A 57,671-nucleotide genomic window follows, 5' to 3' on the forward strand; every position below is an offset into this window, starting at 1 on the left:
GCCGGGAGACATAGGTAACAGGTGTCGGGAGACATAGGTAACGCATTTAGGCTTACGGAATCTTTCGAATGAGGAGTTCGAGCGATGCCGTGGCAGGAGTGCACCACCATGTCGATACGACGCGAATTCGTGTTGTTAGCCAAGCAGCCCCAGAGCAATATTCGAGAGCTCTGTCGACGCTATGAGATCAGTCCCAAGACCGCATACAAATGGTTGCATCGCTATCGCGAGCAAGGTGATACAGGGCTTCAGGATCAATCCCGATGCCCTCTGCAAAGCCCAAGACGAAGTAGTCCTGAGCTGGAGCAGGAGGTGGTGCGGTTACACCACCAATTTCCTTACTGGGGTGCTCGCAAGCTTCTCTGCTTGTTGCCCGATGGGGTTAAGCGGCCGCACCACAGCACCATCGATGCGATTCTCCGCCGCCACGGTTGTCAGGTGCGTTATCACGCCGGGGAGGCGCAAGCCCCTGCGACTCGGCGCTTTGAGCATGAGCGGCCGAACGAGCTGTGGCAGATCGACTTCAAGGGCAACTTCCACCTCTCGGATCGCCACTCTCCACGTTGTCACCCACTGACCGTGCTAGATGACCACTCACGCTTTGCGCTTTGCCTGGAGTCTTGTGAGGGGGAACGTTTGGAGCTGGTCCGTCCCAAGCTGATCCAGGTGTTTCGTCGCTATGGCCTGCCTCGCCGCATAACGGCAGATAACGGCCCGCCCTGGGGCTCGAACATCGAAGGCGGCTTATCGACACTGGAGATCTGGCTGATGCGCCTGGGTATCGAGGTTAGCCATAGCCGCCCTCATCACCCACAGACCCAGGGCAAGCTGGAGCGCTTCCATCAAACCCTCAAGCGGGAACTGCTGCATCGCACCTTCAGCGATCTGCAACACTGCCAGCGCGTGATGGATCACTGGCGGTCACAGTACAACCAGCAGCGGCCTCATGAGGCACTGGGCCAGCTACCACCGATATCGCGCTACCAGCCCAGCGTGCGCAGCTATCCGGAACAACTGCCGGAAATTGAGTATGAACCGGGAGATAGGGTGCTCAAGGTGAGTGGAACAGGGCAGGTTCGATTTGAAGGTAAAAGCCGTTTTGTCGGTGGCGCTCTGCTGGGCGAGCGAGTGGCCATCCGCCCGACCAAGGTGGATGACGTCTACGATGTAATTTTCATCCACAAGACCATCCGCCAGCTCGACTTGAGAAAGCGCAAGTGAAGATCAACAACCCGTTACCCATGTCTCCCGACAGGCGTTACCCATGTATCCCGGCTGAACACCGTGCGCACCAATAACCCAGCAATAGCCCTAGAAGCCTGACGGACTTAACGCTGTTCTACAGCGGAAAAGCCCGACAGACTCCTAGGCAGCGGCTAACACCGCGACCCTTGCGGTGCGCACCAGGGCAACCCCGATCCCCTGACACGGCACACCTACAACCATGCACCGCTGCCCCTCAACGCGAAGCACGCCTACGGCGTTCGCGGCCCATGATCCACGCCAGCAGGCTCATCAATACCGCCAGGCTGGTCAGCACCATAAAAGGCAGCTGGTAGTTGCCGGCCAGATCACGAGCCAGCCCCGTCAGCACCGGCGTCAGGCAGGCCAGGCTGTAGCCGACGAAAAGCATCATGGCGGTCCAGCGGCTGACCGCCAATGGCGATCCCGCTTCATACAAGGGCAGTACCAAAGACAGAGCGAAGGAGCCGCCCAGGCCCAGGCCGATACTGACTGCCCACAGCTCCGGCAGGAAGGTCGGCGCGAAGGTGATCATCGCCAGGCTCAGGGAAGACAACAGACCGCAGCCCAACAGCAGCAGGTAACGGTTGTCGAAACGCTGGGCCAGCCACGGCATCAGAAAGGAGCCGGGCAAGCCCATCAGCATCGAGAGGCTGAACAGGCTGTTGCTGTGCATCAGGCTTAGCCCGGCCTCGTGATAACGCGCCACCGCCCAGGTGGCCAGGGCGTAGAACAAGCCGGCCTGCAAGGCAAAAAAACCACTGATCAGCCAGGCCCTGGGCTGTCGCCATGGCAGACCGACGTTGCCCTCACCTGCATCCGCCGCCTCGATCCGGTTCGGCAGGCACAACCACAACAGTAGGCCCAGCAAGGCCGGTACGGCCCAGACCGCCAGGCCACGCGCCCAGTCATCCCCCAGCAGCTGAGTGGCCGGCGCAGTCAACACCGCGCCACCTGCCCCGCCCACGGCCATGCTCAGGGAATACCAGCCCACTACACTGCCCATACTGGCCATGAAATAGCGCTTGATAAAACCCGATAGCAGCGGCCCCGCCACCGCAATGGCCGCCCCCAGCAGTACAGCGCTACCGATCAGAATCAGGCTGTTATGCCCCGCCAGACGCAGCAACAACGCCAGGGCGATTACCCCCATGCACAGGGCCAGGGTACGCTCCAGGCCAATACGCAACGCCAGGCGCGGAGCCAATGGGGCCAGCAGCCCCATGCACAGAACGGGCAGCGCCGTGGTCAGGCTGATCAGGCTGCGGCTCAAGGCCAGTTCTGTAGCGATACGCTCAATGAGCGGAGCCAGGGAGGTGATGCCGGGACGCAGATTGATCGCCGCCAGAATCAGGGCCAGCAACAGCATGGCCCGCGGGAAAGGTTTCACAGAACATCCATCGGTTTCGCGGCCAGGCCGACATGACGGCAAACCCTACCCCCCGGACTTGCGACAGGCAAGCCCGGGGCGCAATAAAGCTGACCTATAAATCAACTAACGGTGGTAACTCAGAGGTTGTGAAAAAATCGAGCGCTGTGACGAGAGGGTCTCCAGTCGTTCTCGGCAAGGCGCGCTGCGCAAAAAACGGGGGCGTTTAGTGAGCTAAATGACCCCGTTTTTTGCGTAGCGCAACGCCAGCAGCGGGCGTCTGGAGGCGCTCGCAGTAGGCGGGAGTTTTCACAGCCTCTCAGCCCTGCTTGGGTTTTACCGCACGCATCTTGTCGGCCATGGTGGTCATTTCGTTGTACAGCAGTTGCGGGTTCTTCTGCTTCAGGGCCCAGGCCATGCGGCCCTGCTCATGGGGCAGAATCATAAACTCGCCCTTGGCGATTTCCTGGTAGATGTAGTCGGCGATATCGCTGGCACTGATCGGCGAGCTCTCCAGCAACTTGCCCACCTGCGCCTTCATCGCCGGAGTCGGGCCGCGGAAGGAGTCGAGCAGATTGGTCTGGAAGAACGACGGGCACACCACATGCACGCCCACCTCCAGCATCTTCAGCTCGATCAGCAGGCTTTCCGACAACGCCACCACGCCGGCCTTGGCCACGTTGTAGTTGCTCATGGCCGGGCCCTGCATCAGCGCCGCCATGGAAGCAACGTTGACGATCTTGCCCTTGCTCTTTTCCAGCAACGGCAGGAAGGCTTTGCAGCCCTTGACCACGCCCATCAGGTTGATCGCGATCTGCCAATCCCAGTCTTCCAGCGACAGCTCGCTGAAGAAGCCGCCCGACGCCACGCCGGCATTGTTGACGATCACATCGATACCGCCGAAGCGCTCTTCACAGGCCTGGGCCAGCGCCGTCAGCTGACTGTAATCGCGCACATCGCAACGCTGGGTAAAGCCATCGCCGCCAGCGGCACGGACCAGTTGCAGGGTCTCGGCCAGGCCCGGTTCGTTGACATCGGAAAGCGCCAACTGCCAACCCTCACGCGCCCACCGCAGAGCGATTTCGCGACCCAAACCCGAACCCGCGCCGGTAATCATCATGCGATTTTGCATATAAAGGCTGCCTTGTTGTGCTGTGGTAGATGGCCCCAGTGTAGCGAAGGAATTATCCCACCCCATGCTCCATCAACCTTATGAATGACAACATAGCACCAGCCGCGGAGCAGAACGCCATACCGCGCGCCGGCCCCTGGGGGCTGGCAAAAATGAAGGCTAGGTTCAAATGTCGCAAAGATGTAGGAGCACGCCATGCTTACGAATCGCCGGCATGGCGCAGTGCCGCCAGCCGCTCCTGCAACCCGATGGCTAATGCCGCATGGGGCTAATGCTTTGTGACGCGACACTAAGCGCGTCGCCAGGGCCTGCGGCGCAAAAGCAGTCGGGCATAAATCAGCACATTGAACAGCAGCACAAAAGCCCCCAGCCACAGTTGCACCTGCGGCGTAAGGCCCGCCGGGTAGATCACCGGCACCAGGTAATGCTCGACAAAACCGCCGGTATACCCCGCCTGCCCAGCAGCCTGGCGCAGGCTGTTCTCCAGGGGCGTCAGCGGGCACTGCAGGTGCAGCACCTCCACCGTCACACCCCATAGCGCCGCCGGCAGATGCAGCCAGATCAGCCGATACCAGCGCCACACCAGCAGACCGCCAAACAGCACAAAAACAATAAACAACAGATGAAAAAGCAGCACGGCATCTGCAGCCAGCAACACAAACATCGCAATGTCCTTCCCGATTCGACCACCACCCACAGGGTAACCCCACGACAGCACAATCACAGCCCCGAGGCACGCGCATAGGGGCACGGTGTGCACTGTAGCCCGAACAAGCGCTAGCGCAGTCCGGGAACCGAATGGGGGCCGGAGCAGGTAGTGTTTCCCGGATTGCGCCAGGGCACCGGGCACTACGTAGGGTCGATGATGCCCTTCTCATCCACCATCGCGACTTGGTGGATGAATAAAGCGTCATCCACCCTACGTCTCATAAATGCAGCCCACAAAAAATGCCGTTCACCTGACTTAAGGTGAACGGCATTTGGGGTGAATAACCGGTCTTTCGATAAACGCCCAGGCGCGTCAGTTAACACTCAACTTGTCGCGATTCTTTTCCAGAATCGCGGGCCCGATACCTTTGACCTCAAGCAACTCGTCCACCGAGGCAAAGTCACCGTGCGCCTCGCGGTAAGCCACGATGGCCTCGGCCTTGACCTGACCAATGCCCAGCAACTCGCGTTGCAGGGTAGCGGCGTCGGCGGTATTGAGATTGACAATGGCAGCAGTAGCGACCTGAACGGCTTCGCCCGGGCTGGCAGGTTTCGGAGACACCTCAGCCGCTGCAACCACCAGCGACATCGAGGCAAGCAGAGCGAACAACAGGGAGGAGAGTTTCAGTTTCAACATGGCTAGAGTCCTTTCGTGTGTTGTTATTCCAAAACGCGGGACTTCCTGCTCCGCGTTTTCTCAAAACTAGACGCTGTTAGAAGCCTGTCAAATAACCGAAGAAAAAAATTTGATCCAACCCATATAAATAACAAGCTGCTTGCAAGCAGCTACTGCCCCGCCAGCTCCAGCAAGACCGCGCGCAGCTCCGTGCGCCAGTCGGCAGGCTTTATCTGCTGCGCCTGCTGCAGGCGGCTGCAATCCATAACCGACCATGCCGGGCGCTTCGCCGGCGTGGGGTATTGCGCCGTACTGATGGCATGTACCACAGGCACCCGCGGCAACATGCCCAGCTCGTGCGCCTGAGCGAAGATCTCTTGGGCGAAACCATGCCAACTGCAGGCCGGCATGCCGCTGTAGTGATAGAGCCCCCACTGTAACGCACCGCTATCGCGGTACTGCTGCGCCAGGGGCCATAGTGCACAGGCGATACTCGCCGCCGAGGTCGGGCAACCTTGCTGGTCGGCCACCACTGACAGCTCCTCGCGTTCACGCCCCAGCCGTAGCATGGTCTTGACGAAGTTGTTGCCATGCGCGCCGAACACCCAGCTGGTGCGCAGGATCATATAGCGGCTGCAGCCCGCCACCAGTGCCAACTCCCCTGCCAGCTTGCTCGCGCCATACACCCCAGTGGGGGCAGTGGCATCCTGTTCGCCATAAGGGGTAGTGGCATCCCCGGCAAACACGTAATCAGTGGACAGATGCAGTAGCGCAATGGCCCTCGCCTCGGCGGCACTGGCCAGGTTCGCAACTCCATCACGATTCACTGCGTAAGCCAGTTGCGCTTCACTCTCGGCCTTGTCCACAGCGGTGTAGGCCGCCGCATTGATGATCAGCTGCGGTTGTACCCGCCCCACCACCGCCGCCACTTGCGCCGCATCGGTAATATCCAACTCGGCCGAGCCCATCCCTATCGCCTCGAAACCCGTAGGTACCAGGCGCATCAGCTCATGACCGACCTGACCATGGGCACCGGTAATCAATACACGCATATAAAAATCTCAAGATTGGAAAAATATCAGGCGCGATACCACAACCGAAGGTTGACGATCCGTAGGGTGCCACTCCCCGCAGGCAGTGCACCGTGGTTTATCGTCGCGGCATATCGCTAGCGGGTTGTCGCTGCGTTCCTGAACGGCCGGCGTCCCGAGCCGTGAAAATAGCAGGCGCGATGCAGCAGCCGAGGTTTGGTGACCCGTAGGGAGTCACTCGCCGCAGGCAGTGCACCATGGCTTATCGTCGTGGCATAACGCTGGCGCATTGTCGCTACGCTCCTAAACGGCCGGCGTCTCGGGCCACTCTACATCCTGTCACCGCCATCTACCGACATGCACATTCAACTCCCTAGCCCCTTGGGGAGAGAGCTGGGGTGAGGGGACAAAGCCCTGGCTGGACACTATATACCCATCAACACCGCCCACCCCCTCCCACCCCGCGGGAGAGGGCTCTAGCCGCGTTGCAAGCCGATTAGGAAAAGAGTGCATGACTGCCATTAGACTGGAATAAACGCCGAGTTTCGCCTTGCCCCTCGCACCTCATCTAACGGACCAGATCACGCAACCCTGGGTTGTGCATATCCTTGCCGGACAATTGCGGCTCGCTGATTGGCCAGGGGATATTTACATCCGGGTCATTCCAGATCAGACCGCCCTCATCTTCCGGGAAGTACAGGTCAGTGCACTTGTACTGAAAATCCGCCACCTCGCTCAGCACACAGAAGCCATGGGCATAGCCTGGCGGCACCCAGAGTTGACGGTGGTTCTCGTCATTCAGTTCCACCCCCACAAACTGGCCACAGGTCGGCGATTTCGGGTCGATATCCACAGCCACGTCATACACCGCACCGCGGCTGACGCTAACCAGCTTGCCCTGGGGGCGAGTGCGCTGGAAATGCAAACCGCGCAAGACCCCGCGCTGCGAGCGCGAATGGTTGTCCTGGACAAAGGACAAATCGATTCCCGCCTGGCGATAACGCTCGACCTGAAAAGACTCGAGAAAAAAACCGCGATGATCGCCGAACACCTTGGGCTCGATGATCAACACACCGGGCAGGACTGTCTCGATGACCTTCACTCAACAGCCTCCTGAGTCAGTAGGCGCTGAAGATACTGTCCATACCCAGTTTTGCTTAGCGCTTTGGCCTGCCTGGCAAGTTGCTCGGCGGAGAGCCAGCCCTGCTGATAAGCGATTTCTTCCAGGCAGGCCACCTTCAGCCCCTGGCGCGCCTCGATGATATGTACAAAGTGGCTAGCTTCCATCAACGAATCATGGGTGCCGGTATCCAGCCAGGCGAAACCACGACCAAGCAGACTGACATGCAAATCACCACGCTGCAGGTAGGCGTTGTTCACATCAGTGATTTCCAACTCCCCGCGGCTGGACGGTTTTACCTGCTTGGCAATTTCCACCACCGAATTGTCGTAGAAATACAAACCGGTTACCGCGTAGTTGGACTTCGGTATCGCGGGCTTTTCCTCAATCGAGATTGCCTTGCCAGCGCTATCGAATTCCACCACACCAAAGCGCTCTGGGTCGGAAACGTGATAACCGAATACGGTGGCACCGCTTGCGCGACCGACGGCATCGCGCAGCATGGAGCTGAAGCCATAGCCGTAAAAGATATTGTCGCCGAGGATCAAGCAGACGCTGCTATCACCAATAAACGACTCGCCGATCAGGAACGCCTGTGCCAGGCCATCCGGCGAAGGCTGCTCGGCATAGCTCAACTCGATACCAAACTCGGAACCATCGCCCAGCAGCTTGCGGAAATTCGGCAAGTCTTCCGGGGTGGAAATGATCAATACCTCGCGAATGCCGGCCAGCATCAGCACCGACAAGGGATAGTAGATCATCGGTTTGTCGTAAACCGGCAGCAATTGCTTGGATACGCCCCGGGTAATGGGGTGTAAGCGCGTACCGGAACCGCCGGCGAGAATGATGCCTTTCATGCCTGCTCTCCCAAACGCCCCAATTGATATTCGCCGCTCAGTACCCGCTCCCACCACTGGCGGTTGTCCAGGTACCACTGCACGGTCTTGCGCAGCCCCGTTTCGAATGTCTCCTGCGGCTTCCAGCCCAGCTCGCGCTCGATCTTGCTGGCGTCTATGGCATAGCGGCGATCATGCCCTGGCCGATCCTTTACAAAGGTAATCAAAGCTCTGTAGGAGCGATGGGGACGCCCAGTCCTTGCGTCGCGATCACCGGCTCCCGGTGCCAACTCATCGAGCAGGTCGCAGATGGTTTCCACCACCTGCAAATTGCGCTTCTCGTTATGCCCACCAATGTTGTAGGTCTCGCCCACCACACCGCGGCTGGCCACCTCACACAGGGCCCGCGCATGGTCTTCCACATACAGCCAGTCACGAATCTGCGAGCCGTCGCCATATACGGGCAACGGCTTACCAGCCAGCGCATTGAGGATAACGTGCGGGATCAGCTTCTCGGGGAAGTGGAACGGCCCGTAGTTGTTCGAGCAATTGGTCAACAACACCGGCAGGCCATAGGTACGCTGCCAGGCACGCACCAAATGGTCAGAACTAGCCTTGGAGGCCGAGTAAGGCGAACTCGGTGCATAAGCTGTGATTTCGGTGAACAGATCGTCCGTCCCCTCAAGGTCGCCATACACCTCATCGGTGGAAATATGATGAAAGCGGAACGCCGCCTTCTGTGCGTCAGCCAAACCACTCCAATAACGACGGGCGGCCTCCAGCAGGCTGTAGGTGCCGACAATATTGGTCTGGATAAAATCCGCTGGCCCATCGATGGAGCGGTCCACATGGGACTCCGCTGCTAGGTGCATCACCGCCGTTGGCTTGAATTCGGTAAACACCGTATCCAGGGCCGCACCATCGCAGATATCCACCTGATAAAAATGGTAACGAGGCGAATCGGACACTGAAACCAGCGACTCCAGATTGCCGGCATAGGTCAGCTTGTCGAGGCTGGCAACCTCGGTGGCGGTATTGTCAATCAGATGGCGCACTACGGCAGAGCCGATAAAGCCGGCACCACCGGTGACCAGTACTCGACCTGAAGCCATATGGCCTAATCCTTGGATTACGGATTTGCTTACGCTTACCGGCGTACTCGGTGCCCACAACGGCCACCTACTTCGGCAAGCAGCTTAGCGAGTGGAACCTAGGTGTTATGTCAAAGTCAGGGAGTCGTTTTCAGGCTTCTCCTGAACACTCGGCTCTAAACACTCCCTTCCATCGCGACGACTCACGCCTAGTAGAATGCCTACAGGGAACCAGAACAACACCCAATATGGGCTTGGGCGATGGAAAATGGCATAGACATCCGAAACCATAGCCACCATGGCCAACACCAACAACGCCAAGCCCAGGCGCGCCAAAGGCTCAGCTCTACACTGCCAGCCCTTCCATAGCAGGCTTAGTAACAGCAAAACAAAAAGGCTAAATCCGACGATGCCGTACTCGTACCAGAGCTGCAAATAGAGGCTGTGGGCATGCAGAAAGCCTAGACTGGAGTTTGGAAAATTAAATATTAAATCCGCCCCAGCCCCTGCGCCCATTAACCAAAATTCGGGAAGGCGATCAGCCCAGTTACCCCAGATCAGATCACGGCCACTTACACCTCTTCTCTGCTCATACTGAATTTCTGGCCAGAACAGACTGGCTACCACCACAACCATTAAACAACCCAGCCCGATCAAGGTTCGTGACTTAACATTAGGGAACAGCAGCAATGTGGCCAGCCCCCCCGCAGCAGTAGCAAACCAAGCTCCGCGGGAAGCCGTGAACAATATATAGGCCAGCAGCCCCGACATACCCATGACCAGTAAAGCAGCCTGCCAAGCACGCACCTTAAATCCGACCAAGAGGTAAGTCAGAAGCACCGCAAATACGCCGTAATAGAGTCCGGCGATAATAGGATTTTTAAGATCCGCCAACCCGCGCCAACCCAACTCATGTAATCGAGCATACCGCAGTGCCCGGTAACTTACCGGCTTATCCAAGACACCAAACTGGTAATAAAGCGTCAGCCAAGCAAACACAACGGCCGTAGCAGTCACAGCCACCAGCAACCAAGTAAAAGCTCTCTTGTGCCTTACCAGGCAGGCTACAGCGAAGACATAGAGCAGGATCAGCAGCGCTATCTTCAGCCAATAAACAGCCCCATTACTTGAACCGGGGTTGAGTAAACCACTCAACAGTACCCACGCCAGCAGACACAAGAAAAATACCCCTGGTACCTGAGACCAAGTATGCAAAGACAATCGCTGCCAGAGAAACAGAACCAGTGCAGGTACGAACAACAACAAATAGGTCTGTGTTGCATAACGGCTGCCATCGCTGTTGAACAACAGCCCTGTCAACTGTACAAAGAGCCCCAATGCTAAAACCATTAGCCAAGCCTTGGGCAACACCACATCAGACACCATTAATCGCTGAGTAAACCGCACAAATATTCCTTCTAATCCCTAGTACCAAATAACCCGGCATACCCCCTGATAGGCGCATGCTAGTGGCCTGTCTCGTCATAGTCGCTTCCACAACCAAGGCCTGCTCACTAGAGAAACCAGGCCTCTAGGTCCACCAACAGACACCGGATATCGCCAGCAAGCTGGCTCCTACAGAATGCTGTCGAAAATATTTCGCCGGCATCGGTAGTTCTGAAGTAACACAGCCGTGTAACGATGGCTTACGCCGCTTGTTCACCACGCAACAACATCATGCTGAAGTCGACGCCATCAAAGCAGTCATCAACGACAAACCGCGCTAGGGTTCGATTCGACGCTGCTGATGGATCCAATCGACGATTTCCCCCTCAGGGGCATAGCCGCTCACTGATTCTCGCAATAGTTGCCGCACACGGTCGTAGTCATCGTGCTCCACCGCGTTGAGCAAATCCGCCAGCAGAGTCTTGAACAGGTTCCAGGGCAAATACTCTTCATTGGCGCGCTGAATCATCGGGTGCTCGGTCGGGCTGACGTCGCCACCGATCAGCAGCTCCTCGTAGAGCTTTTCGCCAGGGCGCAGACCGGTAAACTCAATGGCAATATCGCCCTGGAGATTGTTCTCCGAACGCACACTCAAGCCGCTGAGGTGAATCATCTTCTCGGCCAGAGCGGCAATTCTCACCGGCTGACCCATATCCAGCACAAACACATCCCCGCCCCGCCCCATGGCACCGGCTTGAATCACCAACTGAGCGGCTTCTGGAATGGTCATAAAATAGCGGGTGATATTGGGGTGGGTGACAGTGACCGGCCCCCCCTTGCGAATCTGCTCATGGAACAGGGGAATCACCGAACCGGAGGAGCCCAGCACGTTGCCGAAGCGCACCATGCTGAAGCGTGTCTTATTGACCCGATGCAGTCCGTCCTCATCGTGAAACAGCACCGGGGCCGCCTCGCCACTGAGTGCCTGCAGGGCCATTTCCGCCAGGCGCTTGCTACTCCCCATGACGTTGGTCGGACGCACCGCCTTATCGGTGGAGATCAGCACAAAATGCTCGACCCCCGCTTTTATCGCCGCCTGGGCGGTAAGGATAGACCCCAGCACATTGTTCAGCACACCTTCAGCGATATTGTGCTCGACCATCGGCACATGCTTGTAGGCCGCCGCGTGGTACACCGTATTGACCGCCCAGGTGCGCATCACATCCAGCACGCGCCCGGCATTGCGGATCGAACCCAAGATAGGCACCAGTCGTACCGCCAGGGACTCGCGGCGCAGACGCTGCTCCAATTCGTTATGAATGCTGTAGAGATTGAACTCGCTGTGTTCGAACAGCAGCAAGGTCGCGGGCCTGGCCGTGACAATCTGTCGGCACAGTTCCGCACCGATAGAGCCACCGGCACCGGTCACCATTACCACACGGCCCTGAATGCAGCGCTCCAGCAGGGCCATATTGGGCGGCACCGCGTCACGCCCGAGCAAGTCGGCAATCGCTACTTCCTGTAGATCATCGACTTTGACCCGGCCACTGGCCAGATCCATAAAATCCGGCACGCTGCGCACATGCAACGGAAAGCCTTCGAGCAATTCGAGTATTTCCCGCCGCCGCGAGCGGGAAAGTGAGGGAACCGCCAGAAGAATTTCCTGGGCTCCAGTGTCGTCGATCATCCGCTGAATATGCGCGGGACGGTATACCTGCAATCCGGCAATGATCTGCGTGGAAATGCTTTTATCGTCGTCGACAAACGCCACCGGCTGCACCGAACGCCCAGCGCGCAAGGCTGCCACCAGCTGATTGCCCGCCGCCCCCGCCCCGTAGATCGCGACCTTTGGCAGCACATCACGTCGCCCGGCATTGCCGAAAGACAACTGGCGCGCCGCCACATACCAGTCGCCCATAAAGTACTGGCGCATCAACAGACGCAAACCGCCCACCAGCAACAGGCTGAACCACCAATAGTTGAATACCAAAGAACGGGGCACCAGGGCCGGCGCACCTCGGTACCAGTAAACCGCCAGGGACAGAAGCAGAGCGGCAAGCGTCACCGCCTTGAAGATCGCCACCAGGGCGTCATTGCCGAAATAGCGCATTACGGCGCGGTACATACCCAGACGAATAAACAGCGGAATGGCGATAACCGGCGCAGCGATAAACAGCCAGGCATGATCGCCAAATGGATCGATCCGCTTGTCAAACCCCAGCCGCACGACAAACGCCAGCCACAGCGCCGACCAGACCAGCACAACGTCCACTATCACTTGCAGCAAACGCTTGTAGCGCCGCGGCAGACGCAACAATGCAGTGCGCAGCTTATCCGTCATTCTTTTCCACCATCGCTCACCCGGAGCAACCGCAACCCATCGAACGATGGGCGCGCACAGCTTAGCGCAACGCGATTTGGCATAGCCAAGGCAATCATCTAATCGGCAACTCCGGCACGCAGCGTCCAGGCCAGCCCCAGCAGCGGGATATAGGCGATCATCAGGCCTGCAAGGCCGTCCAGCCCACCCAGCACCACCCACAGCGCAATCGGCAATAGCCAGCACAGACTCAACAGCGCCACGCTCAGGGTGACCGGTAAGTGCCCACCATAGCGTCGCGCCGCGTGCTGGTAGGCATGGCTGCGATGCGCCTCATGCACCCGCTCACCGCCGAGCAGACGTCGTACCAGTGTCAGCGTGGCGTCGACCACAAAGACCCCCAGCAGAATCAACCAGGCCCAGAACAGATCGGCCGAAACCCAGGCGGCCTGCAACACCATCACACCCAGTACCATGCCAAGAAAACCACTCCCCGCATCGCCCATGAAAATCCGGGCCGGCGGGATGTTCCAGTAAAAAAAACCCAGCACAGCACAAGCTAGCGCCAGCGGTGCCCACAGCAGTTCGGCATGCCCGCTCACGGCGTAAAGCAACGCGCCCCCCAGGCAGACCGCAAGCGCCTCCACACTGGCAATGCCATCGATGCCGTCCATAAAGTTATAGAGGTTCAACAGCCAGACCAGGCCCAAAGCGGCCAGCCCATGCCCCAGCCAACCCATATTCAGCGAAGCCCCCATCACCGCTAAAGGTGGCATCCCACCGAGCCAGTACAGCGCCCAGCCGGCCGCGGCGAAATGCCCCAGAAGACGCCAGCGGGCAGGGATATGGCCATGATCGTCAAGCAAACCCAACACCGCGACCCCGCTACCGGAGCCAAGCATCGCCCACATCACCGCACCCTCCAGGCCACCGCGGTAAGCCAGCCAGGGCAATGCCAGGAGAAAAGCCAACACTAGCGCCACACCGCCCCCGCGTGGGGTAGGCACCGAATGGGAGCTGCGTCCATTAGGAATATCCAGCAGGCTGCGCGCCAGGGCATAGCGCCGCATCCGCCCGGTGAGGAACCAGGACAGCAGCACAATCAGAAGCAATAAGCCGATCATCATCGGCCAGGCCGCCCAAGGAAATCTTCGGCGGTTATGCTCAAAGCCTCAGCCACTCCATGCACAGGTTGCCAGCCCAGCAACGTTCTGGTTTTTTCAATATCAACACATAGTTCGCCGCACAGACGCTGGGCCACCGAGCCCCGGCCCAACAGCTGCAAGCCACTGCGCAACCAGCTCCGCGGGACCGGCAGTAACCGGGCAGGACGCTGCAGCGAGCGGGCCAGATACCTTGCCAGTTCAGCGACGGACCAGTCATCGCCATCGCTGACCATAAAGGTCTGGTTTGCCGCCGCAGGATGCGCCAGGCAGATCAGCAAAAGATCCAGCAAATTGTCCAGCGCCACCAGGCTACGTCGGTTATCGAGCGCCCCCAGGGGCAGCGGCAGGCCGTGAGCCAAGCTGCCCATCAGACGCTTGAAGTTGGCTCGAACCCCGGGGCCATAGATCAGCGGCGGCCTGATGATCACCCACTGTATACCCGTACGCTCGCATAAGGCCTGCAAGGCCTGCTCGGCTTCCCACTTGGAGTGCCCGTAGGCATCGCGCGGGCAAGGTTGATCGGCTGCGCTGAACGCGCGCCCCGGAGGCGTTTCCTCACCATTGACCTTGACCGAACTGATCAACACGAAGCGCTTCACCCCCGCCTCGGCAGCGGCTGTGGCCAAGCGCAGCATGCCCTCGACATTGACCGCGCGAAAGGCAGCCAGCGGATCCGTGGCAACCTCATCCATCACATGCACACGCGCCGCTGTATGCACCAGCACATCGATGCCCTGCAACGACTCTGAACTCACCGCAGCCACCGCCAGATCGCCCAACACGCGCCGCTCGCAGGGCAACTCGCCCTCGGCTAATGCATCCGCCCTGCGCAATCCCGCAACCGCGTCAACCCCGTCCAGGGCCAATAAGCGCTGCAGCAGCGCCCGCCCTACAAAGCCACTGGCACCGGTAACCAGCACCCGCATCAAACGCCACCAAATGGGTCGGCTAGAACTGGGGTCAATGCTTGCATGGTCCGCTCCCGCAGATAGGTTTTGATTAACGGTGTCCCCAGTGCAGGTCACATAGACGATAAACATTGGGTCGAGCGGCGCTCCGTTGAGGCGCAAACGACAAAGCCCAACAAGCAGGTTACCGCCTGTTGGGCTTCGCTGCGTTCAGCGCCAACCTACCCGGCCGCGGTGCGCTCCTTGGTGTTGCCCGGCTGCACACCCAGCAAAATACCTACCGGGAACCAGAACAGCACCCAATACGGGCTCGGTCGATGGAAGATGGCGTAGACATCCGACACCATGGCCACCATGGCATACACCAGCAGCGCTATGCCCAGGCGCGCCAAAGGCTGAGCCCGGCATTGCCAGCCCTTCCATAGCAGGCTCAGCAGCAGCAAGGCAAACAAGACGATGCCAACAATGCCGTATTCGTACCAGAGTTGCAGGTACAGGCTGTGGGCGTGTATCACACTGAATTTGTGAGGAGGGGGGAAAGTAAACTGAAAATCGGCACCGGCTCCGGCTCCGGCCAACCAGAATTCGGGAAGGCGCTCAATCCAGTTATCCCAGATCAGATCGCGATTGCTCACTCCCTGTCGCATCTCTTTCTGGATCTCTGGCCAGAACAGGTAGGCAGTAACCAGCATCAATAAGCAACCCACCCCGATAAGGCTTCGCGAGCGAGTATTGGGAAACAGCAGCAGCAGGACAAAAGCACCCGTCGCAGTGGAAAACCAGGCTCCACGGGAAAAGGAGAGCAGCACATAAGCCAGCAGCCCAAGCATGCCCAACGCCAACACAATTGCCTGCCAAACACGCAGCTTTAGACCCACGAACAGGTAGGTCAAAAGCACCGCGAACACGCCATAGTACAGGCCCGCGATAACCGGATGTTTGAGGTCCGCCAGGCCACGCCAGCCCAGTTCGCTTAAGCGACCGAAATAGCGGATCTTGTTGTACTCCAGCGGCTTGTCGAGCACGCCAAATTGGTAGTAAAGCGTCAGCCAGGCAAAGAACGCAGCCAGTGCTACTACAGCCAGCAACAAAACGTTAAAGGCGTTCTGGTGGCGTACAAGGCTGGCCACGGCAAATACGTAGAAAACGATCAGGCCACAGATTTTCAACCAATAGGCCAGATCTTTAGCGGAGCCCGTATTGAACAAACTACTCAACACGACCCAGGCCAGCAGGCATAGCAGGATAAGGCCGGAGACCTGACGCCAAGTGTTCAATGACAAGCGCCGCCACAGCAACAGCAGCAATGCCGGCGCAAACAACAGTAGATACATCTGGGTCGCGTAGCGGCTGCCGTCGTTGTTGAACAGCAATCCGGTCAACTGCACAAACAAGCCCAGTGCCAGAACCCACAACCAGGCAGTTGGTAGCGCTGCACCGGGTGCCGTCAATCGCTGAGTGAAACGCACAAATCTTCCTTTCTATTTACTGACACCAAACAGCCCCAGCCCAGCAGGAGGGCTTTCAATAGGCCATGTCCCAATGATGGGTTGCACGATGGCACGGCTTACGCCGAATAGTCCCCTCGCCCCTCTGGGGAGAGGGGTTGGGGCGGCAAGGCAACACATGGTCGGTGCACAGCCCTTCAATAGGCGTTCTTGTTGATAAAACCCTTGAAGACCGTCAGGAATACAATCTTCACATCCAGCCATAGCGACCAGTTGTCGATATACCAAAGGTCATACTCAACGCGCTTCTGCATTTTTTCCAGGGTATCGGTCTCGCCACGATAACCGCTGACCTGCGCCCAACCGGTGATGCCAGGCTTGACCTTGTGCCGCTGCATATAGGACTCGACCAAATCCTTGTAGTACTCGTTATGGGCCAGGGCATGGGGGCGCGGGCCAACAATGGACATGCGCCCCTGGAGCACATTGAAGAACTGTGGGAGCTCATCCAGGCTGGTACGGCGCAGAAATGCCCCCAGGGGCGTGATACGCGCATCGCTGCGGGTGGCCTGAGTCACCTCCCCCGAAGCCTCCTGATGCATCACCATCGAGCGGAATTTGTAAACTTTGAAACGCTTACCGTTGATGCCCGTGCGGTACTGCTTGAACAGGATAGGACCGGGCGAGGTGAGCTTGATGGCAATTCCGATGGCCAGGCAGACCGGCACTATCATCAGGCTAATCAGCGTGCCTAACAGCATATCCTCCAGCCGCTTGATCAGCCGCGCCGGGCCATCCATCGGGCTGCAGCTCAGGTCCAGGGAATAGAGCCCGGCGATATGGCTGACCTTGTGGTTAAGCAAGGGGATATCACCCCACTCAGGAATAAAGCGCACTTCAACTGTGTGGTGACGCAAGGCGTAGAGGATCGAGCGCAACGCCCCGCCCTCGCTCAACGGCAAGCACAACCACACCTCGTGCACGGCATGCTCATTGACAGCCCGGACCAGGTCATCCAGCCATTGTGGGCCACCTTGGGCAAAGGCCAGGCTATGGGCAATGGTAAAGCCGGACTCGCCAAGCCCACGGCCATTACTCAAACGCTGAGCCGTTTCACCGCCTGCCTCAACCAACAATACCGACTTTAGGTTACGGCCTCCGGCGCGTAGCTGACGCAGCAGGAGGAAAACACCGAGACGCATCAGCAGGCTAAACGAGCACCCGATCAGCAATAGCGTGAAAAACCAAAGGCGCGAATAGTCCCCCGAAACCTTTAGGAAAAACGACAGGGACAGGAGTATGCCGGCCGCTGCCATCCAACCGATCAGCAACCGGCTAACCTGACGCAGAAATGGCTTGCCGCGCTGTGAGCCATAGGCCCCGCTCATACCCAGGCAAAAAACCAGGACGATAGCGGTCAGCAAGGTCGCCGTATCGTAGCGCCCAGCCATCTCGAAATTATCAAAGCGCCAATAGTGGGCCAGGAACCCGGCAACAATGACCAGAGCCATGTCCAGCAGCGCCACAAATAGCGAGACGGGGTAGCGCTCAGCAAATGTAGGCTGGTAACTCGGAATGGATTGCATATCCTTTACAAAACCCCAAACAGCTAACTGATAAAGCGCCGAATATTAAAGCCCTGCGGCACAAAAGCCCATGAAAAAGACCACCACGGCCCAACTTCCAGCCCCAGCACAGCATTGTGGGAGGGGCTTTAGCCGCGACTGGCATCACCCAATCGCCGCTAAAGCGCCTCCCACAGACCATATGCGCGAGCAGTTTGCCTACTGTTCTTTCTTGTAGAACTGCTCAAAACAGTAATTAGTCGCCTCGACATAACCTTCGGCACTGCCACAATCGAATCGCTGGCCCTTGAACTTGTAAGCCAGCACAGCGCCCTGCCGGGCCTGCTTCATCAGTGCGTCGGTAATCTGAATCTCACCGCCTTTGCCTGGTTCGGTATCGGCAATCAGCTGGAAGATATCGGGGGTGAGGATATAGCGACCGATAATGGCCAGATTGGAAGGAGCCTCTTCGGGCTTCGGTTTCTCAACCATATGGCTGACGCGATAAAGATCGTCACGGATCATCTCGCCGGCGATCACACCGTACTTGTAGGTCTCCTCGCGGGGGACTTCCTGAATCGCGACTATCGAGCAGCGGAATTGGCGATATAGCTCGATCATCTGCAACAGCACCGGGTCGCCCCCTGGGTTGACGCACAGGTCATCGGCCAGCACCACGGCGAAGGGCTCCTCGCCGATCAGTTGCTGCCCGCACAAGATGGCGTGCCCGAGCCCCTTCATTTCCACCTGGCGGGTATAGGAAAAGGTACAGGCATCAATCAACAGGCGCGTGCTATCCAGATAACGCTCTTTATCCGTGCCCTGGATCTGATGCTCCAGCTCGTAGCTGATATCGAAGTGATCCTCCAGTGCGCGTTTGCCGCGCCCGGTGATGACCGCCATATGCTGCAAACCAGCGGCATACGCCTCCTCAACCCCATACTGAATCAGCGGTTTGTTGACGATAGGCAGCATCTCCTTGGGCATCGCCTTGGTAGCCGGTAGAAAGCGCGTGCCGTAACCCGCCGCAGGGAAGAGACATTTACGAATCATATGAAACCCTTAAACCTTAAAGACGAAAAAGAAGTAGATACAGCGAAGCCTGTTCTCAACTACTGCCCGGCCAGCTCCAACAAAACCGCACGCAGCTCCGTGCGCCAATCGACAGGCGTTATCTGCTGGGCCTGCTGCAGGCGGCTGCAATCCATGACCGACCATGCCGGACGCTTCGCTGGCGTAGGGTACTGCGCCGTACTGATGCCATGTACCACTGGCACCCGCGGCAATATGCCCAGCTCGTGCCCCTGGGCGAAAATCTCTTGGGCAAAACCATGCCAACTGCAGGCCGGCATGCCGCTGTAGTGATAGAGCCCCCACTGCAATGCACCGCTATCGCGGTACTGCTGCGCCAGGGTCCATAGCGCGCGAGCGATACTCGCTGCAGAGGTCGGGCAGCCTTGCTGGTCGGCCACCACTGACAACTCATCGCGTTCACGCCCCAGCCGCAGCATGGTCTTGACGAAGTTATTGCCATGGGCACCGAACACCCAGCTGGTGCGCAGGATCATATAACGGCTGCAGCCCGCCACCAGCGCCAACTCGCCCGCCAGCTTGCTCGCGCCGTACACTCCGGTGGGAGCAGTGGCGTCCTGTTCGCCATAGGGGGCGGTGGCATCCCCAGCAAACACGTAATCGGTAGACAGATGCAGCAGCGCGATGGCCCTGGCCTGCGCGGCACTGGCCAGGTGCGCGACTCCATCACGGTTCACTGCGTAAGCCAGTTGTGACTCGCTCTCAGCCTTGTCCACAGCGGTGTAGGCCGCCGCATTGATGATCAGCTGCGGTTGTACCCGCGCCACCACCGCCGCCACTTGCGCCGCATCGGCAATATTCAGCTCGGCCGAGCCCATCCCTATCGCCTCGAACCCCTCAGGCACCAGGCGCATCAGCTCATGACCTACCTGGCCATGGGCACCGGTAATCAATACACGCATATAAAAAATCTCAAGATTGGAAAAATATCAGGCGCGATACCACAGCCGAAGGTTGAGACCCGTAGGGTGCCACTCCCCGCAAGCAGTACACCGTGGTTTATCGTCGCGGCATACAGCTGGCAGGTTGTGGCTGCGCTCCTGAACGACAGGAGTTTCGGGCCACCCTAAATCTCCTCCACCATCTACCGCCATGCACATTCAACTCCCTCGCCCCTTAGGGGAGAGGGCTGGGGTGAGGGGACAAAGCCCTGGCTGACTGGCTTTTTAGGCTGGAAAAAGCCCTGAGTTTCGCCCTGCCCCCTCGCGCCTGATCTAGCGAATCAAATCACGCAACCCAGGGTTGTGCATATCCTTGGCGGACAATTGCGGCTCGCTGATAGGCCAGGGGATATTTACATCCGGGTCATTCCAGATCAGCCCACCCTCGTCTTCCGGGAAGTACAGATCAGTGCACTTGTACTGAAAATCCGCCACCTCGCTCAGCACACAGAAGCCATGGGCATAGCCCGGCGGCACCCAGAGTTGACGGTGGTTCTCGTCATTCAGCTCCACCCCCACAAACTGGCCGCATGTCGGCGATTTCGGGTCGATATCCACAGCCACGTCATACACTGCACCGCGGCTGACGCTGACCAGCTTGCCCTGGGGGCGGGTACGCTGGAAATGCAAGCCGCGCAAGACCCCGCGCTGCGAGCGCGAGTGGTTGTCTTGGACAAAGGGCAAATCGATTCCCGCCTGACGATAGCGCTCGACCTGGAACGACTCGAGGAAAAAACCACGATGATCGCCAAACACCTTGGGCTCGATGATCAATACACCGGGCAGTACTGTCTCGATGACCTTCACTGGACAGCCTCCTGCGTCAGTAGGCGCTGAAGATATTGTCCATATCCAGTTTTGCTTAGCGCTTGGGCCTGCCTAGCGAGTTGCTCGGCCGAGAGCCAGCCCTGCTGATAAGCGATTTCTTCCAGGCAGGCCACCTTCAGCCCCTGACGCGCCTCGATGATATGTACAAAGTGGCTAGCTTCCATCAGCGAATCATGGGTGCCGGTATCCAGCCAGGCGAAACCACGACCAAGCAGACTGACATGCAAATCACCTCGCTGCAGGTAGGCATTGTTCACGTCAGTGATTTCCAGCTCCCCACGGTGGGACGGTTTTACCTGCTTGGCAATTTCCACCACCGAATTGTCGTAGAAGTACAAACCTGTCACCGCATAGTTAGACTTAGGCTCCGTGGGCTTTTCCTCGATCGAAATCGCCTTGCCGGCGCTATCGAACTCCACCACGCCAAAGCGCTCGGGGTCGGAAACGTGGTAACCGAATACAGTGGCACCAGTTTCGCGTTGAGCGGCATCGCGCAACATGGAACTGAAGCCATAGCCGTAGAAGATATTGTCGCCGAGGATCAGGCACACGCTGCTATCACCGATAAACGACTCGCCGATCAGGAACGCTTGCGCCAGGCCATCCGGCGAAGGCTGCTCGGCATAGCTCAGCTCGATACCGAATTCGGAGCCATCGCCCAATAGCTTGCGGAAATTCGGCAAGTCTTCCGGGGTGGAAATGATCAATACCTCGCGAATGCCGGCCAGCATCAGCACCGACAAGGGATAGTAGATCATCGGTTTGTCGTAAACCGGCAGCAACTGCTTGGAAACACCCCGAGTAATGGGGTGTAAACGCGTACCGGAACCGCCGGCGAGAATAATGCCTTTCACGTGAGTACTTCCCTCAGCAAAAAATAAATCGAATAGCCGCAATCGAGGTCGCAGTACCTCGGTAGGAGGTTCAGCCCAAGGGCAAGGCTCTCGCCCCTAGAGCCCGAATCAGGACTCGCCCAAACGCCCAAGACGATAAGTACCGCTGAGCACACTCTCCCACCAGCCACGATTATCCAGGTACCACTGTACCGTCTTGCGCAGCCCTGTTTCGAATGTCTCTTCCGGCTTCCAGCCCAGCTCGCGCTCGATCTTGCCGGCGTCGATGGCATAGCGGCGGTCATGCCCTGGCCGGTCCTTTACAAAGGTAATCAACTCCCTGTAGGAGCGGACTTCGCCACGCCCATCGGTTCCCGGCACCAACTCATCGAGCAGGTCGCAGATGGTTTCCACCACCTGCAGATTACGCTTCTCGTTATGCCCGCCGATGTTGTAGGTCTCGCCCACCACGCCGCGGCTGACCACCTCGCACAGGGCGCGCGCATGGTCTTCCACATACAACCAGTCACGAATCTGCGAACCGTCGCCATACACGGGCAATGGCTTGCCAGCAAGCGCATTGAGGATAACGTGCGGGATCAGCTTCTCCGGGAAGTGGTACGGCCCGTAGTTGTTCGAGCAATTGGTCAACAGTACCGGCAGGCCATAGGTACGCTGCCAGGCGCGTACCAGATGGTCGGAGCTGGCTTTGGAGGCCGAGTAAGGCGAACTTGGCGCATAGGACGTAGTTTCGGTGAACAAATCGTCCGTTCCCTCAAGGTCGCCATACACCTCATCGGTGGAAATATGATGAAAGCGGAACGACGCCTTCGGCTCGTCCGCCAAACCGTTCCAATAACGGCGGGCGGCCTCCAGCAAGCTGTAAGTGCCGACGATATTGGTCTGGATAAAATCCGCCGGGCCATCGATGGAGCGGTCCACATGGGACTCCGCCGCAAGGTGCATCACCGCCGTTGGCTTGAATTCGGCAAACACCGCATCCAGGGCCGCGCCATCACAGATATCCACCTGATAAAAATAGTAGCGAGGCGAATCGGACACTGAAATCAGCGACTCCAGATTGCCGGCGTAGGTCAACTTGTCGAGGTTGGCAACCTCGGTAGCGGTATTGTCGATCAGCTGGCGAACCACTGCGGAGCCGATGAAACCAGCACCGCCAGTAATTAGAATTTTCATAAGTTTGTATAGTACCTAATGGCATCTTTAACATGATACTGCAAAGCTTTGTTTCTCAAGATGGTGCTAAAACCACCTTCACTACAACGCTGACCATCAGCGACAACGGTTACCGCTGGATCATAAATAACTTTACCGCCCATCTCATAAGCCAACTGACAAATTTTTATGTCAGCCATAAAAAGAAAGAAGCGTTCATCCAAGCCACCGATACGCACCCAAAACCCATAGTCAACCAAAACACAAGATGACTGTAACCATGGCACTGGTTGTTTTAGACCATAATCAAACTGAGAAAGAAGATATGCATCCACACGCTTTCTAAAGTAAGGAATCTTCCTCAATACAGAGCGCTTAGCCAGCAAATCCCAAAAACCCGGATATCCTCGAACTGTCGAGGGCCTGGAGCCATCATCATTAATCTGGGCCGGACCGACTATAAACACATCATTATCTGAAAAATTCGACAGTAACAACTGGCAATCAGTTTTCTTATCGAAAATAACATCAGGATTTAAGAGCAACACATAAGAACTAGAAACACCATCAACAGCATAGTTGACAGCTCGCGTATAACCCAAATTCTTTTCTGACCTTAACAACCTAACCGAGCGAGGCAATCCGCTCAATAAAATTTTAAAATTATCATCCGAACAAGAATTATCCACCACTGTCACAAGAATATTCTCACAAGATTGCGTCATTACTGAAGCAACCGACTGCAAGACCCGGGCGGCCTTCATAAAATCCACTATTACAAAATGAATTAAACAGTTCACTACATCTCACTCAATAAATAATTTGCAAAAGAATCCCACCCAACAAGCTTACTATAGGGGAAACTCTTTACTTTTGGAGAATCAAACCCCCCTTTACTCTGAAAGCGTTTAACCGCACAAACAAAGGACTCAACAGACAGGGGGTCAAACCAATAAACAAATGGATAATCACCAACAGTTTCATGCGCATAGGCTAAGTCGGCAGCAATGATAGGTTTTTTAAACATCTTTACCTCAGTCAAAGGCAGCCCCCAAGTCTCCAGCAGTGAAGGGAAAACTAATGCATCGCACTGCTGGTAATATTTATAAACCTCAAATATATCCAATCGCCCCAAAAAGGAGCAATTCCCAAACACTTCATCACCTACAACACTTCTTATATAAGGATTCTCATCACCTGTTATTGAAAGTAAAAACTTAACTTCAGGCAAATGGCGAGAGGCTGAAAGCAACAACTTATGATTCTTAAAATATCGAGGAAAGGCAGGATAAAATAACTCTAAGTTAGCATTTGATTTTGTTTGCTCCTTATCCTCATGCACCAAAGGTGCTGCCTTAATATCAGGTTCAGCAATCATCAAATTATTTAAATTAAAGATCTTAACAAATTCATCTGCCATCCACCCTTGCTGAACAAAAACCTTTCTATTTTTACCTATATTAAATCTATACAAATATTTATACAGCCTAGAGAAAAGGAACTGTTTTGGATCCAAGGAGAAATCTGAAAAAGGAAAATCAAGGAATACCGATGGGTTATGACAATAAACGTACCGTTTCTTAACATCGACATTTGGTGATATGTCATGCAGCGATAACCAAGAGTCCGCTTTTAGGTTACGCGACAGAAAATAAAAATAGAAATATTCATAAAAAATCCTATAGATCCACGACGTCTTAGACTTTGGGAAATAAAAAAAATCGAGATTTTTATAGTCTTGTTCGCATATCACATCCTGATTAGAGACTAAAAAAATTATCCGTACTGTTCCTTTCTCAATTTTATTGAAAGCACACAAAGCATCTTTAAGGACAGTTAACGCCCCTCCGTCTACTATATTGATAGCAGAAACTATTAAAGTCTTACCCATTCCCCAGACTCCTCACTGTACTTTTTGATTACCCTAGCAGGTATACCCGCCGCAATACACCCTGGCGGAATATCAGAAGTGACGACAGAGTTTGCTCCTACTATAGCCCCCGCCCCGATAGTGACACCTGACAAAACGACAACCCCTTCACACAGCCAAACATTACTTTCAATAGAAATAGGAGCACCTTGCAGTACTCTAGTATCTGGCGGCACTGATGGAACACTGCAATTGCCCCCGCTATACTGGCCATGACCATGATCCACAATAGTTACTCGACTACCAATGAGCACATCATCACCAATTGATATGTGGTAGGCAGCTCCAATATGAAAATAATCATTAATTTTTACCCTATCTCCAAATCTAATGACTGCAGCCCTCTCCACGACCTCAAGCCTTAAATCTTTGCCTGCGGTAAACTCTTTACCGAAAAAATATGTTCCATTAGCAATTATCCGGGGGATTCCCTTTATAATTCTTACATTACGCCCATAGAGAAGCCGGCTCATAACCACCCAAAGCGCATTCCGAATGATATATATAATTTTATCCATGCTTTAATTCTCGTTTTTTTGCGACCAACACCAGAAAGAACGTTAAAGTCAACATTAGACCCGGGGAAAAATACCCATACCCCCGCAAAAAAAACTCAACTAAATAAGCGAATATAAAAGTCGACAAAAACAGGATATAGCGATGCTCACTACAACCAAATAAAGTCTTTGCTTTAAAAACATAATTCAGCAAAAACCCTATAAAGAAAAAAGTGATTACCAGCCCGATAACCCCCAATTCCGCAATCACCTTAGAGGCGAGGAAACCACCATCAGCCCGGTTAAAGTCAGTGCCGTAAAGCATAAATATCCGCTCAGCGATATCTCCAGGTGGGTTTGTACCAAGCATTTGAAATCCTAACCCAAGACCATTGGTATTAACTAAAGATCTCCACGCTTCATCCCACCCCTGCAGAAATACAAGTGTAGTAAGATTAGTACTTTCTGTAGAAATATTTAGCCGTGAAGAAAAGTACTCAACGGTAGGACTGTCAGAATAGACGGTAAATACGAAAGAGGCCGCCACGATCCCTCCCCCCGCCATCGCACAAATTAAAAAAATATGCCGACTACCCCAAAAAACAAAAAACAGCACCAAACAAAAAACCAAAAGGGTTAGATTAGGAAAGAAGGCTGCCTGTGCAAAAACAGAAAGTAAAACAAAAACTTTAAACAAGAATTTTTTATTTATTGCGGCAATGCATGCCAATGGCCCAATGGTCAACGCATAGTGACTTTCCTCAGAAAAAGGAAACACGGGCTTCTTCAGCGAACTATAATTATAAACCTTCACCCCATAAACAATCTCGATCCATCCCAAAAAAAGAACAAGTAGAAATATTAAAACAAAAGTATTTTCTACAGACTCATAACTTAAACTAGCCATTCGCCGAGAAAGCAGAACACAAGCTAAGATCGGTAACAGTATGGCTACAGCGGTAAGAAGAGGCTTTGCAAAAAGCGTAGAAAAATAACCATAAGCACTCCCCATCAAAACGAAGGCATATATAAAGAAAGAAATCAAAAAACCATAAAAATTAAATTTCAAGACAGCTGCAAATCGGATATTAATCAAAATAACAGAAACAGATGCAACAACCACCCCAAAAGCCAAAGAAGTAGCCGCTGTTTGCACGAACAACAACTGGGGTATAAGCTCAATTATAATTACCGAAAAAAATAGCGCAGCCGAAATCCTTATACTACGCAGTGATGAAAAGGCCGCAACATTTATCTCATTGCCCCGTGCGGCCATTGCATTTTTATTAGCAGTCATGACTATTTTTTTCTACTGTATTAAAAAACCCATCCAGCACTTGATAACATCGAGCCCGCTCATTTCCCAAAGCACAATCTGAGTTTAAAAATGAAACATCAAGCGATATTTTTTCGACATCTCTAATGTCTTGAATAAATCGTTCGCTCAGACCTACAAGCTTTAAAAAATCAGTAATCCTATTCTGACCATGAATCGGCTTTACCGAAACAAATGGGATATTGAAGTTCGTAGAGAAAACTGTGCCATGAAACGAATTAGTTACTACAAAATCAGCAGTCGCAAAATAATTAATATACTGTTCCGGGCCAGCATCCTTAATATGTTGATCTGATTTAAATTTCAAAAACGGACTTTGATCAATAGTTATAACTTCCAAGCCAAGCTTCGCAGAAATATAACCAACCACATCACAAAACAATCTATCTGGCTTCAATGCATATACTAGAATAAACGGATTTTTTTTCTGAGCCTGACCAAGAGACATCGCTCGTAACCATTCATGCTTGGTCAGCATCAAGGTAGGGTCTAAAACACTAGGCACATCGAACCCCAGTAAAGACTCTAAGCGATCACTCAGCGTCTTTTCTCTTACGCTGATAGCGTGATATGTTGAGAGGTAGGCCGAAATCAAATTAGCCTTCTCAGCTGTGAAGACATAGGACCCAGCACTAGATGCATATGAAACCTTTCTCCCTGATTCAACAAAGTCCAATAAAAAAATGGGGTCTAGCGCATCTACTTCACTTACAATAGTCGGATTCCATATTTGATCACTTCCCGAGACATAATAATCATAATCCAAAGTAGCAGAATATAGCTCTTTCGTTGTATAGGGCGCACTTAAGCAAAGTTTGCTCCTTGTAAAATCGTTAAATTTCCCCAAGATTCTTCGCCGGTTAAAGAACCTGAACACATCCTTACCAACACGCAACATAGCTCTAAACTTAAAGCTAAATCTAAAAAGTTTAGTATTTATTGATAGATAATCACTCCTATAATCTATAATTTCAACAGCGCCAAACCGAGACAAAACTTCTTGACTTGCAAATGCTTGCAAAGAGGCCCCATAATTTCCTGCATTATGAATGGTTACTAACGCTATTTTTTTCATATGGTTTACAACCTATCTAGTCTATAGCTGCGTGTAAACTTCGGCCAAAGGTCTGCGTGCAGAAACACACACTTTATTTTCCTCATCAGGATAACCCAGCGCTATAAGCATTATCACTGAATGTTCAGATTTAATCGGTACCAGCTGCCTAAATTTTATGTCATCACTAGGGTCCTGACTCCAATTTAAGCAACAAGATGCAACACCTAAAGAGTGAAACGCCCATACCAATGACATTGCAAACATCCCACCATCAATCCAATGTTGGTATCTTTCCTTAGGTGAAACAAAAGCGCGCAAATCTGTAGTAACTACTAAAAGCCTCTTAATTTTATGACCAAACCCACGATTACCATTTTGACAGCTTAAGGCGCTAACTATCGCACTGGGTGTTTTCAAATCATATATGTGCCATGCCTGGCGATTACACACAGAAGGAGACTTCATTGCTAGACGGACCGCGCGTTCCACGGTGCTACTCTCAACAATCTGCTTACTAAAATCACGCAACGTATATCTTGACAAGAAAAAAGACTCCGGATCAGGAAGCTCTCCTCTTCTAAAATCTTTTTCGCCAAACGATTTCACACCACCGATATTTTCAACAAACGCAGCATAAGCATCCAACTCGCCATGGATTTTCTGCGCTTCGGGAATCGCAGTTAATTGCCCTGTAAACTGCTTCAACACATTCAGCCCCACCTTATCTTGAAAACCAAGATTGCCGCTATCTAGCGCTTTAATGACAACGGAATGTAGTAGTTTAGTATTCTCCCACCCTGCATTTTCCTTCCTGTCTTTTAAACTAAGACTTTTTTCAAGACTGTGATATATCTTAACTGCTGTATAATTCCGCTCGTCCCTTTGGCTATAATTTTGGTTCCAGGCCGAGTAGAGAAAATAACGCTTATAATCATATAAAAAACTGAAAAAACACAATCCTAAACGACCTATTTTTTTGAAAAACACCATATTATAGAAACCTCCAAGCTGAATTATTTTTTTCTAAGATCAAAGAAACCACGACCAAAAACATATTTCTGCGCCCCTCTATAGTAGAGGAACAGCAAAACACCATTACTGAGTAAGGTCGTGTATGCAGCTCCAATCACCCCATAAATCGGTATAAAGACAATATTAAGAGCTACATTTATTACAGCGACCACCAGCATATATTTTACTTTCATCCTCATGTGCTCTTGAGTTACAAGAGTCGCACCGACACTAAACGCCAAGAACGTTATTGGTGCGGAAAGAGCCAACACTTTAAGAACACCTATTGACATCTCGTACTGAGCACCGAAAATTAGATCAATCATAACACTTGAAATGCCCCATAAAAACAAAGCAGTTATTAGCCCAAGAATGAGCATTGCATAGTTACCTATACGGTACACCTCGAACAATTGTTCGCGCGAAGAATTTGCCCAACGATGCATTTTAGGTAGAAAGAATTTTTGATAGACAACACCTGGAAATAAATACACAGCTGCCATAACAGTAAATCCGACATTATATATCCCAGCTTCGGCATCACCTATGTAATATTTAATTAGTATTATATCACTTTGGTAATAGACTAAATGCGATAAGGCAGCTACCCCAAATGGCCATGCAGACATTAGTACGGCACTTATTGCTGGAGCCGCCTTATTGTCGTTAGAAGACATGACTGGCTTAGCACCATGTCCTCTTAAAAAAAACCGCCCTCGGTACATTGCATCTACAACATACAACCCAGTCATAAAGAAAAGTAAAGAAACAACCGCATAAATGCTCCCTACATTTAATACATCAAACCCCGCATCAATAATAAAAAACAGGAGTATCAGCATAACAAGCCGGGTAAAATGCGGTAAAAACTGCCAAGCAGACAACTTGAAATACTGTTCTTCCAATTGATATCTACCAGAAACCAATTCAAGAGCCAATTGACCTAAAACATAAAAGCTCAAAATAATTATAAGTTCTTTAGTTATAGAGTCATGAGGCCCCCCCCACGCCCAACCATATAAAATCAAAAGAGCTGATAACGTAGTTATAAAGACAGACTTAAACGAACTCGGGAACCACCTTACCGCTGTCCAACCTTCCTCGCCAAAAGCCTTTAGCCAAAACTGCGCAACTCCAAATCCAGCTAATGGTACGACCAGTAAGACCATAGCCATTGCAGATGAAAACAAGCCAAATTCATCAGCATTTAGTTGTCTTGCTAAAAGAACTTGTGTAAAAAAAGCACATGCTGCTCCGCCTATAGAGCCGAGCCATAAAAAAGATACGGCTTTAACTGCTTTGACTAAACTCATAGTATTTACAAAAATCCTACTTCACAGTCCACGATATAATTAAACATACTTAGCAGCATCGTTTTTTTGCATATATAACAACGACGAAATAGCCAGTTAAGCAAGCATTTCACAACAATATTTCCCAACCCAAACCGATGCTATTTTCTACTCACTAGCAATCTTACCAGCAAACCTTCATCTTACTTATTTTGCGGTAGACGACACTTTTGTTTAGATAAGCCTCAAGCTGACCACGAATATCATAGGCTTTGAAGCAGGTAAGCTGTGTCATTGAATGGTGTGCCTTGAAGTCTCAGCAAACTGGTGGGCCGATTTGATTTGAATGATGCGGTCAATGTTCTATGGGTAGGAGGTGCTGCTGGAAGAATATTTGAGGCCAAAGTGGAACGTCAAAATGCCCTCTACAAGAGCGGCTGCAGCGCACTTCTTTAGTGGTTCGATTCCAGACACGCTACCGCCCCAGGATTTACCGTTGGTTTCCTGAGAACGTCCTTACTTAAATTGTCTGGCCTTGCCAGGTATTACCTTGCCCCCGCCAAGGTCGGGGCTTATTCAGCTCTTGACAATGTTCGCCAACGGCACACTGACCTGCTGCTGGCGGCTAAGCATATTGAGCAGCAGCAGCACACGCTGCTCGCCATCCATGGCCACGAAGATAGCCTCCAGCTCGGCAAAGCCGCCTTCGGTAATACGTACGCTATCCCCTGCCTCGAGGGTCGGTTTAACGGGTAAGGCCGTGCGCTGTTGCAAATGCACGATCAAGCTGTTGTCGAGCCGCAGCGGCATACCGCCGAAAGCCACTATGCGACTGACCCCACGGGTTGAACGTAAGGGTGTCCAGTTGGCATCAGCTGCCAGCTGAATAAATAGATACCCGGGGAACAGCGACTCGACGACGAGTTGTCGACGGCCACGCACAACCCGTTCGCAGGCATGCTGCGGCCGATAGCAGACATAGCCCTGGCGCAACAGATGTTCTTCTGCGCGCTCATCCTGACGGGGCTTGCAGTGCACGAGGTACCAAGCCGGGGCAGGCCCTTCCATGCAGGGGGTATTTGCAACAGGTACATTCATATGTGTAACAACCCTGCCGATGCGGCATCTGCCTCACCGACCGTTCACTCCTGCTTGCAACTGGCTATTGAGCCGGAAGCATGATCCGTTCCCATCTGGTCAGCCGCTAGGGGAGCCCAGGAAGAATTTTAGGCCATAGAGGCCACATTTATGTGTGTTGCCAGGTGCCGGCCTGTGGGATCGCCTAGAATTCTTTATCGCCCACAAGCTAGTCCTACAAAAGCGGGCATTTTCCACACCCATGTGGGTCACAAGCTGGCTCCTACAATTAGTCATCATTGACGCCACTGGGGATTAATAGCTCCAGGTTACGTTGGGCCTGCTTGTAGAGCGCCTTTAGGTGCTCGCCAAGCTCCCCTTTAGCCTTGGCATCGCCGTGGACAATCCGTACTTGCTCAGGCCAGCGGCGCATGCCTGTTACAAAGCGCAGTAAGCCTTGCTGATCCGCATGAGCTGAATAGCCGCCTATGGTATTGATTTTGGCGGCAATCTTATAGCGCTCTTGGTCTAAATCCACATATCCGCCCCGTGCACCATATAGCTGGATCGCGTGGCCGGGCGTACCTTGGGCCTGATAACCGACAAACAGAACGTCATGCCGGGGGTCATGCAGCATCGCTTTTAGATAATTGACTATACGACCACTGCTGCACATTCCGTTCCCGGCAATCACAATGGCTGGACGAGCGGTAGAAGCCAGATGGCGCACCATGGCTAGATGGGCCTGGTGGCTATCGACTGTGAGTAATTGCTCAAAGCCCAGCGGGTTGCGGCCCTGCTTGACGCGCTGCAGTGCCTCGTTATCCCAGAAAGGCTTAAGTTCGCGATAAACCTGGGTAAAGCGGCTGGCCAGGGGGGAGTCGAGAATGATGGGGAGTGTGGGCCAGTCAGGGCCAGCCGTGTCGCGACCGCTGTTTTTACCCCTCACCCCAGCCCTCTCCCCTGAGGAGAGAGGGGGATTAACAGCGACGCTGTTCGCCTGCCCTTTGTTAACGACATCAAGCTTTTTGCGGTGAATGATGTCTTCTAGCTCGTAGAGCAGCTCTTGGGTGCGGCCGATGCTGAAGGCGGGGATCAGGACCGTGCCGTTGTTGGCCAGGGCTTGTTCGATAACACGTTCCAGGCGCTGCCGTCGGGTACGACGGTTTTCGTGTAGGCGGTCGCCGTAAGTGCTTTCTATGACCAGAATGTCGGCACGGTAAGGGGGCTTCGGTGCCGGTAGCAAGGGCGCATGGGGGGCACCCAGGTCGCCGGAGAAGACAATGCGTTTCTTCTCTCCGCGGGCGGGGTAATGCAGGTCGATTTCCACATAGGCCGAACCGAGGATATGCCCCGCGCGCTGCAAGCGAATACGACAGATCAGAACCTCGCTGTCGTGCAGGGTGAACCAGGCGTTGTAAGGCAACGCAATAATGCGCTGCTCAATCAGCTTGATATAACGCTCGACTTGCTTCTGATCGCGACTGAAGCCAAGCTTGAAGGCATCTTCCAGGACAATGGGCAGCAGCTTGGCCGAAGGCTCACTGCAGAGTATCGGGCCTTTGAAGCCGGCAGCGAGAAGGTAGGGAATGCGCCCGACGTGGTCGATATGCACATGGGTCGCGACCAGGGCCTTGATGCTATCTAGCGGGAATTCGATGCCTAGGCGATCTGCCGCGGACTTGCCCTCAGCCGAAGTTTCAGCCCCCTGAAACAGGCCGCAGTCGATCAGCAGGCTGTGCTGAGCATCCATTAGCAACTGATGGCAGGAGCCCGTCACACCGCCGGTGGCCCCATGATGCAGAATTTCCGGATAGTCCATGTTATCGATCTGCGTCAGTCCATTAACTATTGCCAGCAACCTGCGTATTGCTGGCGCTGCAAGGTGCCTGCAGGACAGCGGCTATATTGCCCGCCACGAGACGGGCCCAGGGCATTCGGATATCGAACTGCAAACGTTAGGTCAGCTTCGGCCCTGCGGTGTTACTGCGCAGCATATTGCGCACCAAAGCTATAAACAGGCCGAGCATCCCCCCCAGAACCACCCCTAAAGCCAGGATCAGCAGCTTCTTGGGTTTGACGGGCCTGATCGGCTGGGTAGCCAACTGATCAAGATTGGCGAGTTTCAAACCTGAGACATCGACGTTAAGGTTGCGCAAATGTGCCGCCTCTTCACGCCACACCGCCAGCTTCTTAAGAAAAAGGTCTTCGTTCTCACGCTTGTTAAGCACTTCAACCTGGCGATTGTTCGCCAATAGCTGCAACTCTTTGGCTATTTGCGCTACACGTGGTTCGGTGAAGTCATCCGAGCGCCGCTGCAGCAAGGCATTACGCTCGGCTTCTAGTGCATCAGAGCCCATAAAATAGAGAGGAATCTGCTGGTTATTTACCTCGGTACGGATCACGCTGCCTTGCCCCGAGCGCTCGCCTTCGCCCAGCGCCGAAGGAGTGGTCGGCTTGGTAATACCGAGTGACTTGGCAATACGAATGGATTCGTCCAGCTGAGTAATACGATTATCCCGGCGGGTCTTGAGCTGCTGGCGCAAGGCTTTGAGTTCATCCTGCAGCTCGGCGCGTTTTAAGCTATCCGCCTCAAGCAGGCTGGCAATTTGCGACTCTTTAGTCGCCTCATAACTGGCGCGCGCAGCACTTATCTGCAGCTCAAGCTGATTGAGTCGGTTCTGAATCACCACAGCGAGATCGGCGGCGATACGCTCACGCTCCAGCTGGAATGCATGCTCAACAAGACCATTGAGCAAGGCAACGCCGTTGACATCTTCTGGGTATGTCAGCTGAATCCCAACATAGGCACTGAGGTTGTTAGTCTTCTTGGGGTCGGGCTGGAGCATAACGAAGGCTTTATCATTAAAGCGTTCAAAGGTCTGCTCAAGACTGCGGTTGGGCTGGCGCAAAGCCTCGAACAGCTCCTGATTGGAACGGAAAAACTCCAACCGACTATCGTAGGACTCTAGGGAAGCACCCACTCGCTGCATAGCCTGATCTGGCGTGAGTTCATAAACACCGGAGCGATTCAGCGCATCGAGGTCTTTGATCACAGCTGGGCGCAGTATGCTTTGCACTTGATATTCAGCGGTGGCCAAAAATGCGTATGCTGCTGCCGCCAAGGTGACAGCGGTAGTTACCAGCACGATCAGTAGCTTCTGCTGCCAGAGTGCGCGTACCAGTGCAGCCAGATCGATTTCATCGCTGGGGGTTTGTTGTACTGCAGGGGAAATTGCATTCACGACGAAGATCCATCTTTTAATAGGGCTTCACTGATTCGCCAACAAGGGGATCACGATCCTTGATTTTTTTGTTATCCGACTCGGCCGGTGCTTGAAAGCACACAGCGCAAGGGCTTGCGCCAATCCTGTTAGCAGTGATGCGCGGCATTGTGCCAGCACTACCTGACATTGCAAGTCTTGACAATGCCATAAGACACACAATCGACAGGGGTAAATTGTGTGATGACTGTCGCACGGCAAGTGAAACACGGTGCGGAAAGACTGATGTTGACTTGCAAATCATTGAGCGGCGACTCAACGGCGCGTGCGCCCCAACGGCTTATCGCCTATGCAACACCCAATAGTGAACGGCTGCAGATAAGGCCTAGCCTGCGATCTTGAATCGGCAGGCCACCCAGACCGCTGGTCGGATTCAGGTAACTGAGCCGAGCCGCCCCGCGGATCTAGCTAGGCCAGCTCAGGTGCTTTGGCTTTGGGACGAAATATATTGCGTAGTAGCGCAACAAAAACTCCCAACATCAAACCAACGCCAAACCCCAAAACGATAACCAGCATCTTCTTCGGCTTGACCGCTGAGAGCGGCGTGAGGGCCTGCTGATCCAACCTAACTAACCGCAGCTGGCTGCTGTCGAACTTGATACCTTTAAGCTGGGCAGCCTCTTGACGCCACTCGGCAAGGTCCTTGAGATAAAGATCCTCGTTGTCGCGCTTTTCCAGGACCTCAACCTGACGATTGTGGCTCAACAACGCCAGTTCTTTCTCGATCTCCGAAATTCTAGGCTCTATAAAATCATCCGAGCGGCGCGTACTCAACGCATCTCGTTCAGCTTTTAACGCTTCGCTGCCCATAAAATAAAGGGGAATTTCCCGACTATTGATCTCGGTTCGCACAACCTGCCCTTGGCGCTGCGCGTCCGACATGGACGATGGCGTTGTCGGCTTTTCAATGCCCAATGACTCGGCAATCTGGATAGCCTCATCGAGAACCATGATTCGAGACTGGCGGCGAGTTTTCAGTTCTGTCCGCAAAGCTTGCAGCTCATCCTGCAGCTGGGCACGACTCAAGGTATCTTGCTCAAGCAAAACGGCAATCTGCGCCTGCTTGCTGGCATCGTAGCTGGCTCTCGCCGCTTCAATCTTTTGCTCGATATTAAACAGCCGGTTGGCGATCAACACCTTTAGATCGGCGTCTATTCGCGCACGCTCCGCATCCAGCACAAAGGCTACCAGCCCATTGACCACCTCAACACCGTCCACACCGCGCGGGTACGTCAGCGACAGACCAACAAACTCACTCTGGCCGGTCGCTTTTTTAGGGTCGACTTGCAGCATGGTGAATGCCGAGCGATTGAACTCTTCAAAAGTCTGCTCTAGCGAACGACCTGGCTCGATCAGCCCGGCAAAGAGCGTCTGATTATCCCGAAAGAACGCAAGACGATTTTCATAGGAAGACAGGCCTGCGCCAACCAGATTAAGTGCCTCAGTGGGTGACAACTCGTAGACACCGGTACCATTTAGCTCATCAAGGCTGCCACGGTCCACTGGACGCAGCACACTCTGCACCTGGTAATACGGCGTTGCCAGAAAAGCATAAGCAGCCGCAACCAGGGTCACCGCACCAGCCACAGCCAGAATCAGGTACTTTTGCTTGAAGAGGGAGTGAAACAATTCGACCAGATCGATCTCGTCGTCGTGAAAGGATCGCTGGGGTTGGTCCTGCATTTTCAGGGAAGCTCCATAAGAAATAGGTTCTATCGCGCTTCCATGAGCCTCCGCTTGTCGTACTTGCGACACAAAGAGCACGCATCCCAATGCGTTGAGAGGAAATATGGCAGTTTTTTGCCTGAAATGTTCCCACAATCACTACAAATTGATTACAGCAGCACAAAAGTTTTGCGCAGCGTGACGATTGGCGCGGGATTGTACCGCACCAGACAGAAATCTATAACGTGAAGGAAGGAAATTGTGCGCAAGCCTGGGGGAGGCCCGTAGACGGCTGGTGCCTCTGCTGAAGAAGTGAAAACTACAAAGCAACAACACCATAGCGCCAAGAATCGCGCCTTTAGGCTATTTGTGGCCAGAATATGCCAAACGACGATTACTCGTCCTCATTCACCCGGTCACGCAGTTCTTTGCCCGGCTTGAAATGCGGCACGAATTTGCCATCGAGGCGTACTGACTGGCCGGTCTTTGGGTTGCGACCTACGCGCGGCGCACGATAGTGCAGCGAGAAGCTGCCGAAGCCACGGATTTCGATGCGGTCACCGGTCGACAATGCCTGGGACATCTGTTCCAGCATGGTCTTGATGGCCAGCTCCACATCCTTGGATGAAAGCTGACCCTGGTGGGTAACGATGCGCTCGATCAACTCCGACTTGGTCATGGTTTTCCCTTCTTTTTCAAGCGGCTAGATCACTAGATAGAACGGTTTTAGCATGCTGAGTCAGTTTTGAACAGCCTGAAAATTTGCGGGCGACCTAGGTATTCGCCGAGTTGCTATGCAGGGATGTATTGATTTCAGGGCTGGCTATACGCCAATTAGGTGACGCTTGAGCCCGCTGGCAAAGAGCGGCGCTGGGTAGGAGGCGGGGCCACACCAATGCGACTGAGGAAATCCTGGTGCGCACAGCGCACCCTACGGGGCCGAACTCCTGGAAGCAGCGCCCTCCTCTACTGGCGGTATGCGCGTCACCGCATACGTGGGAGGGGCTTTAGCCGCGACAGGTATCAACCGCATCGCTCCATCGCCGCTAAAGCGCGTCCCACAGACTGTATGAGCAGCAATCTCAGCGCTCGGCCTCGCGCCGCAGGAGGGGCTTTAGCCGCGACGGGGTATCAACCGCACTGTTTTATCGCCGCTGAAGCGCCTCCCACAGGCTGCACATAGAGCAAGCACAGTGCCCGGCCCAGAGACTTGCACATAGCCCCGTCCTACGCCTTGCCTGACTGGGTTTCACTTTTCTGCAGGCGCAAAAAAGGGCGACCGAAGTCGCCCTTTTTCTCTGGATTAACCGAACTTAGTTCTGTTTTTCCATTTGCGCGCGGAGCAGATCACCCAGGGTGGTCGGACCAGCAGTTTCTACTTCCTGCTTGCGCATTTCTTTGATGGCTTCTTTTTCGTCTTCAACGTCTTTCGACTTGACCGACAAGCTGATTACGCGGCTCTTACGGTCAACGCTGATGATCTTAGCTTCGACTTCTTCGCCTTCTTTCAGTACGTTGCGCGCGTCTTCAACGCGGTCACGGCTGATTTCGGAGGCTTTCAGAGTGGCTTCGATGCCGTCGGCCAGGGTGATGATGGCACCTTTGGCGTCAACTTCTTTAACGATGCCGCGCACGATGGTGCCTTTATCGTTAACAGCAACGTAGTCGGAGAACGGATCTTCTTCCAGTTGCTTGATGCCGAGGGAAATGCGCTCACGCTCCGGATCAACGGAGAGGATAACGGTTTCCAGCTCGTCGCCTTTCTTGAAGCGGCGTACAGCTTCTTCGCCTACTTCGTTCCAGGAGATGTCGGACAGGTGAACGAGGCCGTCGATGCCGCCATCCAGACCAATGAAGATACCGAAATCGGTGATCGACTTGATGGTGCCGGAGATCTTGTCGCCCTTGTTGAACTGACCGGAGAAATCTTCCCACGGGTTAGTTTTGCACTGCTTGATACCCAGGGAGATACGACGACGCTCTTCGTCGATATCCAGAACCATAACTTCCACTTCGTCGCCGACGTTAACGACTTTCGAAGGATGGATGTTCTTGTTGGTCCAATCCATTTCGGATACGTGCACCAGGCCTTCCACGCCTTCTTCCAGCTCTGCGAAGCAGCCGTAGTCGGTCAGGTTGGTTACGCGCGCAGTAACACGGGTGTCCTGCGGGTAACGCGCCTTGATGGCAACCCATGGATCTTCGCCCAGCTGCTTGAGGCCGAGGGAAACACGGTTGCGCTCGCGATCGTACTTGAGGATCTTGACGTCGATTTCATCGCCAACGTTGACGATTTCCGACGGATGCTTGATGCGCTTCCAAGCCATGTCGGTGATGTGCAGCAGGCCGTCGACGCCACCCAGATCCACGAACGCGCCGTAGTCGGTGAGGTTCTTGACGATACCTTTGACTTGCTGACCTTCCTGCAGGGATTCCAGCAGAGCTTCGCGCTCGGCGCTGTTCTCGGCTTCCAGCACGCTGCGGCGGGAAACGACAACGTTGTTGCGCTTCTGGTCCAGCTTGATAACTTTGAATTCGAGCTCTTTGCCTTCCAGGTGGGTGGTATCACGCACCGGACGGACATCGACCAAGGAACCTGGGAGGAACGCACGGATGCCGTTAACGTCGACAGTGAAGCCGCCCTTAACCTTACCGTTGATAACGCCCGTAACCACTTCCTCAGCGGCGAAAGCTGCTTCCAGAACGATCCAGCACTCGGCACGTTTGGCTTTTTCGCGGGACAGCTTGGTTTCACCAAAGCCATCTTCAACCGCGTCCAGGGCAACGTGAACTTCGTCACCGACCTTGATGGTCAGCTCGCCAGCGTCGTTGTGGAACTGTTCCAGCGGGATGAGGCCTTCAGACTTCAGACCAGCGTGAACGGTTACCCAACCAGCTTGGTAATCGATGTCGACGATGATAGCGGTGATGATCGAGCCAGCCTGAAGATTCAGGGTTTTTAGGCTTTCTTCAAACAGTTCAGCAAAGCTTTCGCTCATTTTAATTCCTGTTGATTCAGGGCGGGGAATCCGCCCAAACCACATTCCAGACAATGTGGGTACGTTCATATAAAAAGCGACCTACGGGACTTGGACTGGGTTCCCATATACCGCCTTGCGAGCTGACCGACTTAGGCAGCCGGGGCTCTTGTTATCCGGCGAGGTCGCGATTGGCGACTTCACTCAGAATACGTTCCATTACCTGCTCGATGGAAAGCTCGGTGGAATCCAGCTGGATCGCATCGGCTGCCGGTATAAGCGGAGCCACTGCGCGCTGGGTATCACGCTCATCGCGCGCCCGAATCTCATCAAGAAGACTCGCGAGATTAACATCATCGCCCTTGGCCTTCAACTGCAAGTAGCGCCGACGGGCACGTTCCTCGGCGCTGGCGGTGAGAAACACCTTGAGCGGCGCGTCGGGAAATACCACGGTGCCCATGTCGCGACCATCGGCGACCAGGCCGGGCATTTCCTGAAACGCCTGCTGACGCGTCAGCAGCGCCTCACGCACCGCCGGCAGGGAGGCCACTAGGGAAGCCCCAGCGCCGACCTGCTCGTTGCGAATGGAGTCCGTGACCTCCTCGCCCTCGAGAATGATGCGCTGGCCGTGCCCACCGCCGCCGGCGACGAACTGCACGTCCAGATGAGCGGCGAGCAGCTTCATCGCCTCTTCGTTGGTCAGGTCGACGCCATGGTTACGCGCGGCAAAGGCCAGCAGGCGATACAGCGCACCGGAATCCAGCAGGTTCCAGCCCAGCTGCTTGGCCAGCAGGCCGGCGATGGTGCCCTTGCCCGAACCGCTAGGGCCGTCGATGGTGATAACCGGAGCGACGATCATGCTTTACCCTCCTCCGCGACCCGCAGACCGACCTGGGCCGACAGCGCCAGGAAGTTGGGGAAGGATGTGGCGACGTTGGCGCAGTCATGGATGCGGATCGGCGCGGTGGCGCGTAGCGAGGCGACGCTAAAGGCCATGGCGATACGGTGATCGCCGTGGGCCCAGACTTCGCCACCGCCGATGCTGCCGCCTTCGATAATGATGCCATCCGGCGTTGGCTCGGCCTTGACGCCCAACGCGATCAGGCCGTCGGCCATAACCTGGATACGGTCGGATTCCTTGACCCGCAGCTCTTCGGCACCGCGCAGCACGGTGCGGCCTTCAGCCACCGAAGCAGCGACGAACAGCACCGGGAATTCGTCGATGGCCAGGGGCACAAGGTCTTCGGGGATATCGATGCCCTTGAGCTTGGCGCTGCGCACGCGAATATCCGCCACCGGCTCACCACCGACTTCACGCTGGTTCTCCAGGGTGATATCGCCGCCCATCAGCTTGAGGATATTGATCACGCCGGTACGGGTCGGGTTGATGCCGACGTGCTCCAGCACCAGCTCGGAATCCTCGGCAATGCTGCCGGCGACGAGGAAGAAGGCCGCCGAGGAAATATCCGCAGGCACTTCAATATGGGTAGCAGTCAGTTTGTGGCCCGACTCGACGCTGGCGGTACTGCCATTGACCGTCACCGGGTAGCCAAAGCCGCGCAGCATGCGCTCGGTATGGTCGCGGGTCGGCGCAGGTTCGGTAACCGAGGTGGTCCCGCCGGCATACAGGCCCGCCAGCAGTAGGCAGGATTTGACCTGGGCACTGGCCATGGGCATTTCGTAGCTCATCCCGGTCAGACGCTGGCCGCCACGAATGATCAGCGGCGGTCGGCCTTCGGGGCCGGTCTCGATCACCGCGCCCATCGTCCGCAGCGGTTTGGCCACGCGATTCATCGGACGCTTGGACAGCGACGCATCGCCGGTCAGGGTGGTGTCAAAGGACTGCGCAGCTAGCAAGCCAGAGAGCAGACGCATCGAGGTGCCGGAGTTGCCCATATACAGCGGGCCGACCGGTGCCTTGAGGCCATGCAGACCAACGCCATGCACGGTCACGCGGCCGTGATGCGGGCCTTCGATGACCACGCCCATATCGCGAAACGCCTGAATGGTCGCCAGCGCGTCCTCACCTTCCAAGAAGCCTTCAACCTGGGTGGTGCCCTCGGCCAGGGAGCCGAGCATGATCGAGCGATGGGACATGGATTTGTCGCCCGGTACGCGAATACGCCCGGAGAGTTTGCCGCCAGGGTTAGCCAGGAAAATCAGATCATTCGAGTGCATAGCGTCCACATAAGCCCTGCGGGCCAGAATTTTGCCGAAATGCTCACGGGCAACCCGGGCGCGGGTAAACACGCCCAACAGTTGATGCCCATCCCCTGCGTCGACCGCCTCACGCAAGGCGTCGAGGTCGTCGCGAAATACATCCAGGGTGCGCAGCACGGCCTCGCGATTGGCGAGGAAGATGTCGTGCCACATCACCGGGTCGCTGCCGGCGATCCGCGTAAAATCGCGGAAGCCGCCGGCGGCGTAACGAAAAATCTCCAGGTTCTCACTGCGCTTGGCCAGCGAGTCCACCAGGGTAAAGGCCAGCAAATGCGGCAGGTGACTGGTCGCAGCCAGCACCTGATCGTGATGCTCGACCTCCATATGCTCGACATCCGCGCCCAGCTCGCGCCACAGGCTGTCGACCAAGGCCAGGGCCGCGTCATCACTCTGCTCGCAGGGCGTGAGGATGACCTTGTGGCGGCGGAACAACCGCGCATTGGACGCCTCCACCCCACTCTGCTCGGAGCCGGCAATCGGATGCCCCGGCACGAAACGCACCGCCTTGCCGGCAAAGGCCAGGCGCGCAGCGCGCACCACATTACCCTTGGCACTGCCCACATCCGTGAGCACCGCAGCCCCCAGATCAAGCCCGGCCAGTTCGCCCAGCAGTTTTTCCATGGCCAGAATGGGCACCGCCAGCTGGATCACATCAGCACCCTGACAGGCGGTAGCCAGATCTGTTTCGCAACGATCCACCACACCCAGATCCACCGCCAGACGACGCGACTCGGGGTCCAGATCCATGCCCACGACTTCGCGGCAAAGACCGCGCTCACGCAACCCCTTGGCGAAGGAGCCGCCAATCAAGCCCAGACCAATAACCACCAGGCGGCTGAGCTTAGGGGCGGCAGGTTGCACCTGAGTGACAGCAGATTTGGCCTCACTCACGCGCTCAGCACCCTGGCCAGGGCGTCGAGAAAGCGTGCGTTCTCCGCCGGCAGACCGATGGAAACACGCAGGAAATTCGGCATACCGTAACCGACCACCGGCCGCACGATAACGCCCTCGTGCAGCAGCGCCTGGTTGATTGCCGCAATATCACGGCCAAAGTCCACGGCAATAAAGTTGCCTTTCGAGGGTATCCAGCCCAGGCCCAGCTCGCGCAGGCCGGCTTCCAGCTGCGCCATACCGGCATCATTGAGCTGACGGCTTTGCGCCAGGTAATCGGCATCATCCAGCGCCGCGCAGGCGGCGACCAGGGCCAGGCTGTTGACGTTGAATGGCTGGCGTACACGGTTCAGCACATCGGCGATTTGCGCCGAGCTGAGCGCATAGCCAACCCGCAGCGACGCCAGGCCATAGGCCTTGGAAAAGGTGCGCGAGACCAGCAGGTTGTCATAGCGAGCCAGGTACTTGAGGCCGTCCGGCAACTCATCACCTTCGGCATACTCGATATAGGCCTCGTCCAGCACCACCAGCACGTCCTGCGGCACGCGAGCGAGAAAGCGCTCCAGCGCGTCGGGGCCAAACCAGGTGCCGGTCGGGTTGTTAGGGTTGGCGATAAACACCACGCGGGTATTGGCGTCGATAGCCGCGAGCATGGCTTCGAGATCGTGGCCATAGTCCTTGGCCGGCACCACCTTGCCGTGGGCACCTACGGCCTGGGTCGAGATGGGGTAAACGGCAAAGGCGTACTGACTGAATACCGCATTCAGGCCGGGGGCCAGGTAGGCGCGGGCGACCAGATCAAGAATGTCGTTGGAACCATTGCCCAGGGTGACCTGGCTGATCTGCACACCACAGCGGGCGGCCAGACGACTTTTCAGCTCAAAACCATTGCCATCGGGGTAACGGGTCAGCTCGGCAAGCTCGCCGCGGATCGCCTCCAACGCCTTGGCGCTGGGGCCCAGCGGGTTTTCGTTACTGGCCAGTTTGACGATGCTCGCCGGATCCAGATCCAGCTCACGGGCCAGCTCATCCACCGGCTTGCCCGGCACATAGGGCGACAGCTTTTGTACGCCTGGCTGGGCCAGGGCGAGGAAATCACAACTCATTGCTTGCCTCTTCGATACGGCCAATTCTTGAGTCGCACGCCAGGAGCCACTCGGTTTGAGTTTTGCGTTGCGCCCTTCCCTCACCCCCGGCCCCTCTCCCGGAGGGCGAGGGGGATGGATTGTTGGCGGAGGGTAGATCGTATCTATCCTGTGCCATCAGGTTGCAGGCGAACTTAAAATCTCACGCGCTTGTCTCCCCTCGCCCTCCGGGAGAGGGGCCGGGGGTGAGGGAAAGCGGTTACCGCCCACCCTGCAAAAGCACCACACGTTCCATCGCCACCCGATAAATCTCTTCCAGGACCGGCACTGTTTCCCTGAGCACCTGATCATTCCAAAAACGCAGCACCATAACCCCTTGCGCCTCAAGGCTCAATGTCCGCTCGGCATCGACCTCTTCGCCATGCTGCGAGCCATCCAGCTCGACCACCAACCTCGCCGCCTCGCAGTAGAAGTCGAGGATATAGGGCGGCATCGGGTGCTGGCGGCGGAACTTGAGGCCGTCCAATTGCCCCGAACGCAGATGATGCCAGAGTGTGGACTCGGCATCCGTCGCAGTAGCACGTAACTCACGGGCGCGCTGTTTGTGCCACGCGGGTAATGGTTTATGTCTGGATGGCATCCTTGCCTCCTTATTTATCTGTTATGCCCTTCCCTCATCCGAACGCGGCCCGCCCCGGCCCCTCTCCCGAGGGAGAGGGGAGACAAGCGCTGTGACGTTGAGCCCGCACTAGCGCTGCAAAATTCAGCTGACCAGATGCAATTACAAGCGCGCCGCAGTCGAGCTCCCCTCTCCCTCCGGGAGAGGGGTCGGGGGTGAGGGATGAGGGGGCTTTTCCCTTAAAGCACCGCCTTCGGATACGACCCCAACACTTTCAGCGCCACAGCTTCCTGATTGATCTTTTCCAGCACATCCTTGATCAGCGGGTCGCGGTGGTGGCCGACGAAGTCGATAAAGAACACATACGTCCACTTGCCGCTGCGCGACGGGCGGGTTTCGATGCGGGTCAGGTCGATGCCGTTGTTGTGGAACGGCACCAGCAGCTCGTGCAGTGCGCCCGGCTTGTTGCGCATGGAGACGATGACCGAGGTCTTGTCGTCGCCGGTTGGCGGCACTTCCTGGCTGCCGATGATCAAGAAGCGCGTGGAGTTGTCCGGACGGTCTTCGATCTTCTCCGCCAACTTGGTCAGGCCGTACAGGCTGGCTGCCATATCGCCGGCAATCGCCGCACTGTTCCACTCGCCCTTCACCCGCTTGGCTGCATCGGCGTTGCTCGACACCGCCACGCGCTCAACATTCGGGTAATGCGCGTCCAGCCACTTGCGGCACTGAGCCAGGGACTGGGCGTGGGAATAGATGCGGGTGATCTTGTCGGTCTTGGTGGTTTCACCGACCAGCAGATGGTGGTGAATGCGCAGCTCGACTTCGCCACAGATAACCATGTCATGTTCGAGGAAGCTGTCCAGGGTGTGGTTGATAGCGCCTTCGGTGGAATTCTCCACCGGCACCACGCCGAAGTTCACCGCACCGGCAGCCACTTCACGGAACACTTCATCGATAGCCGCCATCGGCACGCTGATCACCGCGTGACCGAAATGCTTCATCGCCGCAGCCTGGGAGAAAGTGCCCTCAGGCCCGAGATAGGCGACCTTGAGCGGATTCTCCAGGGCCAAACAAGAGGACATGATTTCGCGGAACAGCCGCGCCATTTCCTCGTTGCCCAGCGGCCCCTGGTTGCGCTCCATGATGCGTTTGAGCACCTGGGCTTCGCGCTCAGGACGGTAGAACACTGGCTTCTCGCCTTCCGGCAGGGCCTTCATCTTGACCCGCGCAACTTCTTCGGCGCAGCTGGCGCGATCACTGATCAGCGCGAGGATCTTCTCATCGAGGTTGTCGATGCGCAGGCGCAGGGCCTGCAGTTCCTGCTCGGAAACTGGATCGGTCATCAGCCGTGTTCCTTCTCGAATTCCGCCATATAAGCCACCAGCGCCTCGACGGCATCCAGGCCCACGGCGTTATAGATGGAGGCACGCATGCCGCCGACCGAACGGTGACCCTTGAGGTTGAGCAGGCCGCGGGCGTCGGCACCGGCGAGGAAGGCCTTGTCCAGCTTCTCGTCGGCCAGGCGGAACGGCACGTTCATCCAGGAGCGAGCATTGAGCGAAATCGGGTTGCTGTAGAAATCGCTGGTATCGATGGCCTTGTACAGCAGGTCTTTCTTGGCGCGGTTGATCCGCTCCATGGCTTCGACCCCGCCCTGCTCTTTCAGCCATTCGAACACCAGGCCGGACAGGTACCAGGAGAAGGTCGCCGGGGTGTTGTACATCGAGCCATTATCGGCAGCGATCTTGTAGTTGAGCATGGTCGGGCAAACGCTGCGGGCACGGCCGAGCAGGTCTTCACGAACGATGGTCACCACCAGGCCGCTAGGGCCGATGTTCTTCTGCGCGCCGGCGTAGATCAGGCCGAACTTCGACACATCGAGCGGACGCGAAAGGATGTCGGAAGACATATCCGCCACCAGCGGCACGTCGCCGACTTCGGGAATCCAGTCGAACTGCAGGCCACCAATGGTTTCGTTGCTGGCGTAGTGCAGGTAGGCGGCGTCTTTCGACAGCTGCCACTCGTTCTGCCCAGGAACGGCGAAGTAGTCATAGGCCTTGGCGCTGGCGGCAACATTGACGCGACCATAGCGGCTAGCTTCTTCGATGCTTTTCTTCGACCAGATACCGGTGTCGATATAGTCGGCAACGCCGTCTTCAGGCAGCAGGTTGAGCGGAATCTCGGCAAACTGCTGGCTGGCCCCGCCCTGCAGGAACAGCACCTTGTAGTCATTGGGGATGGTCAGCAGATCGCGCAGATCCTGCTCGGCCTTCTCGGCAATGGCGGTGTACTCGTCGCTGCGATGGCTCATCTCCATCACCGACAGGCCCTTGCCCTGCCAATCGAGGAGCTCCGCCTGGGCGCGTTGCAGAACAGCTTCAGGAAGCGCGGCCGGGCCGGCGCAGAAGTTAAAGGCTCGCTTGCTCACATCCACTCTCTCTTAATTCACCGAAAACGCCGCCGTGACAACGGCTACCCTCACCCCGGCCCTCTCCCGGAGGGAGAGGGGGATGCCTGCTGGCTTCTTCATTCCTGCGTCCCTCGGAACCCGAAGGTGCCAGGGATGCCCTCCCCCTCACGCAAACAACTGTATGCCGGTGCCTGCGCAAGCTGCTTGTCTCCCCCCTCTCCCCACGGGATAGGGGCCGGGGGCGCCCGGCTAGGGGTGAGGGCCTCTACTCCTCGACGACCGGGCCTTCTTCGGCAACGCCGTCGGAGGCTTCGAGGGTTTCGTCGACAATCACTTCAACGCCCTCTTCACCTTCCAGCAGCTCCTCGTCGTCCTCGGCGGAAGGCTCTTGCACCCGCTCAAGACCGACCAGGGATTCGTCCTTGGCCAGTTTGATCAGGGTGACGCCCTGGGTGTTACGACCCAGGCTGGAGACTTCGCTGACGCGGGTACGCACCAGAGTGCCCTGGTCGGAAATCAGCATGATTTCCTCGCCATCGAGCACCTGCACGGCCCCCACCAGCTTGCCGTTACGCTCGTTGCTGACCATGGCGATCACGCCCTGGCCGCCACGACCGCGGCGCGGGAACTCGGCCATCGCCGTGCGCTTGCCGTAGCCACGCTCAGAGGCGGTGAGAATCTGCGCCTCGGCTTCAGGGATCAGCATGGAGATGATTTCCTGCCCTTCCGGCAGACGCATGCCACGCACACCGCGAGCGGTACGGCCCATGGTGCGGACCTTGCTTTCCTTGAAGCGAATCACCTTGCCGCCGTCGGAGAACATCATCACTTCGCGGGCACCGTCAGTGACGGCAGCGGAGATCAGGGTGTCATCTTCGTCCAGCTTGAGGGCGATCAGGCCCGAGCTGCGCGGACGGCTGAACTGCACCAGCGGGGTCTTCTTCACGGTGCCTTTGGCCGTGGCCATAAAGATGTAGGCACCGGTCGGTTCATCCGGGGTTTCGTCGTCGGCGTCATCGCCTTCGACCAGGTCTTCGACTTCTTCGACCTCGACCACCACGCCTTCGATATCGTCCTGCTCGTCGCCTTCCGGAGCCTGCTGGCGCAGGGCTTCGAGGTCGATCTGCAGCATGGCGGTAATACGCTCACCTTCGCCCAGCGGCAACAGGTTGACCAGCGGACGACCGCGGGCGGCGCGCGAAGCCTCGGGAATTTCGTAGGTCTTCAGCCAGTACACCTTGCCCTTGCTGGAGAACAGCAACAGGGTGGAGTGACTGTTGGCAACCAGCAGGTGCTCGATATAGTCCTCATCCTTGACCCCGGTGGCCGACTTGCCCTTACCGCCGCGACGCTGGGCCTGGTAGGCATGCAGCGGCTGGGATTTGGCATAACCGCCGTGGGAGATGGTAACCACCCGCTCCTCTTCAGTGATCAGATCGGCCAGGGTCAGGTCCAGACGGTTGTCGAGAATCTCGGTGCGGCGCTTGTCGCCGAACTCGGCCTTGACCGCTTCCAGCTCTTCGCGGATCACTTCCATCAGGCGCGTGGCGCTGGTGAGGATGCGGATCAGCTCGCCGATCTGGGTGAGGATTTCCTGATATTCGGCCAGCAGTTTTTCATGTTCAAGGCCGGTCAGACGGTGCAGACGCAGCTCGAGGATGGCCTGGGCCTGTTCCGGCGAGAGGAAGTACTTGCCGTCGCGCAGACCGTACTGCGGATCGAGATCGTCCGGGCGGCAGGCATCGGCACCGGCGCGTTCGACCATGGTTTCTACCGCGCTGGATTCCCAGGCGGTGGCAATCAGCGCCAGCTTGGCTTCGGCCGGGGTCGGCGAGGCCTTGATCAGGGCGATGACCGGGTCGATGTTGGACAGGGCAACCGCCTGGCCTTCAAGGATATGGCCACGTTCACGGGCCTTGCGCAGCTCGAATACGGTACGGCGGGTGACCACTTCACGGCGGTGCAGAATAAAGGCTTCGAGCATGTCCTTGAGGTTAAGGACCTTCGGCTGGCCATCGATCAGCGCCACCACGTTGATGCCGAACACGCTCTGCATCTGGGTCTGGGCGTAAAGGTTGTTGAGCACCACTTCCGGCACTTCGCCGCGGCGCAGCTCGATCACGATGCGCATGCCGTCCTTGTCGGACTCATCGCGCAGTTCGGTGATGCCTTCGAGCTTCTTCTCTTTAACCAGCTCGGCGATCTTCTCGATCAGGCGCGCCTTGTTCAGCTGATACGGCAGCTCGCTGACGATGATCTGCTGACGGCCACCGACCTTGTCGATGTCTTCGATAATCGCCCGGGCGCGCATGTAAATGCGCCCACGGCCGGTGCGGTAGGCCTCGATGATGCCGGCACGACCGTTGATGATCGCCGCAGTCGGGAAGTCCGGACCGGGGATGTACTGCATCAGCTCATCGACAGTCAGCTCGCCGTTGTCGATCAGCGCCAGACAACCGTTGATCACTTCCGTGAGGTTGTGCGGCGGAATATTGGTGGCCATGCCCACGGCGATACCACTGGAGCCGTTGACCAACAGGTTGGGCACCTTGGTCGGCATAACCGCCGGGATCATCTCGGTGCCGTCGTAGTTCGGCACCCAGTCCACGGTTTCTTTGTGCAGGTCAGCCAGCAGCTCATGGGCCAGCTTGGTCATGCGCACTTCGGTGTAACGCATGGCGGCTGCGTTATCGCCGTCCACCGAACCGAAGTTACCCTGGCCGTCGACCAACAGGTAACGCAGGGAGAATGGCTGCGCCATCCGTACGATGGTGTCGTATACCGCGGTATCACCGTGTGGGTGGTACTTACCGATTACGTCACCGACCACACGGGCGGACTTCTTGTATGCCTTGTTCCAGTCGTTGCCCAACTCGCTCATGGCAAACAGCACCCGACGGTGCACGGGCTTCAAGCCATCGCGTGCATCCGGCAGCGCTCGCCCGACAATTACGCTCATCGCGTAATCGAGGTAGGACTGCTTGAGTTCGTCTTCAATATTGACCGGGAGGATTTCTTTGGCCAGTTCGCCCATGAGTAGCCTTGTTCCTTTTTCTGGTGAAACTCCGCGCCATTCGTCCTGAATGAAACAGAGCCTGTCGCTGCGCCTTCTGGCCTCCAGCGACTCACGACAAATCAATGAGTTATGCCATGTAGCTGCGCAGTTGAGATGCCCGCTATGGCCACCCCTGAAAACCGCCGGAGCTTACCACAATCGCCGCGGCGCACCTATCCCCAGCGGCAGCTCCGCGACTAGCAGACCGTCAAAAACTACTGCGCTCGGCTATGCCGCGTTGAAAGCAGCCTCGGTAAGCCGCTTGCGGCTAACGCGCGCCAGCGCGGCCCGAAGGGCGAGTGGAACGAGTAATGCTCATGTACAACTCGTACACTGCGCTTGATTCGCTACGCTCACCCTTTGGGACAGCCGCTGGCTGTTACTTCGCTGCGCTGCGTTTCTCGGCTGCTTTCGCCTTGCCTAGCCGTCACTCGCTACGTTTTTCAACGGCCTGCGAGCTACGCGTGAATACGCGAAAATCTCAATGCAAACGCTTGCGGCACATCAGTTGCGCCATTTTCGCCGTATCTGGACGATCGATGACGCCCTTCTCGGTCACCAGAAAGTCGATTAGATCCGCCGGCGTCACATCGAACACTGGGTTCAACGCAGTAATCTCGCCGACCACTCGCTTACCTCCCAGCTCCAGCAGCTCGCTGGCGGCCCGCTCCTCGATAGGAATGTCGTCGCCGTGCTCCATGCTCATGTCGATGGTCGAACTGGGGGCCACCACCATAAAGCGCACGCCGTGGTGCATGGCGTTGACCGCCAGCTGGTAGGTGCCAATCTTGTTGGCCACATCGCCATTGGCGGCGATACGGTCGGCCCCGACTATGACCCAGGTGATGCCGCGGGTTTTCATCAGATGCGCGGCGGCCGAGTCGACATTGACCGTCACCGGAATGCCGTCAGCGGCCAGTTCCCAGGCAGTCAGGCGCGAGCCCTGCAGCCAGGGCCGGGTTTCGTCGGCATAGACGCGTTCGACCAGGCCTTCGAGATAGGCCGCGCGAATCACCCCCAGGGCCGTGCCAAAGCCACCGGTAGCCAGGGCACCGGCGTTGCAGTGGGTCAGCAGGTTCTGCAGATTGCCCTGGTGCTTGCGGATCAGCTCGACACCGAGCTGGGCCATGGTCAGGTTGGCGTCGCGATCACTCTGGTGAATCCCCAGGGCCTCGGCCTCCAGCACCGCCAGGGCAACATCATCCTCTTTCACCCGCTCCAGGCGCTCGCGCATGCGGTTGAGCGCCCAGAACAGATTGACCGCGGTCGGCCGCGAAGCAGCCAGCAGGGCAAAGTCTTCCTCCAGCGCCGCGCGCCAGTCACCACCGGCAGCCAGCCGCACACGCACGGCCAGCACCACCGCATAGGCCGCACTGATCCCGATGGCCGGAGCCCCACGCACCACCATGTCGCGGATGGCCTCGGCTACAGCGGCTGCAGTGCTGTAACTGAGCCAGGTTTCCTCAAAAGGCAACGCGCGCTGGTCGAGCAGATGCAGCGCGCCATCGCGCCACTCAATAGCCCTGACCTGCTCTGCCGCTAGCAATTGCTCGCGCATGACGCACCTCTCCCGGAAAAAGCCGACCATTATACGCACAAGGTCCGCCAAACAGCGCCAGCCCGCTTGGGCAATCGGGCCAGCCCGGCGCTTTCAGCTTCAAGCCTAGGGCGTTCCTCTATAAACTCGCCATTTTACTGACCGCCGGAAGCGCTCCTTATGCCTCACGTGCCTCACGCGCCCCACGTGCCCCACGCGCCCCACGCCCCCCTCGACCTGCTGCTGCTCCCCACCTGGCTGGTGCCGGTAGAACCCGCAGGCGTGGTCTTGCATGAACACGGCCTGGGCATCCGTGACGGCCGCATCGCTCTGATCGCACCGCGCGCCGAGGCGCTCAAACACAGCGCCCTGCAGGTGCTCGAACTGCCGGGCCGCCTGCTCACCCCGGGGCTGGTCAACGCCCACGGGCATGCCGCCATGACGCTGTTCCGCGGCCTGGCCGACGACCTGCCACTGAGCACCTGGCTGGAGCAGCATATCTGGCCGGCCGAGGCCAAGTGGGTCAACGAGCAGTTCATCCAGGACGGCACCGAGCTGGCCATCGCCGAACAGCTCAAGGGCGGCATCAGCTGCTTTTCGGACATGTACTTCTTCCCGGAAACCGCCAGCCAGCTGGTGCACAAGAGCGGTATCCGCGCGCAGATCTGCATTCCCGTGCTGGATTTCCCGATTCCCGGCGCGCGCGACGCCGACGAGGCGCTGCGCAAGGGCCTGAGTCTGTTCGACGATCTCAAGCAGCATCCGCGCCTGACAGTCGCCTTCGGCCCCCACGCGCCCTACACGGTCAGCGACGACAAGCTGGAAAACATTCGCATGCTCGCCGAGCAGCTGGATGCTGGCATTCATATGCACGTACACGAAACCGCTTTCGAAGTGCAGCAGAGCCTCGAGCAGCACGGCGAGCGCCCCCTGGCCCGGCTGGCACGCCTGGGCCTGCTCGGCCCGCGATTCCAGGCCGTGCATATGACCCAGATCGACGACGAGGACCTGGCGCTGCTGGTGACCAGCAACACCAGCGTGATCCACTGCCCAGAATCCAACCTTAAGCTGGCCAGCGGCTTCTGCCCGGTGGAGCGGCTCTGGCAGGCCGGGGTCAATGTCGCCATCGGCACCGACGGTGCAGCGAGCAACAATGATCTGGACCTGCTCGGCGAAACCCGTACCGCCGCCCTGCTGGCCAAGGCCGTGGCCGGCTCGGCCAGCGCCCTCAATGCCCACAGCGCACTGCGCATGGCCACCCTCAACGGTGCCCGCGCCCTTGGCCTGGACGAGCAGATCGGTTCGCTGGAGCTGGGCAAGGCCGCCGACCTCACCGCGTTCGACCTGAACGGCCTGGCCCAGCAACCGGTCTACGACCCGGTATCGCAGCTGCTCTACGCCGGCGGCCGCGCCTGCACCGAACATGTCTGGGTGGGCGGCAAGCAATTGCTCGACGGCGGCCAACTGACCCGCCTGGACGAGCAGCAAGTTATCGCCAACGCCCGCGCCTGGGGAGCAAAGATCGCCCAGCGGTAATATGTGCAGAACACTGGCCTGACGGGCTTGTGGGAGGGGCTTTAGCCGCGACAAGCCGACAGCGCAGTTGACCAGTCGCGGCTAAAGCCCCTCCCACCAATACCCAGCCACACCCAGTAGTGCGACAAACTGACATACATTGGACGCACAACAGGCGTCCAATCCACCCGGCGAAACTGGCAACATGGGTCTCTCGCCGCAGCCTGATTCAGGGATTTATATGAGTAACGTCGACCACGCCGAAATCGCCAAATTCGAAGCCCTCGCCCATCGCTGGTGGGACCGTGAAAGCGAGTTCAAGCCGCTGCACGACATCAACCCGCTGCGGGTCAACTGGATCGACGAGCGTGTCGGTCTGGCCGGCAAGAAGGTGCTGGACGTCGGCTGCGGCGGCGGCATTCTCAGCGAGTCCATGGCCCAGCGCGGCGCGACCGTGACCGGCATCGACATGGGCGAAGCACCGCTGGCGGTGGCCCAGCTGCACCAGCTCGAATCCGGGGTGACGGTGGAATACCGGCAGATCACTGCCGAAGCGCTGGCCGAGGAAATGCCCGAGCAATTCGATGTGGTCACCTGCCTGGAAATGCTTGAGCACGTGCCGGACCCGGCATCGGTGATCCGCGCCTGCTACCGCATGGTCAAGCCTGGCGGTCAGGTATTCTTCTCTACCATCAACCGCAACCCCAAGGCCTATATGTTTGCGGTGATTGGGGCCGAATACCTGCTGCGCCTACTGCCGCGCGGCACCCATGACTTCAAGAAATTTATCCGCCCCTCGGAACTGGGAGCCTGGAGCCGCGCGGCGGGCCTTGAGGTCAAGGACATCATCGGCCTGACCTACAACCCGCTGACCAAGCGCTACAAGCTGGAAGCGGACGTTGACGTCAACTATATGATCCAGACCCTCAAGGAGGCGTGATGCGCTTGCGCGCGGTTTTATTCGATATGGACGGCACCCTGCTCGACAGCGCGCCGGACTTTGTCGCCATCAGCCAGGCCATGCGCGCCGAGCGCGGCCTGCCGCCGATTGCCGACAAGCTGATTCGTGATCAGGTCTCCGGCGGCGCGCGTGCCATGGTCGCCGCCAACTTCGCCATGAATCCCGAGGACGCAGGCTTCGAAGCCCTGCGCCTGGAGTTTCTCGAACGCTATCAGAGCCACTGCGCGGTACTGACCCGGCCCTTCGATGGCATAAATGAGCTGCTCGATGAGATCGAGCAGGCCAAGCTGATCTGGGGCGTGGCAACCAACAAACCGGTGCGTTACGCCGAGCCGATCATGCAACAGCTCGGCCTGGCGCAGCGCTCGGCGGTGCTGGTCTGCCCGGATCACGTCAGCCGCAGCAAGCCCGACCCGGAGATGCTTCTGCTGGCCTGCGCGAAGATGGGCGTGGAGCCCACCGCCACCCTGTTTATCGGCGATGACGAGCGCGATATCGAAGCCGGCCGCGCCGCCGGCTGCAAGACCGCCGCGGTCACCTACGGTTATATCCACCCACAAGACAACCCGCGCAACTGGGGTGCCGACGTGGTGGTGGATCACCCGCTGGAACTGCGCGCCGTGCTCGAACGGGCCCTATGCAGCTGCTGACTGCAGCGGCACGCCAGTATTCCGCCCGCCGCCGTCACCACGCGTGGGCTTTTAACTTGATGCTTGCCGCTTGAGGCTTGCCGCTCTCCCAAGGAGTTTCCATGTTCGACTATTCCGTTCGCCCCGATCTGCTCAAGGGCCGGGTGATTCTGGTGACCGGTGCCGGCCGCGGGATCGGTGCGGCTGCCGCCAAGACCTTTGCCGCCTTTGGTGCCACGGTGCTGCTGCTGGGCAAGACCGAAGAAAACCTCAGCCGGGTGTATGACGCCATCGAAGCGGCGGGCCACCCGCAGCCGGCGGTCATCCCGTTCAATCTGGAAACCGCCCTGCCGCACCAGTACGACGAACTGGCAGCAATGATCGAAAACGAGTTCGGCAAACTCGACGGCCTGCTGCACAACGCCTCGATCATCGGCCCGCGCACGCCGCTGGAGCAGCTGTCCGGCGACAACTTCATGCGCGTTATGCAGGTCAACGTCAACGCCATGTTTATGCTCACCAGCACCCTGCTGCCGCTGCTGAAACTCTCGGCGGACGCCTCGGTGGTGTTTACCTCCAGCAGCGTCGGCCGCAAGGGTCGCGCTTACTGGGGCGCTTATGCTGTATCGAAATTCGCCACCGAAGGCCTGATGCAGGTACTGGCCGACGAAGTCGACGGTATCGCCAACGTGCGCGCCAACAGCGTCAACCCAGGTGCCACCCGTACCGACATGCGCGCCCAGGCTTACCCCGGCGAGAACCCGGCCAACAACCCGCTGCCGGAAGCCATCATGCCGATCTACCTGTACCTGATGGGACCGGACAGCACAGGCGTCAATGGCCAAGCGTTCGACGCCCAGTAAGCCATAACGGTTGCCGCCGGTTTTCCGACGGCAACCGAATTACCTGGCATCAAATTGCCATCAACCACGCCAGTTTACCGGCAAAGTCTTGCCGCCAGCCTTTGCCGCATAACAATAAGCGCATGAAATAAAAGCATTTTTCTTATAAAAATGCGTTTGGCATGAAATTCGCTCTACCTCTTGCAGTCGTCGCGAATTGCGCAAGAGGTAAGGCTTAATGGCCCCGCACAACCAATCCAACACCATAGACTTCGATGCCGCCAAGCTGCAGCGTCTTGGCTATGCCAGCAGGTCGCAAAACACCCTCAAGCCAGTCAGCCTCGCGCAATTGCGCCAGCAACTGAGCCTGCAGCTGCAGACCTCCCTGGAAACCGAGCGGATTCTCGAACTGTTCTTCGACGCTGTGCAGCGCCTGGTGCCGCTCAGCTCCCTGAGCTACCAGCTGGCCTCCTGCGACCTGCGCCTGGATCTGGGCGAACGCGCCAACCACTCGGCCGGCTACCGCCTTAACCACGACGGCGAATACCTCGGCGAGCTGACCTTCCGCCGCAGCTACCGTTTCAGCGAAGACGAACTGGGCCAGCTCGAATCCCTGTTGGCCAGCCTGCTGTTCCCGCTGCGCAACGCCCTGCTCTACCGCGCCGCCCTGCAGACCGCACTGCGCGACCCGCTGACCGAAACCGGCAACCGCGTGGCCATGACCCAGACCCTGCAGCGTGAGGTCGACATGGCGCGGCGCAACCTGCAGCCGCTGTCGGTGCTGATGGTGGATATCGACCACTTCAAGCAGATCAACGACCAGCACGGCCACAGCATTGGCGATGAGGCACTCAAGGCCGTGGCCAATGCCCTGAAAGACAGTCTGCGCAACGTCGATATGGTGTTCCGCTATGGCGGCGAGGAGTTTCTGGTACTGCTTTCCAATACCAGCCGCGAAGCCGCCTCCATGGTCGGTGAGCGCCTGCGCATGGCGGTCATGGGCATCCAGTACCTGGTGGAAAATCGCACCATCGACCTGTCCGTCAGCCTCGGCTGCGCCAGCCTGCTGCCGGGCGAGTCCGTGGAAAGCCTGCTGCGCCGGGCCGACAGTGCGCTGTACGTGTCCAAGCGCGAAGGCCGTAACCGCCTGTCCATGGCTGGCTGACTATCACGGATACGCAAAAGGCGACCCGAGGGTCGCCTTTTGTTTTACAGCACCCGGTGTTACTCGGGCTTGCGGCTACCACGACCAAAACCAGGGCGCTGGCCCTCGCTGGTGGGCTGGCTGCGACGCTTGACCGGCGCACCGGCCGGCTTGCGCGACGGACGCTCGGTCAAGGCCACCGCGGGACGCGGCTGCGCACCGGGCTTGGCTGGGCGCTTCTTGTTGACGTCACGCGGCCGCTCGGCCACCGGCGTGCCCTTGCCCGCCTGACCACGGCCTTGCGGCTCACGCCCCGACTCGGCACGGGGGGCCCGCGGCGTACGCTGCACGCGCTCGCCCCGCTCCGCGCCTTCGCCACGGGGTGCACGCCCGCGGCCCTGGTCACCCTCGCTCGCGCCAGCATGGGCCGGACGCAGGGTCCGCTCCGGACGGGCGGCGCGGCCCACCGGCTTGGCCGATTTGCGCTGCAGGCGGTCGATCTTGTCGCGGGTCTTTTCCTTCATATCCGGCAGGGCCACCGGCTTGAGGCCGACTTCCTCGCTGAGGATATCCACTTCACGCTGGCCCATTTCGCGCCAGCGACCCATGGTCAGGTCCGAGGTGATAAATACCGGGCCGAAACGCACGCGCTTCAGACGGCTGACCACCAGGCCCTGGGATTCCCACAAGCGACGCACTTCGCGGTTACGGCCTTCCATCACCACACAGTGGTACCAATGGTTGAAGCCTTCGCCGCCCGGCGCTTCCTTGATGTCGGTGAACTTGGCCGGGCCGTCTTCGAGCATCACGCCAGCTTTCAGGCGCTCGATCATCTCTTCGTCGACTTCACCACGCACGCGCACGGCGTATTCACGGTCCATCTGGTAGGACGGATGCATCAGGCGGTTGGCCAGTTCACCGTCGGTGGTGAACATCAGCAGACCGGTGGTGTTGATGTCGAGGCGGCCGATATTGATCCAGCGGCCTTCTTTCGGCCGTGGCAGGCGATCGAACACGGTCGGACGGCCTTCCGGGTCGTCACGGGTGCAGATCTCGCCTTCGGGTTTGTTATAGATGATCACGCGGCGCACGCTTTCGGCGGCTTCTTCGCGGCGGATTACCTTGCCATCGACGGCGATTGCATCGTGCAGGTCGACGCGCACGCCAAGGCTGGCGACTGCGCCATTGACCTTGACGCGGCCGGCGGTGATCCAGGCTTCGATTTCACGGCGTGAAGCCAGGCCCATACGCGCCATGACTTTCTGCAGTTTCTCGCCTGCTGGGGTGTATTCTTCGGATTCACTCATCTGGGCACCTCCCGGTGTTTTCTCTGGTGATAAAGACGGTATAGGCCTAGCCTATTCGTCGAAGGGCCGCGGAGCATACGCGAAACGCAGCTGATTAGCACGGTTTGAGGCTAGCCGGCAGACGAGCAGCCGTCGGCCTTTGCGACAGTCGGCACCTACGTACTAGCCCGTTACCGTAGCCCGGATGAAATCCGGGGAGCTGCCATCCCGGATTGCGCCAGGGCTTATCCGGGCTACCGCTGATCGGTAGCCGTAGGATGGGTGGGGCCGCCTAGGTGATAACCCATCGGCACTTGATGGGTTATCACCCATCCTACGGCCCTCTCAGTCAGGCAGCTGCTCTTTATCCAGGGTTTGCTGAGGCTCTTCGGCATCGTCAAGCTCATCGTCCTGCTCGGGCAGATCGTCGAAGTCGGTCTTCAGGCCCTGCTCCATCGAGTCGAGTTCGGCCAGCAGGCTGCTGAAGCTGGTTTCTTCGCTCGCCTCCACCGCTGGCTCATCGGCCAGAGCCAGGTCAG

The 57,671-nt window shown here is 56.9% G+C and carries 48 protein-coding genes (1 of these 48 running past the window's edge); 6 read left to right on the top strand and 42 right to left on the bottom strand.

Annotation, left to right across the window (positions count from 1 at the left end; translation table 11 throughout):
* The first annotated feature begins 84 nt into the window (after positions 1-84).
* Positions 85-1,221, top strand: coding sequence for an IS481 family transposase (locus VMP31_RS03535; protein ID WP_325504136.1), 1,137 nt, complete (start codon positions 85-87; stop codon positions 1,219-1,221).
* A 238-nt stretch (positions 1,222-1,459) separates the two neighbouring features.
* Here VMP31_RS03535 and VMP31_RS03540 read toward each other — a convergent pair whose 3' ends face one another.
* From VMP31_RS03540 to mtnA, 40 genes are all read right to left on the bottom strand, one after another.
* The gene (locus VMP31_RS03540) at positions 1,460-2,632 is read right to left on the bottom strand and encodes a CynX/NimT family MFS transporter (protein WP_325504138.1); all 1,173 of its coding nucleotides are present in this window, start codon (positions 2,630-2,632) and stop codon (positions 1,460-1,462) included.
* A gap of 298 nt (positions 2,633-2,930) precedes the next feature.
* A complete protein-coding gene (locus VMP31_RS03545) occupies positions 2,931-3,743 on the bottom strand; it encodes an SDR family oxidoreductase (RefSeq protein WP_325504140.1) in 813 nt (270 codons plus the stop codon).
* 289 nt (positions 3,744-4,032) lie between these two features.
* Complete coding sequence (locus VMP31_RS03550) at positions 4,033-4,407, bottom strand: DUF2784 domain-containing protein (RefSeq protein ID WP_325504142.1); 375 nt, start codon at positions 4,405-4,407, stop codon at positions 4,033-4,035.
* A gap of 357 nt (positions 4,408-4,764) precedes the next feature.
* Positions 4,765-5,088 (bottom strand): helix-hairpin-helix domain-containing protein, encoded by a 324-nt coding sequence (locus VMP31_RS03555; RefSeq protein ID WP_325504144.1) that lies wholly within the window; start codon positions 5,086-5,088, stop codon positions 4,765-4,767.
* Between the two features lie 149 nt (positions 5,089-5,237).
* A complete protein-coding gene (gene rfbD, locus VMP31_RS03560) occupies positions 5,238-6,119 on the bottom strand; it encodes a dTDP-4-dehydrorhamnose reductase (protein ID WP_325504147.1) in 882 nt (293 codons plus the stop codon).
* Positions 6,120-6,666: 547 nt separating this feature from the next.
* Positions 6,667-7,200, bottom strand: coding sequence for a dTDP-4-dehydrorhamnose 3,5-epimerase (rfbC, locus tag VMP31_RS03565; protein ID WP_325504149.1), 534 nt, complete (start codon positions 7,198-7,200; stop codon positions 6,667-6,669).
* The gene (rfbA, locus tag VMP31_RS03570) at positions 7,197-8,075 is read right to left on the bottom strand and encodes a glucose-1-phosphate thymidylyltransferase RfbA (protein WP_325504151.1); all 879 of its coding nucleotides are present in this window, start codon (positions 8,073-8,075) and stop codon (positions 7,197-7,199) included. The genes rfbC (VMP31_RS03565) and rfbA (VMP31_RS03570) overlap by 4 nt, the downstream gene beginning before the upstream one ends.
* A complete protein-coding gene (rfbB, locus tag VMP31_RS03575; RefSeq protein ID WP_325504153.1) occupies positions 8,072-9,166 on the bottom strand; it encodes a dTDP-glucose 4,6-dehydratase in 1,095 nt (364 codons plus the stop codon). Before rfbB (VMP31_RS03575) ends, rfbA (VMP31_RS03570) begins: the two co-directional genes overlap by 4 nt.
* A gap of 105 nt (positions 9,167-9,271) precedes the next feature.
* Positions 9,272-10,552 (bottom strand): O-antigen ligase family protein, encoded by a 1,281-nt coding sequence (locus tag VMP31_RS03580; protein WP_325504155.1) that lies wholly within the window; start codon positions 10,550-10,552, stop codon positions 9,272-9,274.
* A gap of 316 nt (positions 10,553-10,868) precedes the next feature.
* Positions 10,869-12,872 (bottom strand): nucleoside-diphosphate sugar epimerase/dehydratase, encoded by a 2,004-nt coding sequence (locus tag VMP31_RS03585; protein ID WP_325504156.1) that lies wholly within the window; start codon positions 12,870-12,872, stop codon positions 10,869-10,871.
* A 98-nt stretch (positions 12,873-12,970) separates the two neighbouring features.
* Positions 12,971-13,978 (bottom strand): glycosyltransferase family 4 protein, encoded by a 1,008-nt coding sequence (locus VMP31_RS03590; protein WP_325504158.1) that lies wholly within the window; start codon positions 13,976-13,978, stop codon positions 12,971-12,973.
* A complete protein-coding gene (locus tag VMP31_RS03595) occupies positions 13,975-15,057 on the bottom strand; it encodes an NAD-dependent epimerase/dehydratase family protein (protein WP_325504160.1) in 1,083 nt (360 codons plus the stop codon). Before VMP31_RS03595 ends, VMP31_RS03590 begins: the two co-directional genes overlap by 4 nt.
* An 89-nt stretch (positions 15,058-15,146) precedes the next feature.
* Positions 15,147-16,394 carry an O-antigen ligase family protein gene (locus tag VMP31_RS03600; RefSeq protein WP_325504162.1) on the bottom strand — a complete coding sequence of 416 codons (1,248 nt, stop codon included), beginning with the start codon at positions 16,392-16,394 and terminating at the stop codon, positions 15,147-15,149.
* A 176-nt stretch (positions 16,395-16,570) separates the two neighbouring features.
* Positions 16,571-17,884: an undecaprenyl-phosphate glucose phosphotransferase gene (locus tag VMP31_RS03605; RefSeq protein ID WP_325504164.1), complete on the bottom strand. Its 1,314-nt coding sequence runs from the start codon at positions 17,882-17,884 to the stop codon at positions 16,571-16,573.
* 273 nt (positions 17,885-18,157) lie between these two features.
* Positions 18,158-18,991: a UTP--glucose-1-phosphate uridylyltransferase GalU gene (galU, locus tag VMP31_RS03610; protein ID WP_325504166.1), complete on the bottom strand. Its 834-nt coding sequence runs from the start codon at positions 18,989-18,991 to the stop codon at positions 18,158-18,160.
* 59 nt (positions 18,992-19,050) lie between these two features.
* Positions 19,051-19,932, bottom strand: a complete 882-nt coding sequence (rfbD, locus tag VMP31_RS03615; protein WP_325504168.1) for a dTDP-4-dehydrorhamnose reductase — start codon at positions 19,930-19,932, stop codon at positions 19,051-19,053.
* Between the two features lie 312 nt (positions 19,933-20,244).
* Positions 20,245-20,778, bottom strand: coding sequence for a dTDP-4-dehydrorhamnose 3,5-epimerase (gene rfbC, locus VMP31_RS03620; RefSeq protein ID WP_325504170.1), 534 nt, complete (start codon positions 20,776-20,778; stop codon positions 20,245-20,247).
* Entirely contained in the window at positions 20,775-21,653 is an 879-nt protein-coding gene (rfbA, locus tag VMP31_RS03625) for a glucose-1-phosphate thymidylyltransferase RfbA (protein WP_325504172.1), read from the bottom strand. The genes rfbC (VMP31_RS03620) and rfbA (VMP31_RS03625) overlap by 4 nt, the downstream gene beginning before the upstream one ends.
* 108 nt (positions 21,654-21,761) lie before the next feature.
* Positions 21,762-22,829 carry a dTDP-glucose 4,6-dehydratase gene (gene rfbB, locus VMP31_RS03630; protein ID WP_325504174.1) on the bottom strand — a complete coding sequence of 356 codons (1,068 nt, stop codon included), beginning with the start codon at positions 22,827-22,829 and terminating at the stop codon, positions 21,762-21,764.
* On the bottom strand, positions 22,826-23,572 hold the full coding sequence (locus VMP31_RS03635) for a glycosyltransferase (RefSeq protein ID WP_325504176.1): 747 nt from the start codon (positions 23,570-23,572) through the stop codon (positions 22,826-22,828). Before VMP31_RS03635 ends, rfbB (VMP31_RS03630) begins: the two co-directional genes overlap by 4 nt.
* A gap of 35 nt (positions 23,573-23,607) precedes the next feature.
* A complete protein-coding gene (locus tag VMP31_RS03640) occupies positions 23,608-24,699 on the bottom strand; it encodes a glycosyltransferase (RefSeq protein WP_325504178.1) in 1,092 nt (363 codons plus the stop codon).
* Complete coding sequence (locus VMP31_RS03645; protein WP_325504180.1) at positions 24,684-25,256, bottom strand: DapH/DapD/GlmU-related protein; 573 nt, start codon at positions 25,254-25,256, stop codon at positions 24,684-24,686. The genes VMP31_RS03640 and VMP31_RS03645 overlap by 16 nt, the downstream gene beginning before the upstream one ends.
* A complete protein-coding gene (locus VMP31_RS03650) occupies positions 25,249-26,532 on the bottom strand; it encodes a hypothetical protein (protein ID WP_325504182.1) in 1,284 nt (427 codons plus the stop codon). The genes VMP31_RS03645 and VMP31_RS03650 overlap by 8 nt, the downstream gene beginning before the upstream one ends.
* On the bottom strand, positions 26,522-27,646 hold the full coding sequence (locus tag VMP31_RS03655; RefSeq protein WP_325504184.1) for a polysaccharide pyruvyl transferase family protein: 1,125 nt from the start codon (positions 27,644-27,646) through the stop codon (positions 26,522-26,524). Before VMP31_RS03655 ends, VMP31_RS03650 begins: the two co-directional genes overlap by 11 nt.
* Positions 27,647-27,667: 21 nt before the next feature.
* Complete coding sequence (locus tag VMP31_RS03660; RefSeq protein ID WP_325504186.1) at positions 27,668-28,618, bottom strand: nitroreductase family protein; 951 nt, start codon at positions 28,616-28,618, stop codon at positions 27,668-27,670.
* 23 nt (positions 28,619-28,641) lie between these two features.
* Positions 28,642-29,952 (bottom strand): flippase, encoded by a 1,311-nt coding sequence (locus VMP31_RS03665; protein ID WP_325504188.1) that lies wholly within the window; start codon positions 29,950-29,952, stop codon positions 28,642-28,644.
* A gap of 555 nt (positions 29,953-30,507) precedes the next feature.
* Positions 30,508-30,999, bottom strand: coding sequence for a transcription/translation regulatory transformer protein RfaH (gene rfaH / locus VMP31_RS03670; protein WP_325504190.1), 492 nt, complete (start codon positions 30,997-30,999; stop codon positions 30,508-30,510).
* Positions 31,000-31,297: 298 nt separating this feature from the next.
* Positions 31,298-32,830, bottom strand: a complete 1,533-nt coding sequence (locus VMP31_RS03675) for an MBL fold metallo-hydrolase (RefSeq protein ID WP_325504192.1) — start codon at positions 32,828-32,830, stop codon at positions 31,298-31,300.
* Between the two features lie 136 nt (positions 32,831-32,966).
* Entirely contained in the window at positions 32,967-34,253 is a 1,287-nt protein-coding gene (locus VMP31_RS03680) for a Wzz/FepE/Etk N-terminal domain-containing protein (protein ID WP_325504194.1), read from the bottom strand.
* Between the two features lie 447 nt (positions 34,254-34,700).
* Positions 34,701-35,975, bottom strand: a complete 1,275-nt coding sequence (locus tag VMP31_RS03685; protein ID WP_325504196.1) for a Wzz/FepE/Etk N-terminal domain-containing protein — start codon at positions 35,973-35,975, stop codon at positions 34,701-34,703.
* Between the two features lie 376 nt (positions 35,976-36,351).
* Complete coding sequence (gene ihfB / locus VMP31_RS03690; protein ID WP_143497302.1) at positions 36,352-36,636, bottom strand: integration host factor subunit beta; 285 nt, start codon at positions 36,634-36,636, stop codon at positions 36,352-36,354.
* 634 nt (positions 36,637-37,270) lie between these two features.
* On the bottom strand, positions 37,271-38,956 hold the full coding sequence (gene rpsA / locus VMP31_RS03695; RefSeq protein WP_160015557.1) for a 30S ribosomal protein S1: 1,686 nt from the start codon (positions 38,954-38,956) through the stop codon (positions 37,271-37,273).
* 151 nt (positions 38,957-39,107) lie between these two features.
* On the bottom strand, positions 39,108-39,794 hold the full coding sequence (gene cmk, locus VMP31_RS03700) for a (d)CMP kinase (protein ID WP_325504202.1): 687 nt from the start codon (positions 39,792-39,794) through the stop codon (positions 39,108-39,110).
* Complete coding sequence (locus VMP31_RS03705; protein WP_325504204.1) at positions 39,791-42,046, bottom strand: bifunctional prephenate dehydrogenase/3-phosphoshikimate 1-carboxyvinyltransferase; 2,256 nt, start codon at positions 42,044-42,046, stop codon at positions 39,791-39,793. The genes cmk and VMP31_RS03705 overlap by 4 nt, the downstream gene beginning before the upstream one ends.
* Positions 42,043-43,152 carry a histidinol-phosphate transaminase gene (hisC, locus tag VMP31_RS03710; protein WP_325504206.1) on the bottom strand — a complete coding sequence of 370 codons (1,110 nt, stop codon included), beginning with the start codon at positions 43,150-43,152 and terminating at the stop codon, positions 42,043-42,045. The genes VMP31_RS03705 and hisC overlap by 4 nt, the downstream gene beginning before the upstream one ends.
* A gap of 238 nt (positions 43,153-43,390) precedes the next feature.
* Positions 43,391-43,771, bottom strand: coding sequence for an endonuclease domain-containing protein (locus VMP31_RS03715; protein WP_325504208.1), 381 nt, complete (start codon positions 43,769-43,771; stop codon positions 43,391-43,393).
* Positions 43,772-43,989: 218 nt separating this feature from the next.
* Positions 43,990-45,096 (bottom strand): prephenate dehydratase, encoded by a 1,107-nt coding sequence (gene pheA, locus VMP31_RS03720; RefSeq protein WP_325504210.1) that lies wholly within the window; start codon positions 45,094-45,096, stop codon positions 43,990-43,992.
* Complete coding sequence (gene serC / locus VMP31_RS03725) at positions 45,096-46,181, bottom strand: 3-phosphoserine/phosphohydroxythreonine transaminase (RefSeq protein WP_325504212.1); 1,086 nt, start codon at positions 46,179-46,181, stop codon at positions 45,096-45,098. The genes pheA and serC overlap by 1 nt, the downstream gene beginning before the upstream one ends.
* 247 nt (positions 46,182-46,428) lie before the next feature.
* A complete protein-coding gene (gyrA, locus tag VMP31_RS03730) occupies positions 46,429-49,197 on the bottom strand; it encodes a DNA gyrase subunit A (protein WP_325504214.1) in 2,769 nt (922 codons plus the stop codon).
* Between the two features lie 502 nt (positions 49,198-49,699).
* The gene (gene mtnA / locus VMP31_RS03735) at positions 49,700-50,776 is read right to left on the bottom strand and encodes an S-methyl-5-thioribose-1-phosphate isomerase (RefSeq protein WP_325504216.1); all 1,077 of its coding nucleotides are present in this window, start codon (positions 50,774-50,776) and stop codon (positions 49,700-49,702) included.
* Between the two features lie 159 nt (positions 50,777-50,935).
* Here mtnA and VMP31_RS03740 point away from each other — a divergent pair, with 159 nt between their 5' ends.
* From VMP31_RS03740 to VMP31_RS03760, 5 genes are all read left to right on the top strand, one after another.
* Positions 50,936-52,291, top strand: coding sequence for a TRZ/ATZ family hydrolase (locus tag VMP31_RS03740; protein WP_414705427.1), 1,356 nt, complete (start codon positions 50,936-50,938; stop codon positions 52,289-52,291).
* Between the two features lie 220 nt (positions 52,292-52,511).
* Positions 52,512-53,210, top strand: coding sequence for a bifunctional 2-polyprenyl-6-hydroxyphenol methylase/3-demethylubiquinol 3-O-methyltransferase UbiG (gene ubiG, locus VMP31_RS03745; RefSeq protein WP_325504218.1), 699 nt, complete (start codon positions 52,512-52,514; stop codon positions 53,208-53,210).
* Positions 53,210-53,881 (top strand): N-acetylmuramic acid 6-phosphate phosphatase MupP, encoded by a 672-nt coding sequence (gene mupP, locus VMP31_RS03750; RefSeq protein ID WP_325504220.1) that lies wholly within the window; start codon positions 53,210-53,212, stop codon positions 53,879-53,881. The genes ubiG and mupP overlap by 1 nt, the downstream gene beginning before the upstream one ends.
* Positions 53,882-53,982: 101 nt before the next feature.
* Positions 53,983-54,723, top strand: a complete 741-nt coding sequence (locus VMP31_RS03755; RefSeq protein WP_325504222.1) for a YciK family oxidoreductase — start codon at positions 53,983-53,985, stop codon at positions 54,721-54,723.
* A gap of 217 nt (positions 54,724-54,940) precedes the next feature.
* Positions 54,941-55,867: a GGDEF domain-containing protein gene (locus VMP31_RS03760; protein ID WP_325504224.1), complete on the top strand. Its 927-nt coding sequence runs from the start codon at positions 54,941-54,943 to the stop codon at positions 55,865-55,867.
* A gap of 59 nt (positions 55,868-55,926) precedes the next feature.
* Here the strand turns inward: VMP31_RS03760 and rluB are convergent, their stop codons facing one another.
* Together rluB and scpB are read right to left on the bottom strand one after the other, a co-directional pair.
* A complete protein-coding gene (rluB, locus tag VMP31_RS03765) occupies positions 55,927-57,153 on the bottom strand; it encodes a 23S rRNA pseudouridine(2605) synthase RluB (protein WP_325504226.1) in 1,227 nt (408 codons plus the stop codon).
* Between the two features lie 324 nt (positions 57,154-57,477).
* Positions 57,478-57,671, bottom strand: the end of a protein-coding gene (scpB, locus tag VMP31_RS03770) for an SMC-Scp complex subunit ScpB (RefSeq protein ID WP_325504228.1). 598 nt of this gene lie beyond the right edge of the window; only the last 194 of its 792 coding nucleotides appear in the window; its start codon lies beyond the right edge, outside the window; it ends in the stop codon at positions 57,478-57,480.

This window comes from Pseudomonas sp. (assembly GCF_035512415.1).
GTDB lineage: Bacteria > Pseudomonadota > Gammaproteobacteria > Pseudomonadales > Pseudomonadaceae > Aquipseudomonas.

Bases quoted from the DNA above. Each gene is read 5' to 3' on its own strand.
- VMP31_RS03585 (WP_325504156.1), bottom strand. From the start codon at position 12,872: ATGACGGATAAGCTGCGCACTGCATTGTTGCGTCTGCCGCGGCGCTAC.
- VMP31_RS03755 (WP_325504222.1), top strand. From the start codon at position 53,983: ATGTTCGACTATTCCGTTCGCCCCGATCTGCTCAAGGGCCGGGTGATT.
- ubiG (WP_325504218.1), top strand. From the start codon at position 52,512: ATGAGTAACGTCGACCACGCCGAAATCGCCAAATTCGAAGCCCTCGCC.
- VMP31_RS03675 (WP_325504192.1), bottom strand. From the start codon at position 32,830: ATGGACTATCCGGAAATTCTGCATCATGGGGCCACCGGCGGTGTGACG.
- rluB (WP_325504226.1), bottom strand. From the start codon at position 57,153: ATGAGTGAATCCGAAGAATACACCCCAGCAGGCGAGAAACTGCAGAAA.
- VMP31_RS03760 (WP_325504224.1), top strand. From the start codon at position 54,941: ATGGCCCCGCACAACCAATCCAACACCATAGACTTCGATGCCGCCAAG.
- gyrA (WP_325504214.1), bottom strand. From the start codon at position 49,197: ATGGGCGAACTGGCCAAAGAAATCCTCCCGGTCAATATTGAAGACGAA.
- cmk (WP_325504202.1), bottom strand. From the start codon at position 39,794: ATGATCGTCGCTCCGGTTATCACCATCGACGGCCCTAGCGGTTCGGGC.
- VMP31_RS03535 (WP_325504136.1), top strand. From the start codon at position 85: ATGCCGTGGCAGGAGTGCACCACCATGTCGATACGACGCGAATTCGTG.
- VMP31_RS03640 (WP_325504178.1), bottom strand. From the start codon at position 24,699: ATGGGTAAGACTTTAATAGTTTCTGCTATCAATATAGTAGACGGAGGG.
- rfbB (WP_325504174.1), bottom strand. From the start codon at position 22,829: ATGAAAATTCTAATTACTGGCGGTGCTGGTTTCATCGGCTCCGCAGTG.
- VMP31_RS03545 (WP_325504140.1), bottom strand. From the start codon at position 3,743: ATGCAAAATCGCATGATGATTACCGGCGCGGGTTCGGGTTTGGGTCGC.
- VMP31_RS03635 (WP_325504176.1), bottom strand. From the start codon at position 23,572: ATGAAGGCCGCCCGGGTCTTGCAGTCGGTTGCTTCAGTAATGACGCAA.
- VMP31_RS03665 (WP_325504188.1), bottom strand. From the start codon at position 29,952: ATGAGTTTAGTCAAAGCAGTTAAAGCCGTATCTTTTTTATGGCTCGGC.
- hisC (WP_325504206.1), bottom strand. From the start codon at position 43,152: ATGAGTTGTGATTTCCTCGCCCTGGCCCAGCCAGGCGTACAAAAGCTG.
- VMP31_RS03555 (WP_325504144.1), bottom strand. From the start codon at position 5,088: ATGTTGAAACTGAAACTCTCCTCCCTGTTGTTCGCTCTGCTTGCCTCG.
- VMP31_RS03685 (WP_325504196.1), bottom strand. From the start codon at position 35,975: ATGCAGGACCAACCCCAGCGATCCTTTCACGACGACGAGATCGATCTG.
- galU (WP_325504166.1), bottom strand. From the start codon at position 18,991: ATGATTCGTAAATGTCTCTTCCCTGCGGCGGGTTACGGCACGCGCTTT.
- VMP31_RS03605 (WP_325504164.1), bottom strand. From the start codon at position 17,884: ATGGCTCTGGTCATTGTTGCCGGGTTCCTGGCCCACTATTGGCGCTTT.
- mtnA (WP_325504216.1), bottom strand. From the start codon at position 50,776: ATGCGCGAGCAATTGCTAGCGGCAGAGCAGGTCAGGGCTATTGAGTGG.
- rpsA (WP_160015557.1), bottom strand. From the start codon at position 38,956: ATGAGCGAAAGCTTTGCTGAACTGTTTGAAGAAAGCCTAAAAACCCTG.
- VMP31_RS03740 (WP_414705427.1), top strand. From the start codon at position 50,936: ATGCCTCACGTGCCTCACGCGCCCCACGTGCCCCACGCGCCCCACGCC.
- rfbD (WP_325504147.1), bottom strand. From the start codon at position 6,119: ATGCGTGTATTGATTACCGGTGCCCATGGTCAGGTCGGTCATGAGCTG.
- VMP31_RS03715 (WP_325504208.1), bottom strand. From the start codon at position 43,771: ATGCCATCCAGACATAAACCATTACCCGCGTGGCACAAACAGCGCGCC.
- VMP31_RS03645 (WP_325504180.1), bottom strand. From the start codon at position 25,256: ATGGATAAAATTATATATATCATTCGGAATGCGCTTTGGGTGGTTATG.
- VMP31_RS03655 (WP_325504184.1), bottom strand. From the start codon at position 27,646: ATGAAAAAAATAGCGTTAGTAACCATTCATAATGCAGGAAATTATGGG.
- pheA (WP_325504210.1), bottom strand. From the start codon at position 45,096: ATGACCGATCCAGTTTCCGAGCAGGAACTGCAGGCCCTGCGCCTGCGC.
- rfaH (WP_325504190.1), bottom strand. From the start codon at position 30,999: ATGGAAGGGCCTGCCCCGGCTTGGTACCTCGTGCACTGCAAGCCCCGT.
- rfbB (WP_325504153.1), bottom strand. From the start codon at position 9,166: ATGGCTTCAGGTCGAGTACTGGTCACCGGTGGTGCCGGCTTTATCGGC.
- rfbA (WP_325504151.1), bottom strand. From the start codon at position 8,075: ATGAAAGGCATCATTCTCGCCGGCGGTTCCGGTACGCGCTTACACCCC.
- ihfB (WP_143497302.1), bottom strand. From the start codon at position 36,636: ATGACCAAGTCGGAGTTGATCGAGCGCATCGTTACCCACCAGGGTCAG.
- mupP (WP_325504220.1), top strand. From the start codon at position 53,210: ATGCGCTTGCGCGCGGTTTTATTCGATATGGACGGCACCCTGCTCGAC.
- VMP31_RS03595 (WP_325504160.1), bottom strand. From the start codon at position 15,057: ATGTTTATCGTCTATGTGACCTGCACTGGGGACACCGTTAATCAAAAC.
- VMP31_RS03550 (WP_325504142.1), bottom strand. From the start codon at position 4,407: ATGTTTGTGTTGCTGGCTGCAGATGCCGTGCTGCTTTTTCATCTGTTG.
- VMP31_RS03660 (WP_325504186.1), bottom strand. From the start codon at position 28,618: ATGGTGTTTTTCAAAAAAATAGGTCGTTTAGGATTGTGTTTTTTCAGT.
- rfbD (WP_325504168.1), bottom strand. From the start codon at position 19,932: ATGCGTGTATTGATTACCGGTGCCCATGGCCAGGTAGGTCATGAGCTG.
- VMP31_RS03650 (WP_325504182.1), bottom strand. From the start codon at position 26,532: ATGACTGCTAATAAAAATGCAATGGCCGCACGGGGCAATGAGATAAAT.
- VMP31_RS03590 (WP_325504158.1), bottom strand. From the start codon at position 13,978: ATGATGATCGGCTTATTGCTTCTGATTGTGCTGCTGTCCTGGTTCCTC.